44 protein-coding genes and 1 tRNA gene (1 of these 45 running past the window's edge) are annotated in these 57,671 nt (G+C 51.0%); 40 read left to right on the forward strand and 5 right to left on the reverse strand.

Annotated features, from left to right (window positions below; genetic code table 11):
- The 4 genes from KOO63_10840 to KOO63_10855 form a co-directional block, all read left to right on the forward strand.
- Positions 1-618: sensor histidine kinase (locus KOO63_10840; GenBank protein MBU8922301.1), on the forward strand; the 618-nt coding region annotated here is incomplete at its 5' end.
- Entirely contained in the window at positions 611-1,264 is a 654-nt protein-coding gene (locus KOO63_10845; protein MBU8922302.1) for a response regulator transcription factor, read from the forward strand. The genes KOO63_10840 and KOO63_10845, both read left to right, overlap by 8 nt.
- 503 nt (positions 1,265-1,767) lie before the next feature.
- The gene (locus tag KOO63_10850; GenBank protein MBU8922303.1) at positions 1,768-2,598 is read left to right on the forward strand and encodes a hypothetical protein; all 831 of its coding nucleotides are present in this window, start codon (positions 1,768-1,770) and stop codon (positions 2,596-2,598) included.
- A gap of 15 nt (positions 2,599-2,613) precedes the next feature.
- Positions 2,614-3,186 carry a hypothetical protein gene (locus KOO63_10855; protein ID MBU8922304.1) on the forward strand — a complete coding sequence of 191 codons (573 nt, stop codon included), beginning with the start codon at positions 2,614-2,616 and terminating at the stop codon, positions 3,184-3,186.
- Here the strand turns inward: KOO63_10855 and KOO63_10860 are convergent.
- Complete coding sequence (locus KOO63_10860; GenBank protein MBU8922305.1) at positions 3,174-3,596, reverse strand: secondary thiamine-phosphate synthase enzyme YjbQ; 423 nt, start codon at positions 3,594-3,596, stop codon at positions 3,174-3,176. The genes KOO63_10855 and KOO63_10860 overlap by 13 nt on opposite strands.
- 326 nt (positions 3,597-3,922) lie before the next feature.
- Here KOO63_10860 and KOO63_10865 point away from each other — a divergent pair, with 326 nt between their 5' ends.
- From KOO63_10865 to KOO63_10885, 5 genes are all read left to right on the forward strand, one after another.
- The gene (locus KOO63_10865) at positions 3,923-5,374 is read left to right on the forward strand and encodes an aminoacyl-histidine dipeptidase (protein ID MBU8922306.1); all 1,452 of its coding nucleotides are present in this window, start codon (positions 3,923-3,925) and stop codon (positions 5,372-5,374) included.
- A 197-nt stretch (positions 5,375-5,571) separates the two neighbouring features.
- Positions 5,572-5,644: transfer RNA gene (locus KOO63_10870), tRNA-Trp, on the forward strand.
- 72 nt (positions 5,645-5,716) lie between these two features.
- Positions 5,717-6,748, forward strand: coding sequence for a tryptophan--tRNA ligase (gene trpS, locus KOO63_10875; protein MBU8922307.1), 1,032 nt, complete (start codon positions 5,717-5,719; stop codon positions 6,746-6,748).
- On the forward strand, positions 6,741-8,384 hold the full coding sequence (locus KOO63_10880) for a tryptophanase (GenBank protein ID MBU8922308.1): 1,644 nt from the start codon (positions 6,741-6,743) through the stop codon (positions 8,382-8,384). Before trpS ends, KOO63_10880 begins: the two co-directional genes overlap by 8 nt.
- Positions 8,385-8,680: 296 nt before the next feature.
- Positions 8,681-10,420, forward strand: coding sequence for a PAS domain S-box protein (locus tag KOO63_10885; protein ID MBU8922309.1), 1,740 nt, complete (start codon positions 8,681-8,683; stop codon positions 10,418-10,420).
- A 19-nt stretch (positions 10,421-10,439) separates the two neighbouring features.
- On the opposite strand, the gene KOO63_10890 is transcribed toward KOO63_10885, so the two are convergent.
- The gene (locus KOO63_10890) at positions 10,440-11,417 is read right to left on the reverse strand and encodes a PhzF family phenazine biosynthesis protein (protein ID MBU8922310.1); all 978 of its coding nucleotides are present in this window, start codon (positions 11,415-11,417) and stop codon (positions 10,440-10,442) included.
- A 337-nt stretch (positions 11,418-11,754) separates the two neighbouring features.
- Here KOO63_10890 and KOO63_10895 point away from each other — a divergent pair, with 337 nt between their 5' ends.
- The 11 genes from KOO63_10895 (at position 11,755) to KOO63_10945 (ending at position 23,309) form a co-directional block, all read left to right on the forward strand.
- A complete protein-coding gene (locus tag KOO63_10895; GenBank protein MBU8922311.1) occupies positions 11,755-12,600 on the forward strand; it encodes a protein-glutamate O-methyltransferase CheR in 846 nt (281 codons plus the stop codon).
- A 1-nt stretch (position 12,601) separates the two neighbouring features.
- A complete protein-coding gene (locus KOO63_10900) occupies positions 12,602-14,281 on the forward strand; it encodes a HAMP domain-containing protein (protein MBU8922312.1) in 1,680 nt (559 codons plus the stop codon).
- Positions 14,282-14,307: 26 nt separating this feature from the next.
- Complete coding sequence (locus KOO63_10905) at positions 14,308-14,829, forward strand: chemotaxis protein CheW (protein ID MBU8922313.1); 522 nt, start codon at positions 14,308-14,310, stop codon at positions 14,827-14,829.
- A 53-nt stretch (positions 14,830-14,882) separates the two neighbouring features.
- Positions 14,883-15,389, forward strand: a complete 507-nt coding sequence (locus tag KOO63_10910; GenBank protein MBU8922314.1) for a chemotaxis protein CheD — start codon at positions 14,883-14,885, stop codon at positions 15,387-15,389.
- Complete coding sequence (gene cheB / locus KOO63_10915) at positions 15,389-16,516, forward strand: chemotaxis-specific protein-glutamate methyltransferase CheB (GenBank protein ID MBU8922315.1); 1,128 nt, start codon at positions 15,389-15,391, stop codon at positions 16,514-16,516. Before KOO63_10910 ends, cheB begins: the two co-directional genes overlap by 1 nt.
- Complete coding sequence (locus KOO63_10920) at positions 16,503-18,248, forward strand: chemotaxis protein CheA (GenBank protein MBU8922316.1); 1,746 nt, start codon at positions 16,503-16,505, stop codon at positions 18,246-18,248. Before cheB ends, KOO63_10920 begins: the two co-directional genes overlap by 14 nt.
- On the forward strand, positions 18,211-18,828 hold the full coding sequence (locus KOO63_10925; GenBank protein MBU8922317.1) for a chemotaxis protein CheC: 618 nt from the start codon (positions 18,211-18,213) through the stop codon (positions 18,826-18,828). Before KOO63_10920 ends, KOO63_10925 begins: the two co-directional genes overlap by 38 nt.
- 20 nt (positions 18,829-18,848) lie before the next feature.
- A complete protein-coding gene (locus KOO63_10930) occupies positions 18,849-19,226 on the forward strand; it encodes a response regulator (protein MBU8922318.1) in 378 nt (125 codons plus the stop codon).
- A 17-nt stretch (positions 19,227-19,243) separates the two neighbouring features.
- Entirely contained in the window at positions 19,244-21,133 is a 1,890-nt protein-coding gene (locus tag KOO63_10935) for a tetratricopeptide repeat protein (protein ID MBU8922319.1), read from the forward strand.
- A gap of 19 nt (positions 21,134-21,152) precedes the next feature.
- Positions 21,153-22,280: a DUF4388 domain-containing protein gene (locus tag KOO63_10940; protein MBU8922320.1), complete on the forward strand. Its 1,128-nt coding sequence runs from the start codon at positions 21,153-21,155 to the stop codon at positions 22,278-22,280.
- 153 nt (positions 22,281-22,433) lie between these two features.
- A complete protein-coding gene (locus KOO63_10945) occupies positions 22,434-23,309 on the forward strand; it encodes a DMT family transporter (GenBank protein MBU8922321.1) in 876 nt (291 codons plus the stop codon).
- A gap of 16 nt (positions 23,310-23,325) precedes the next feature.
- On the opposite strand, the gene KOO63_10950 is transcribed toward KOO63_10945, so the two are convergent.
- Complete coding sequence (locus KOO63_10950) at positions 23,326-26,490, reverse strand: T9SS type A sorting domain-containing protein (GenBank protein MBU8922322.1); 3,165 nt, start codon at positions 26,488-26,490, stop codon at positions 23,326-23,328.
- A 593-nt stretch (positions 26,491-27,083) separates the two neighbouring features.
- On the opposite strand from KOO63_10950, the gene KOO63_10955 reads away from it, so the two are divergent.
- The 13 genes from KOO63_10955 to KOO63_11015 all read left to right on the forward strand — a co-directional run bounded on the left by KOO63_10955 (position 27,084) and on the right by KOO63_11015 (position 45,130).
- Positions 27,084-28,073 (forward strand): AAA family ATPase, encoded by a 990-nt coding sequence (locus tag KOO63_10955; protein MBU8922323.1) that lies wholly within the window; start codon positions 27,084-27,086, stop codon positions 28,071-28,073.
- Positions 28,074-28,159: 86 nt separating this feature from the next.
- The gene (locus tag KOO63_10960) at positions 28,160-29,035 is read left to right on the forward strand and encodes a DUF58 domain-containing protein (GenBank protein MBU8922324.1); all 876 of its coding nucleotides are present in this window, start codon (positions 28,160-28,162) and stop codon (positions 29,033-29,035) included.
- Between the two features lie 27 nt (positions 29,036-29,062).
- Entirely contained in the window at positions 29,063-30,160 is a 1,098-nt protein-coding gene (locus KOO63_10965) for a hypothetical protein (protein ID MBU8922325.1), read from the forward strand.
- A gap of 20 nt (positions 30,161-30,180) precedes the next feature.
- A complete protein-coding gene (locus KOO63_10970) occupies positions 30,181-31,212 on the forward strand; it encodes a hypothetical protein (protein ID MBU8922326.1) in 1,032 nt (343 codons plus the stop codon).
- Complete coding sequence (locus KOO63_10975; GenBank protein ID MBU8922327.1) at positions 31,209-32,273, forward strand: VWA domain-containing protein; 1,065 nt, start codon at positions 31,209-31,211, stop codon at positions 32,271-32,273. Before KOO63_10970 ends, KOO63_10975 begins: the two co-directional genes overlap by 4 nt.
- A 2-nt stretch (positions 32,274-32,275) precedes the next feature.
- A complete protein-coding gene (locus KOO63_10980) occupies positions 32,276-34,495 on the forward strand; it encodes a VWA domain-containing protein (GenBank protein MBU8922328.1) in 2,220 nt (739 codons plus the stop codon).
- Positions 34,495-36,411, forward strand: coding sequence for a BatD family protein (locus KOO63_10985; protein MBU8922329.1), 1,917 nt, complete (start codon positions 34,495-34,497; stop codon positions 36,409-36,411). The genes KOO63_10980 and KOO63_10985 overlap by 1 nt, the downstream gene beginning before the upstream one ends.
- Positions 36,412-36,457: 46 nt before the next feature.
- The gene (locus tag KOO63_10990) at positions 36,458-37,306 is read left to right on the forward strand and encodes a tetratricopeptide repeat protein (protein ID MBU8922330.1); all 849 of its coding nucleotides are present in this window, start codon (positions 36,458-36,460) and stop codon (positions 37,304-37,306) included.
- Positions 37,307-37,362: 56 nt separating this feature from the next.
- The gene (locus tag KOO63_10995) at positions 37,363-38,775 is read left to right on the forward strand and encodes a C1 family peptidase (GenBank protein ID MBU8922331.1); all 1,413 of its coding nucleotides are present in this window, start codon (positions 37,363-37,365) and stop codon (positions 38,773-38,775) included.
- Between the two features lie 5 nt (positions 38,776-38,780).
- On the forward strand, positions 38,781-39,644 hold the full coding sequence (locus KOO63_11000; protein MBU8922332.1) for an MBL fold metallo-hydrolase: 864 nt from the start codon (positions 38,781-38,783) through the stop codon (positions 39,642-39,644).
- Entirely contained in the window at positions 39,631-40,098 is a 468-nt protein-coding gene (gene bcp / locus KOO63_11005) for a thioredoxin-dependent thiol peroxidase (protein MBU8922333.1), read from the forward strand. The genes KOO63_11000 and bcp overlap by 14 nt, the downstream gene beginning before the upstream one ends.
- A gap of 195 nt (positions 40,099-40,293) precedes the next feature.
- Entirely contained in the window at positions 40,294-43,683 is a 3,390-nt protein-coding gene (locus KOO63_11010) for a VCBS repeat-containing protein (protein MBU8922334.1), read from the forward strand.
- A gap of 7 nt (positions 43,684-43,690) precedes the next feature.
- Positions 43,691-45,130, forward strand: a complete 1,440-nt coding sequence (locus tag KOO63_11015) for a sigma-54 dependent transcriptional regulator (protein MBU8922335.1) — start codon at positions 43,691-43,693, stop codon at positions 45,128-45,130.
- A 275-nt stretch (positions 45,131-45,405) separates the two neighbouring features.
- Here the strand turns inward: KOO63_11015 and KOO63_11020 are convergent, their stop codons facing one another.
- The gene (locus KOO63_11020) at positions 45,406-45,615 is read right to left on the reverse strand and encodes a hypothetical protein (protein MBU8922336.1); all 210 of its coding nucleotides are present in this window, start codon (positions 45,613-45,615) and stop codon (positions 45,406-45,408) included.
- A 178-nt stretch (positions 45,616-45,793) separates the two neighbouring features.
- On the opposite strand from KOO63_11020, the gene KOO63_11025 reads away from it, so the two are divergent.
- The 3 genes from KOO63_11025 (at position 45,794) to KOO63_11035 (ending at position 49,938) form a co-directional block, all read left to right on the forward strand.
- Positions 45,794-47,233, forward strand: a complete 1,440-nt coding sequence (locus KOO63_11025; protein ID MBU8922337.1) for a T9SS type A sorting domain-containing protein — start codon at positions 45,794-45,796, stop codon at positions 47,231-47,233.
- 189 nt (positions 47,234-47,422) lie between these two features.
- Positions 47,423-49,141, forward strand: a complete 1,719-nt coding sequence (locus KOO63_11030) for a serine/threonine protein kinase (protein ID MBU8922338.1) — start codon at positions 47,423-47,425, stop codon at positions 49,139-49,141.
- Positions 49,142-49,179: 38 nt separating this feature from the next.
- Positions 49,180-49,938 (forward strand): protein phosphatase 2C domain-containing protein, encoded by a 759-nt coding sequence (locus tag KOO63_11035; protein MBU8922339.1) that lies wholly within the window; start codon positions 49,180-49,182, stop codon positions 49,936-49,938.
- Positions 49,939-50,086: 148 nt separating this feature from the next.
- Here the strand turns inward: KOO63_11035 and KOO63_11040 are convergent, their stop codons facing one another.
- Positions 50,087-50,650 carry a hypothetical protein gene (locus KOO63_11040; protein ID MBU8922340.1) on the reverse strand — a complete coding sequence of 188 codons (564 nt, stop codon included), beginning with the start codon at positions 50,648-50,650 and terminating at the stop codon, positions 50,087-50,089.
- Between the two features lie 252 nt (positions 50,651-50,902).
- On the opposite strand from KOO63_11040, the gene KOO63_11045 reads away from it, so the two are divergent.
- The 4 genes from KOO63_11045 to KOO63_11060 form a co-directional block, all read left to right on the forward strand.
- Positions 50,903-51,403 (forward strand): hypothetical protein, encoded by a 501-nt coding sequence (locus KOO63_11045; GenBank protein MBU8922341.1) that lies wholly within the window; start codon positions 50,903-50,905, stop codon positions 51,401-51,403.
- Positions 51,404-51,416: 13 nt separating this feature from the next.
- Positions 51,417-52,976: a hypothetical protein gene (locus KOO63_11050; GenBank protein ID MBU8922342.1), complete on the forward strand. Its 1,560-nt coding sequence runs from the start codon at positions 51,417-51,419 to the stop codon at positions 52,974-52,976.
- Positions 52,977-53,073: 97 nt separating this feature from the next.
- Positions 53,074-54,210, forward strand: coding sequence for a hypothetical protein (locus KOO63_11055; protein MBU8922343.1), 1,137 nt, complete (start codon positions 53,074-53,076; stop codon positions 54,208-54,210).
- 33 nt (positions 54,211-54,243) lie between these two features.
- Positions 54,244-57,671, forward strand: partial view of a hypothetical protein gene (locus tag KOO63_11060; GenBank protein MBU8922344.1) — the 5' portion only. Its footprint extends 370 nt past the window's final position; the window shows 3,428 of its 3,798 coding nt (coding positions 1-3,428); it begins with the start codon at positions 54,244-54,246; its stop codon lies beyond the right edge, outside the window.

A 57,671-nucleotide genomic window follows, 5' to 3' on the forward strand; every position in this document is an offset into this window, starting at 1 on the left:
GACGTAAGGAGAGAGGTCGCACACGATCTGCATGATGTCATAGGTCAGGCAGTAGCTGGAATCAGCACTGAAGTCAAGGTTTTCGAGCAGTCATTATCATCGGATGATGTAAAGACGATCGAGTGGGCTGGTCATGTCGGGGGAGAACTGAAGAAACTCATCAAAGAGACCAGGCGTGCAGCGTACTCTCTTCATCCTCCAATGCTGGATGATCTCGGGTTGATTCCTACTCTTAAATGGTATATAAACAGGATTGTGAAGTCTGAAGGATTCGAGATAGAACTCATAGCTACAGGATTTGACGAAGAGCTGCCTTCCTATCTCGCGCTGTCATTCTACCGGATCGCCCAGGAGGCCTTGACTAACGTGGTCCGTCACAGCGAAGCAAAATTCATAATCCTGAAGGTCATCAAAGGTTTTCCCTGGGTTATTATGGATGTCAGGGATGATGGGAAGGGTTTCCAGTCGAAAGGCGAAGGTGCCGTTTTGGAGGGGCTTGGGATAACAGGTATGCGGGAAAGAGTCCAGAATATGGGTGGAAGATTCAAGATAAGTTCCAGTCCCGGACAGGGGACGCATGTACGGGTGAAGATCCCTCTGGAGGTGGGTAATGATTGATATCAGGCTGATGCTGGTGGACGATCACAACATAGTGAGGCAGGGTTTTAAAAGCATACTCGAAGACAAGGGGTTCGATGTCATTGCGGAAGCAGCTGATGGAAAGGAAGCGATAGATGTCGCCCGGAAGGTCCTTCCTGATGTCATAATCATGGATGTCGGGATGCCGAGGATGAGAGGGATAGAGTCATCCAGGCGGATAAAGAAGGAATTCCCCTCAGTGAAGATAATCATGCTTACAATCCATACAAATGAGACCTATATCTACGAGTCGCTGGACGCAGGCGCTGATGGCTATCTTGTCAAGGATACTGCCACTGAGGATCTTGTAGAGGCGATCATGACGGTAGTCTCGGGCAAAGTATACATCAGCAGAAACTTCCCGCCTGACATACTGGAGAACTATAGTAAGCTTAAGAAAGCGGGCAAAAAAGCAGATCAGTTCAGCAGGCTGACAAACAGGGAAAAGGAAATCCTTCAGTATATCGCGGAGGGGAATACCAGTCAGGCGATAGCCAAGGAGCTTTTCATCAGCAAGAAGACAGTGGAGAACCACAGGGCCAACATCATGAACAAGCTCGGTATCCACGACACGGCGAGCCTTGTGATGTACGCAGTCAAGATCGGTCTGGTCGACAGCAACTGATCAGGACCCTGGTATATTCCATATCCCCATATTTGAGGAGATACAACCATTGTAAAAAAACGGCCAATGGTGTATTCTTGTTCAGGGTCATTGAATTTCCGGGGCTATTAACGTTGAAACTGTATAAATATTTTGGAAAGATTTGAACTTTCCGTACGTGAATGGGTATAAGAGAGTGTGCGAGTGTGGAGGATTGATTTAAGTAATAGTTGATTCGAAAAAATATATCGGCAGATTTTTGCCGCCTGGTTAATGGGGATCTTTTCCTTCCTACCCAAAAACCCCATCTCTTCCCCTAGGAGATGAGCCGCTTATTGGAAAGGATTTCCGCCTGATTTATCAGGCCCGGCTTCCAACGCTCCGTGAGAGTCCCTTAGGATCGCTTTTCACTTCTTAGGAGTTGTAGCCGGATACAGGCGGCATTTTTTTATTGTCATTTCTCCTCAAAAATGAATATCATCGTCACGTCAATGGTCGATCACAAACTAAGGCAGGGGTGGCGGATGAAAAATATCAGACGGACCTGTATTTTGCGAAAAGGGATTGCCTTCCTGGCTGTCCTTATGTTGATCTCGATCGTTTCAGCCGGGATGTGTCACGCGTCCAGGCCCCCTCACATGGAGTTCCCGATCAAATTGATGAACCTCGAGACTGGCTACGTGCTTGGAAATGGTCAGTCAGTGCGGATCGGTATCGGTGATTCGGGATTCGGTGTGATGAACACCGTGCAGTTTTCGACAAATACACTTATGGACGTGGTCACCCTGATCAATGGACAGGTGAAGGTACGGATACTGCCGGAGAGCCTGGGACTGTTTTCTCTCTCGACAGGCCTGGCTTACTATAACCTGATCAGCTCGCAGTACATAATCGACACGGTAGTAGAAGAGGCGTTTACAGAGGAAGATATTGATATCGAGTCGGGGTTGGATATCCTGTGCTGGTTCCTCTCGGCGAGCAGGAAAATCGGCCCGGCCGTCAGATTGCATGCCGGCTACCAGTACCGCCGGCTCCAGGGAAATCTTTCTACGAAGAGTCCGGTCACGATGGATGACGATGACGAATCGATAGGAGTGGACCTGGATTTCGAAGAGACGGCAGAGCAGAGCTGTCTGATGTTCGGCGCTGACGCGGACATCTTCAGTCATCTCAAAATCATGCTAGAGCTGGGATATGATTTTTCATACGAACGATCGAGAGGTGGCGCTGGTATACGGCTGGGCATCGGAGGAGCTTTTGCACTCCAGGCAGGAGTGTTATGGCCGGGGATCAAGCTTGATGAAGATATCGATCTTCCTGTCCTGCCACATTTTTCCCTCTTCTGGAGATTTTAACGAAAGGGTGATATCTTGAGACGACTCATAGTGATATTGATGATGATCATCCTGATGGCGGGATGCAAGTCGACTCTGAAAGTCAACAACCAGTCCGACCCGAAAGATTTTGAACCGGTGACTCTTCCGGGCCACGGCGTCACGGGACAGGCCTTCGCGGAGCTTGATTTCTATGTGCCGGATGAGATCTCGAACGAGGAGTTCGATATCGAGAGGGCGAATATATTTGGAGATGTTTTTCTGGAAACACTCTTTGTTGAGGGAGATGTCGAGATCGAAGTCGATATTTACCTGGGACTCGAATCCGGGTCCGCGAATCTCGATGATCCTGATCTCAATCAGTACTTGGCCTCTGTCACTATTTCGGGTGTAGGGCAGCACACCCCGGTCGCGATCAGCGATCCGAGTCTGCTCAGGCAAGGCCTGAAAAATGGAGCCTTTTATGTGAAGATCGTTGCCGAGATCATCACCAATCCCACAGTTCCCGGTGAGGAGGAGATGGGAGTGCTCAGGATAAACGATATCTACTTCGACGCATGGCTGGTGAGGGAAACAGGCGGGTTATTCCCGTTTTTCTATTTGTTCTGATGCCGGTCTGTTTGTTCCCCGGAGATCCTGGCATTGTATCGTCTCGTTCTCGGCCCGTCGAATTCGCAGAAGAATACCGCCTGCCATGTGCCGAGGACCGGTACTCCACCTGAGATGATCAGAAATTCCGATGAACCTGTAAGTGTAGTTTTGACATGCGCGTCTGAATTTCCTTCGGCATGAGTGAAAGCTGGCGAGTCCGGTACAAGCCTCTCAAGATCGTTCGCGATGTCCCTGGCCACGGCAGGATCGGCTTTTTCGTTGATCGTCACAGCGGCGGTGGTGTGTGGTACAAATATATGACAGACGCCCTCGGATACGCCGCTTTCCATTATCATCGAACGTATATCGGAAGTGATATCGATCAGTTCGTTACGCCTGGATGTCCTTATTGTCATCTCTTTCAGCAATTTTTCCTCCGTTTCGCTAATAGAGTCCGGGCCGCACCGTGCGGCCTGTACACGGTCGTCCCATGGCAGGACCGCCTGGGCTGTCCGTTGGGCTGACTCATCATGACATAATATGGCATAATTGTCATGAATGGAAGGCTTGACCGACTGTTTACCTTGAAGTATAATGCTTTTCCCGGCTCAAAGGTGGGTCGGGAAACCGGGTTGATAATTAAGGCCTGATCGAGTCTGTGACTTTCTGGCGGCGTCGCGAGTCGTCCTCGGAGGGCAGGGTCGGATGGGCAGTGTTTAAGATAGCTGAAACGTTGATTCAAGGAGGTCGATTCATGTCATTGAGTGGTCTGGAACCAAAAGCTCTCTGGAAACATTTCGAGAAGATACTCAGTATACCGCATTGTTCGGGAAATGAAGCAGCGCTTGGCGCGGCTCTCATGTCTTACGCGAAGAACAAGGGTCTGGAAGCAGATATGGACGATGCTGGAAACGTGGTGGTCAGGATTCCCGCGACTCCGGGGCACGAGAAGGCCGAGACCATCGTTCTTCAGGGACACCAGGATATGGTCGGAGAGAAGAACTCGGATGTCGAGTTCGATTTCTTCAAGGATCCTATCCAGGTCGAGATCCAGGGAGACTGGTTGACTGCGAAGGGTACGACTCTAGGTGCAGATAACGGTATAGGCCTTGCGGCAGCTCTGGCGATTGCCGACGAGGAAGGGCTCGTACACGGACCGGTCGAAGTGCTGGCCACTGTTGACGAAGAGGTCGGCCTTACGGGTGCTGCCAAGCTTCAGCCGGGATTCGTAAAGGGCACGACCATGCTAAATCTCGACAGTGAAGAGCTGGGTGCTGCCTATGTCGGTTGCGCTGGTGGAGGAGATACTACGATCAAGCTTCCCGTAGAAATGATCGACCCTCCCGCTGGTACGAAGGGGTATACTCTCAAAGTAGCTGGCCTTCGTGGCGGGCATTCCGGAATCGATATCATCGAACAGCGGGGAAATGCTATCAAGATTGCCGCGAGACTTCTGGACAAGGCGATGAATACTCAGCCGTGTCATCTTGTCGAGATCAAGGGTGGAAGCAAGAGGAACGCGATTCCCAGGGAGGCATTTGTCGAGTTGATGGTCCTGGAGACCGCCGTCGAAGAACTGGCCACCTTCCTCGAGGAGGAGACTGGCAGGATCAAGATCGAACTGGGCGGGCGTGAAGATGGCCTGACTGTTTCGATCTCTTCATCTGACGCCGGACACCAGAAGGTTCTCAGCGGGACTTCCCAGAAGAGCCTGATCGATTTCCTGCTTGCCATCCCACATGGTGTAGAGGCAATGAGTTACGATATAGAGGGCCTGGTAGAGACTTCGAACAACCTGGCTACGATTTCGATGACACCGAAAGAAGCGGTGATCGGGACTTCCACGAGAAGTTCGATAAAAAGCGCGCTTCAGGCACTCAGGGACAAGATAGGTGCTACGGCGCGGTTGGCTGGCGCTGAAGCCATAGACGACGAGCCTTATCCCGGATGGATGCCCAACATGGATTCCAATATTCTCAAGGTCGTAAAGGAAGTCCATACGAAGGTGTTCGGCAAAGTGCCAGAGATGAAGGCGATTCATGCGGGCCTTGAATGCGGACTTATAGGGGAGAAGTTCCCCGGTATGGATATGGTCTCTTTCGGTCCGTGGATCGAACATCCACATTCGCCTGAAGAGCGGGTGCAGATACCCTCAGTCGACACTTTCTGGAAGCTGCTTGTAGCGGTTCTTGAGGAAATGGCCTGAGTTTGTTTCTGACCAGGATTTAGTCTTACAAGGGCCGGAGCCTCCTTGAGGTGCCGGCCCTTTTTCTGTCCGCTTGTCAGGGCTGGATGAATGCGGGTTGCCGGGTCTGACCACACAGGGTAACGGTCATAGAGGCTTTAACCGCTTGACTTTAATCTCTGAAATGTTATCATTGCATGAATAAAATGGATGGTTATAGGGGTGTAGCTCAACTGGTAGAGCATCGGTCTCCAAAACCGGAGGCTGCGGGTTCAAGTCCTGCCACCCCTACATTTTTTTCACTGGTAATACCTCCGATCCATTCCATCCGAGCGAGCAATATCCCTGCGTAAGGAGTCTGTTATGAGCAAGAAAAGAGTGACGAGCGGGATGAGGCCTACTGGCAGCATGCATCTTGGCAATCTGCTCGGAGCACTTAACAACTGGGTCCATCTTCAGGACGAATATGAATGTTTTTTCTTTATCGTGGACTGGCACGCTCTTACGACTCCGGGTGGTGGAGACGCCGTGGGATATGAGAATCTCGGCGATCTCAGAAACAGGGTGAGAGAGATAGCGATAGACTGGGTCTCAGCCGGGCTGGATCCTGATAAATGTTCTATTTTTATCCAGTCCCACGTCCCGGAAGTCGCGGAACTTCACCTGCTGTTTTCGATGATAACACCGCTCGGATGGCTCGAAAGAAATCCGGCGTACAAGGATATGGTCCAGAGTTACAAGATCGAATCACCGAGTTACGGCCTGCTCGGTTATCCCACGCTGCAGGCTGCCGATATCCTTATTTATAAAGGCGATTTTGTGCCGGTCGGCAAAGACCAGGTGGCTCATGTCAATATGACCCGGGATCTCGGTCAGAGATTCAACAGCCTTTACGGTAAAAAAGTGTTTCCAATCACCGAGGCATTACTTACAAAAGTTCCAAGGGTGCCTGGTATTGACGGTATAGAAAACAAGATGAGCAAGAGTTCCGGTAATTATATTGCTCTTTCTGACAGCTCGGAGGAAACGACGAAGAAGATCAGGACGATGTTCACCGATCCGGTGAAGATACGGAAAGATGATCCGGGACATCCCGATGGTTGCGTCGTCTATGCCTTCCAGGATATCTACAACAGGGGTGAGCTTGAGACAATCAGGAAGGAATGTGAAAGCGGTGCTCGTGGATGTGTGTCCTGCAAGATGGAACTGGCTGAGAAGATGAATGATGAACTCGAGCCGGTAAGAGCAAGAAGAGAAGATCTGGTAGCGAACCCCGGAATGATATCCGAGATACTGAGAGCGGGAGCCGTTAAGGCCGAGGGTATTGCCAGAGAAACATTAAAAGAAGTCAGGGAAGTGATGAATCTGCCTGCGAGGGAGAGTCTGGATGTCTGATACTACTGATTATTTTATCGAGAAATTTCGCAGAAATCTTGAGGTTGCCGACGAATCGCCGAGGTATTTCAGGCCCCGGCCGTACAGGAATGCGGCTGTTCGATTCAGGAAGTGTTCTATAGATGATTTCGAAAAGAGAAGGGATATTCTTGTCAACGAAGCGGGGCTCAATGCTTTTCTTTTCCGGGCCGATATGATTCCCGGATGCGACCTTCTTTCCGATTCGGGTACAACGACGATGACGATGGAGCAATGGGCCGCCATGATGCTGGGTGACGAGTCGTATGGATCAAACGAAGGTTACTTCGAGTTGATAAACGGGATTGAAGACGTGTTCGGCACCGGATGGGTGGATACTTCGTTCTCGATGGGTGGATATTCGGACAGCCTCTTCCTCTTTCACCAGGGCCGGGCCGCGGAAAACGCGTTTTTCACGATCCTTGCTCGTGAGTTGCGCAAGCTTCCCGAAGTGCCAGTCCCCGTGCTTTCGGACGGGCTGATGCCGGAATTGAAGGAGAGGATACAATCGAAACTCGACTCTCTGCCCGAGAGAAGGCGTAGCGTGGATGAATCCATGTTCATCATCCCGAGCAACTCCCATTTTGATACGACACAGGGGAACATCGAGGACAAAAGGATGATCCCGCTCAATCTTCCGTGCAGGGAACACCTCGAGAAGAACGAGGATTTTCTTTTCCGGGGGAATATGGATCTCGAGGAGCTTGAGAATCTGCTGGCAGTCGAGAAGGAAAGAGTGCCACTGGTCTATCTGACGATTACGAACAATACGGGAGGCGGACAGCCGGTATCGATGGACAATATCAGGAAGATCCGGGAGATCACCGCCAGATACGGGATCCCGTTCTTTTTCGATGCCTGTCGATTTGCCGAGAACGCCTGGTTTATCAGAAAGAACGAGCAAGGGTACTCGGACAAGCCGATCAAGGCTATAGTCCACGAGATGTTCAGCCAGGTCGACGGTTTCCATATCAGCCTCAAAAAGGATGGGTTGGCCAATATGGGCGGCGCCCTTGTAATCAGGAAAGACGGATCCTTCTACAAGAAGTTTCCCCATATCAGGGAAGGTTTTACAGACTACCAGATCATGGCTGAGGGACATCCGACATACGGAGGCCTGCCGGGCAGGGATCTTAAGGCGATCAGTGAGGGCCTTCGCACGGTGACCCACCTCGATTATCTCGATGCAAGGATAGGCCAGGTTGTCAGGTTCGGGCTGAAGCTTTCGGAGAGCGGCATCCCGATCATTAATCCTGTCGGAGGGCATGCTGTCTATATCGATGTGGACAAATTTTTTGGCGGAACAGCCGAAGATGAGGACTTCAAGGGAATTGCCTTTACAGGATTGATGCTGATCGCGGGGCACCGTGTGTGCGAACTGGGTCTATACGCGTTCGGCAGCTACGATGGGAAGACTGAGACCCCGCCGTCGCCCCGAGTCAACTATATCAGGGCTGCTGTGCCACGGCTTGCGTATGAGGACAGGGATCTCTTCTCGGTCGTCGAGGCGGCCAGGATCCTCGCTGACAACCGTGACAGGATCCCGGCAGTCGAAGTAAAATATGGAAGAGATCTGAGCCTGAGGCATTTCAAGAGCAGGTTTGGTTTTAAGGGGTAGTTTGGTAGGGGCGACATGTTTCCAGTCTCCTGCTCAGACAATCTTCGCGCGGCAGGCCGCGCTACGAAACTCGCGATGAGACTGGAAACATGCCACCCCCACCTCATTTGGAAGTGTGGCGGGACTCGCCAGTCTGGGTTATTATAGCCTTCAGCAAACACATGATTTATCAGGAATGAGAAGATTTTCTCAGAGACATGCCCTCCTTCTTTTTATCCGGATAATAAATGGAATATTTCATGCATATAGCTTTGTTTTATGACAATTACACGGGTTCTTCGTGATTTGGAGACTCATTGAGCAATATTGAGAACGATAATGCCATGTCATTGCAGTCTGTTTGCGAAGCCGGGCTTCAGTCCGGTCCTGACTGTGATCTGGAAGTTTCATCTGTTTCTGAATCGGAAATAGACAGGAATATGCTCTCTTCTGTCATTGAGATCGCGAACGTGATCAACTCACAGATCGATCTCGACAGGATATTGGCGGCGATCTCTGTCGAGTTTTCCAGGATCCTCGATTTTGATCTCGGTTGTGTAGCGATTTACGAGAAGAATGACAACTGCCTGTATATTCAACATGTTTTTCGCAGGAATGGTGACAGCCGGGGTGAAGGACGATATGTTCCTCTTGAGGACTCGAATCTGGTCGGCTGGGTGGCTATAAACAAAAAACCGATTCTCAGGGTCGATATATCCAGCGACAACAGGTTCAAAGAGATAATGAAGGAAGACAATCTGGGATCGGATATCGTAGTTCCCCTTCTCTCCAAAGGCGTTCTGGTCGGCACGTTCAATGTAGGCAGCCTGAGTCCCGGTCGCTACGATGAAGCGGATCTGCTCCTGGTAAAGGATTTTGGCGCATTGATCTCCATCGCCATCGAGAAAGCCCAGACGCTCCAGAAGCTGTTTCATCTTGGAGAGAAATATAACACCCTGATGAAATCGACCAATGATGTCATAATGATACTCAATACCTCAGGAGAGATCGTCGAGTGTAACGAAGCCGTTTCAAGGATATTTGGATACAGCCGTGACGAGTTGACGGGCAAGCCACTGGCTGCCTTTACTCTGCCGGAGAGACGTGAAACGATCAGTTTGAATTTCGGCAAGATCCTGCGAGGGGAAATCATGCATCTGCATGAGTCGTCATATCTTACAAAAAGCGAAGAGATCGTTTATCTGGACATCAACACGAGTGTGATCAATATAAAGAACCATCCGTACGTTTTGGGAGTAGGACATGATGTTACCGACAGAAAGAGGCTGGAAGAGAAAATAACGATTCAGAACCGGGAATTGAAGGAAAACAACAGAAAACTCAAGGAAGTCGATCAGCTCAAGAGTGAATTTCTGGGCAGGATAAGTCATGAGCTTCGTACTCCCCTGTCAGTCATCATGGCCTATACCGGGACTCTGATCGATGACACGGAGGAGATGATCGATAAGGTTACAAAGGATGAATTCCTCAATGTCATTGCCGATCAGTCGGACAAATTACTGACTCTTATAAACGATCTGCTTGACCTGTCAAAGGTCGAGATCTCAGAGACCATGCTCGATGTCACAGAGAGCAGCATCAATGAGATGATAAAAGCTTCAGTTGCTATTGTAAGACCTTTCTCCCTGCAACATGAAGTGGAGGTGAAGGTCGTGCTGTGCGATTCGATTCCCGTGACAAGGTTCGATCCCCTTCGCATACGTCAGATCTGTGTGAATCTACTCAGTAATGCAATTAAGTTTACGCCGTGCGGAGAGGTTGTGGAAATATCGACCGGCCTTTGCAAGGATATGATAACAGTATCAGTCAAAGACAGTGGGCCCGGGATCGAGAGTGGGGATGTGACAGATATCTTCGAACACTTCACTCAGGTCGATGGTGGTGCGGCGAGATCGAAGAACGGGATGGGTATCGGCCTCCGGCTCGTAAAGCACTACGTGGAGCTTCACCGCGGCAGAATCTGGGTAGAGAGCGTGAAAGGAGAAGGGTCGACCTTCAATTTCACGCTTCCACTGGTCGTTTCACCTCTAGGATAAATTCCCCTTACAGGAAGTACTAGAATATCGAGACTGTATCGTTTTTGATACTGATCTTTCTGCTGATTGACGTGACAGCGAGTCCGCCGATCTGGACAAGGCTCTCTTCTGAGTTGCTATTTTTCATCTCAACCAGGATGCGTGCGAGGTTTTCTGACTCTTTGCCCTGTTCCATGACCATCGTGCCGGTGGTAGCTATTCCATGCCTGAACAGGTATGTTCCGAGACCAGCTGCAGCTGTTCCTGTTGCCGGGTCTTCCCACATGCCCACTGCTGGAGCGAAATGTCTCGCGTACGATATGCATTCTTCAGAGAACGTGTCGAGAGAAAATATATGATTAGTATGGATGTGGTGTTTTTTATTCACCAGGCCGAGTTTGATAAGGTCGGGATTGAGACCGAGAATGGTCTCCTTGCGCTTCACCGGCACTATAAGCTGATCGAGTCCCGTAGCGATCACCTCCATCGGTAGTCCCGTTCCGGATATCTCTCCCGGATCGATTCCCAGGATAGATGCGATCTCGCTGGTCGAGATCGGTGATTCGTAATAACTGCTTATCGACTGCTGCATCATGATCTTTTTCAGGTATCCAACATTATCGCCGGAGCCGACCAGTTTCATGGCATCGCCGTCATCATTGTTTCTGGAATAGTGGATCTCTACATGAATAGTACCGATTCCGGTCTCGAAATTGACCAGATTGACTCCATAGGAGAGAGGGATACGGCCGTCTTCAATAAGAGCATAACAGGAAGCTATGGTCACGTGGCCGCTGATATCGACTTCCTCTGTCGGCGTGAAAAATCTTATCCTGAACAATGAGTCAGGAGACATGGGCATCGTTATGAAAGCTGTTTCAGCAAGATTCATCTCCCCGGCTATCCTTAACATATCTTCGGATGACAAAGCATCTGCGTCAGTGATCACTCCTGCGGGATTTCCACAGAATGGTTTCGCTGTGAAAGCGTCTACCTGTTTGACTACCATGTCCAGCATCTAAATCTCCTTTGACCTGAAGTTGCAAAAAGCAATCTGACGGTGCATAAAGACTTTAAGAGTCTTGTCGTGTCCCGTCCTTTCATTCCATTCCCAATAGATCCGGATTATTCTTTGACCCCCGTAACCCGTTGCAATAAGGCGAGATGCCGATCCTCTTGGTTGTGACAAGGCACCATAGCACACATGCTATGGTATCTACCCTTGTGGTACAGCATTTGCAAAATCGATTCCCGACAGTATTCCCCCACTCTATTTTCGGCAGACTGTCAGAGGAACTTTAGTAATTTCGGATCGAGAGCCATTTTAATGGGCCTTAAATCTACTTCGGAGTTCTATGGAACTGATTAGCAGTGAACTTGACATGAATGAATTAGCCTGGTTTGTCCAATCCAACTATGGAGTGAACCTGTCCATGTACAGGTCTACTTGCATTAAAAGAAGGATCGTTCACAGGCTCAATATGATCAACTGCGAAAGTATCGACCAATACTTCTCCTATATAGGAGAGCATCCGGACGAGATCGAAAAGTTGATGGATATCGTTACGATCCATGTAACCGGATTTTTCCGTGACACCGATATCTACAATACGCTGGAGAAGATCATTTTCCCCGAACTGATATTGGAAAAGGCCAGTTCGGACCATCCAGTGATAAGGATCTGGTCTGCGGGCTGTTCAACGGGCGAAGAGACTTACAGTCTCGCGATGTTGTTGGAGTATCTTGTGAGAAAATCCCAGAACAGCATAGAGCTTGAAGTCTTCGGCACCGATCTTTCTGAAGAGGTCTGCAGAATCGCAAGGGCCGGACTCTATTCCAGAGAGAAGATTCAGGAGATTCCTCTTCACATCAGAAGCAACGCGATCAGTCCGGAGAGAGAGCTCTTCAAGATATCGAATAATGTAAGGAAAGTCGTAAAGTTCAGGACTCATAATCTATTTTCTCCTCCGCCATTCTCGATGTTTGATCTGATCGTTTGCAGAAACGTACTGATTCATTTCGAGCATGAAGTAAGAGGAAAGATAGTCAGGTTTTTTCAAACTTCTCTGAATAACGACGGGTTGCTACTTCTCGGCAAGAGTGAGGCTCTTAGCGCGGAGTCGCTTGAAATGTTCTCCCTCGTCCATCCGAGAAGCAAAATTTACAGGAAGATGATTAACAACTGTTCCAAGGAGGAATGAGATGGGGTTATTTAAAATGGCCAGGACACTGAGTGGCAGAGTCTATATCACCATGTCGGTGATAGCGTTTGTCATCTGTGGGCTGATGTCGTTTTCGATTGTCAGGATAGCGAGGAGTAATTCGCAGGGAGTCCTTGAGGAGAATATTACCAGTCTCCAGGATTGCATAAACGGAACAACCTCGATAATCACTGGTTTCGAAGACTGGGAAGAACTTACCAGTAAATATGAGACTCTGAAAGCCAGGCATCCTGATCTGAAAAACATCCGAATTCTTGATGGTTCCGGTGTGGTTCTCGCTTCGGTGCCCGGCCACCCATCGGTCCTTGAAGAGGATCGATCCACAGCCGGCAGATCTCTCGAAGTAAATCCGGTCGAGGCAGGCAGTTTAGACAGAGTGTTTACGATACCGTTCGGTAGTGAACCTGCCAGGACATTGGTGGTATTTGTCACGGAATCGACCGATGATGTCATCACGTCATCTGTGAGGGTCGAAGTCTTTCTTACAACGGCTCTCGCGATGCTCGCGATCTTTGCTCTCTTTTACTGGTTCATACATTACATAATCAAAAGGCCGGCTCGCCAGCTTCTCGAAGCCAGCAGGGTTCTTGCAAGCAACTCGGGTGACCTTACGACTAAGATAGAGATCAATACCGATGATGAACTGGGAAGACTCGGCGCGACGCTGAATGAGATGTTTGGAAATATCTCCGGCATTATCAATGTCATCAGGAACACATCGGACAAGGTGAATTTTTCCGCTCAGAGCCTTTCGGCTTCCACTGAGGAGATGAATTCGATTACCGAAGAGACTTCACTGACAGTTCAGAATATTGCCAAATCATCTGATCTCCAGGCTCAGAAGGTCGAGGACATGATCATGGAGATCAGGAATATGGAACGCTCGGTAAAGCAGGTCGCCAACAGTGCAGAACTGGCGGCGTCAGCAGCGACCAATGCTTCGGAGACAGCTACCAAGGGTGGGGACTCCGCAAAGGAAGCGGTCGACAAGATCAATACTATCTATGATGTGACTTCGGAATCGTCGGTAATAATCAGGCAATTGGGTGAACGATCGATCCAGATAGGTGAGATCGTGGACGTCATCACAGATATCGCGGACCAGACAAATATGCTTGCTCTTAACGCAGCTATCGAGGCCGCCAGAGCCGGCGAAGCCGGGCGAGGATTCGCTGTGGTCGCCGACGAGGTCAAGAAACTGGCCGAAGGAAGTGCCAAGGCGGCCGAAGAGATCGCGGTGCTGATCAGAAAGACACAGGAAGACACCAGGACCGCTGTAGATAGCATCGAACTGGGAGCCAAGGAAGTCACCGAGGGTAAAGAGGTCATCACCCGGACCGGCGAATCTCTCGACGAGATCGTAGAGGTCCTGAAGAGCTCAAGCGATATGGCCAGGAGAATTTCGGCTGCTACGAAGGAACTCAGTCGGGGTATGAATAACGTTACCGGTTCGATAGACGAGATCTCATCGAGCGCTGAGAAAAATGCCTCTTCGACGCAGGAAACAGCCGCGTCGATGGAACAGATGACTTCCAGCATGGAAGATGTAGCGTCATCTGCACAGCGACTCAGCGATATGGCTATTCAGCTGAGAGAACATGTAGGCCGGTTTAAAATATCGATAATCGATAAGGTCGATGAAGTCGTCATAGCTCAGTAAATAGAATAACGAGGAGCAGGTCAGTTATGAATATCGAAGATCTGACAGGAATGGAAAACGAGGGGTTTCAGCTCGTCACCTTCCGTCTCGGAGAAGAAAATTACGGGATACCGGTATGGAAGGTCAAAGAGATCATCCGTCCTATGAAAGCCTACCCGATCCCGGGTATGGCCAAACCAGTCGACGGAGTGATCAATCTCAGGGGGGAGATTATCCCTGTTCTGATGATCCACTCGGTACTTGGAATCCCTGAGAGTGTGGAACAGAATGCCAGTCGGAAGAAGAGGATAATCATCCTCGATTCCGGAGATGGCGGATTCGGATTCATGGTCGATGAAGTGATGGATGTAGTAAGGGTCGATCCGGACGAAATAAAAAAATCTCCCGAAGTAAATGCGGACAGTCTATGCCGCGACGCGATGCTGGGTATCGTGCAGGTATCCGGACGCATGGTCATCTGTATAGATCCCGGAAAACTCGTGGCTGAATGTTTGAATGTAAGGGAACTGGTGTCGGAATGCGTGTCAGCTGATATGGCGGCCTGTTGAAGGGAATAGAGAGAGAAAGGGCAGGGAACAGGTAGTTTCCAGGGTAACAACATATGAGAAGCATCAGTGAGGCTGGGCCGATAATCAAGGTCGGTATGGCGCAGTACAGGGTGGGGATAGCCCCCATGAAGATGATAACGATGGCATTGGGATCATGTGTGGGAATCGTCCTGTATGACGAAAAAGCTGGACTGGGAGGGTTGGCTCACGTGATGCACCCGAGCAGGAACAAGGTAAAGAACAATATGAACCGCGCCAAGTTTGTGGATACGGCAATAGAATTGATGGTTGCGAAGATACTTAAGGAAGGCGCCAGAAAAGAAAGACTGAAGGCGAAGATCTTCGGAGGGGCCAGAATGTTTCAGCATATTACGGGCAGTCATGGAGTCATTCAGATAGGAGACGCCAATGTGGCCGCCACGAGAGAGCAGCTAGCCAAGAGAGGCATTCCCATCGTCGCCGAAAACGTAGGTGGGACCATGGGCCGGACGATCATGTTTGATGTCTCTGATGGAAGTGTGCATATGAAGGATTCTCTTAATAATGAGGAGATCTTCTGATGGTCAGAGGCCGGGCAAAGGAAAATATGAAGAAGATCCGTGTTGTCGTTGGCGAAGATTCTCCATTCATGCGGAGGATGATCGAGGATTCGCTGAATTCAGATCCGATGATCGAGGTCGTTGCAACTGCTCCGAATGGAAGAGACGTGTTAAAGAGGCTTGTCGAGATGGAACCTGACGTCATTACCCTTGACCTGGAAATGCCAAGGATGGACGGCCTGGAGACATTGAGATATATCATGAGCGAATGGCCCACTCCGGTGATCATTCTCAGCGGGCATTCTGCTGAAGGAGCCCGGATGGCACTGACCTGCCTGGAATATGGCGCAGTCGATTTCGTGGCCAAATCACCCAATGGCAGCCGTTTTCCTGTGGAGGAATTGATATCCAAAGTGAAACTTGCCTCAGGTGTCGAGGCGGACAAAGTGAGGTTTGCTCCGACTGAATATGACCTGAAGACAAAGATATCCTCAAAATCCTTGAATAGAAGGGGCTCTGCCGATTCGATAGTCCTTATAGGGGCGAGTACCGGTGGCCCGCAGGCAGTGATGGAGGTCATTCCCAGGCTTCCAGCCGACCTTGAAGCTGGAGTCCTGCTGCTGCAGCACATGCCACCGAATTTCACTCGTTACATGGCCGAGAGGCTTGACGCGCGTTCATCCATGAGTGTCCGGGAGGCTGAAGAAGGCGACGAGTTGATTCCCGGCCATGTCCTGGTAGCTCCGGGAGGGATGCATCTCTTTCTTGACGAGAGTCACGGGAAACGGAAGGTCATGTTGCTTCCCCGAAACCAGCTTCGTCGGAGCGCCTGCCCCTCGATAGATTTTGCGATGACGTCTTTTGCGCCCGAATTCAAGCGTAACCTTCTTGCCGTAATCCTTACCGGCATGGGACGTGACGGTGCAGCGGGGGCGGTGGCAGTGAGAAAATATGGAGGGCGGGTTGTCTGTCAGGACAGGGAGACGAGTATGATCTTCGGAATGCCCGGAGCAGTAATAGGTGAAGGGATGGCAGAACAGGCTCTGCCGGCCAGCGAGATAGCCGAGTGTATAGAGAACATCGTCTCAGAGTTTTCGAAACCTGGACATGAATATAAAGACAGGGTGAGAGTGCATGGAAACGACTGATTATTTGGCCCTATATGTGAGTGAGACGAACGAGATCCTCCAGGGTCTCGAGGAAAGCATCATGGATCTCGAGAATGGTGGAGATCATGAGGCTTCGATCGAAGAGATGTTCCGTAACGCTCACAATCTGAAAGGGATGTCAGGAGCTATGGGATATGAGTTTCTGGTTGAGGCCAGCCATGCTCTCGAAAGCATTCTCGACGGTTGTAAACGGGGAGTACTCAAAGTCGAAGATTCCGAGTTGGATCTTCTCCTCAGGGTGGTCGATCTGCTTGGAGCTCTTGTGAGGTGGACTATCGATGGGAAGGGCGATGGAAGAGGGGAAGAGTTGCTCGGTGAACTGCTCGTTCTCATGTCGCCGATGAGTAAAAGGATCGTCAATCAGGAAAACAAGCTGACGCATGAAACGGGGCTGGCATCAGACAATCCGGGTTCGTCTGTTGTTGCTCCCCTGCATCAGTCCGATTCGGAAATCAAGGAGGCTGGTGCCTCGGACAGTGAAAACGATTCTTCTCGCCAGACGGGCGACTATAACAGAGGGATTACATCAACAAGAGTCGACCTGGAAAGACTCGATTGTCTTATGGATCTTGTCGGCGAGTTGATCATCGGCAGGATAAGACTGAGTAGTCTCGCACGCGAGACGGGATCAAGGGCATTGTCGGACGAGCTCGGCTCGTTCGGGAGGCTTATTTCAGAGATACAGAAAGAAGTCATGGAGGCAAGACTTGTCCCGGCTGGACAGGTCTTTCACAGGTTCAAGCGCCTGGCGAGAGATGCCGGGAGAGAGCTTGGGAAGAAAGTCGATTTTACGATCAAGGGATCCGAGATCGGTCTGGACAGGACCATTCTTGAGAGTATGGCAGATCCGCTCATGCATCTGGTCAGAAACGCTATCGATCATGGTGTCGAATCTCCCGCTGAGCGCAAGGCCGCTGGCAAACCTGAGATTGCATCAGTCGTGTTGAGCGCCAGACGTGAACGGAACCAGGTCATTATAGCGGTGTCAGATGACGGACGCGGAATCGATCTTGAGAAGATAAATAAAGCTCGTAACGTGGCTGGGACCCGGGAGTCTGCCGGGACAAAACTCAGCGAAGAAGAATTGTGCAGGATCCTGACTGAAGCAGGATTCAGCACGAGAGATGAAGTCAGTCGTTACTCCGGAAGAGGAATCGGAATGAATGTGGTGGGCAAGATGATCGATTCGCTGGGTGGAACGCTTCATATAGACAGTAAGGCTGGGGAGGGAACTGAAGTAAGCATGTTTCTCCCGATCAATCTGTCGATCATCAAGGCCCTTCTGTTCTGTGTGGGGACAGACGTTCACGCGTTGCCTCTCGAGTATGTGAAGGAGACTGCAAGAGTCGAGCGCGGTTCTTTCAACACTGTCAGAGGCATGGAAGTATATGAGACTCTCGCCGGCCCCATACCGGTAATCCATCCTGGTGATATTTTCCAGGCGAATCTTGAGGATAATGAAGCACGGTATTTAAAGGTGATCATAGTAAGTATCGGAGGGAAAGAAGCCTGCCTTGTGGTGAACCGGGTACTCGGGCAGCAGGACGTTGTTATCAAGAGTCTGCCGACGATGGTCCGGGGAGCAAGCGGCATATCGGGAGCGACTATACTTGGGAGCGGGAAGATAGCTTTCATATGGGATCCAAAAGTTCTTTTTTACGGAAGGAGTACGTATGAGTCCAATAAAGAGGCCGTCGTACTTGAGAATTGATGCTTTGAAAGAGCTCGGGAATATCGGGTCTGCTCACGCGATCACGGGACTTTCCGAATTGCTCAGCAAAAGGATCGACGTCTCGATCACGAATGTGGACATTATCCCTCTGCAGATAATCTACACGCTGTTCAACGGTCCGGAATCGATGGTTTCGGTTGTATATCTCGAAGGGTACAGCGAAGAGTTCAGAGGGATGATGTTTCTGATATTCCCGAATCCCGAAGCTCAGAGGATGGTTGAACTGGCGACGGGCAACCAGGCCTCAAACCTGTTTGCTTCAGACGAGATGTCTTTGTCTACTCTCAAGGAGATAGGGAATATCATGTGCGGGTGTTACCTGAATACTTTGGCTACTTTCATAGGCCGAAAGATCATGCATTCTGTGCCTCAGCTGTCCATGGACATGCTCGGCTCGGTGATGGATTCGATCCTTGTCGACCTGAGTATGGAGTCCGACTACGCTATCGTCCTTGAAACTGCTTTTTCGTTTACGAAGGACAAGTGCAATGGATTTCTGTTCTTTATACCGACTTCGGATTCGATCGATACGATATTCAGTGCAATAGGTGTCGAATAACAACGAGAGGAGACAAGAAAGTGAAACCAAGAGTACTGGTAGTAGATGATGCAATTTTTATGAGGAAGATGATAACCGACATCCTTATCGGACATGGTATGGAGATCGTCGGTGAGGCAGATACAGGAAGCGGCGCCGTAGAGAAGTACGCAGAACTCAAACCTGATCTGGTAACGATGGATATTATCATGCCGGAAATGAATGGGATCGATGCGGTGAAGTCGATTATGGCCGCCGATTCGCAGGCGAAGGTCGTCATGTGCAGCGCTCTGGGTCAGCAGGCGCTTGTACAGGACGCGCTTGCCGCCGGAGCCAAGGACTTTCTGATCAAGCCTTTCAATCCGTCAAGGGTTATCGAAGTCGTATCGAAGATCCTCGGTCAGGTCCCGATAATGTAGGAAGGAAAGAACCGGGTATGCCACAGTTGAACGATAATGAGAAGGATATCCTGCTCAGTTTTGCGTCGCGGGTCGATCGGAACGATCCCGGAGCGCTTAACAACCTTGGAGTACTGTATTATCGCAAGGGAATCTATGACGAAGCGATAGCACAGTTCAAGGAAGCACTCAAGATCGATTCCAGGTTCGATCTGGCGAGAGAGAACCTTCAGTATCTCTTTGCCGAGACGAAAATGGAGGATCCCGATGTAAGCAGGTGGAAAAAAGAGGTCGAAAGTGATCCTGGCAACGATGAAGCACTGCTGAGACTCGGAGTGAGCTATCAGAATATGGGATGGCTCAAGGAGGCTTCGGAGACACTGGGAGAAGTGGTCGCGAAAAATCCCGACCACTACATGGCCCGAATTCATCTCGGTACCGTACTCAAAGCCAGGGGACTTCACCAGCAGGCTCTGGAGCATTATCTATGTGCTTCGGACAAGGTCAGGAAGTCGGCTGTCTTTTTCACGGATCTGGGCGAGATATATTACAATCTCGGGCGTACGGATGAAGCGATCACCGAATTGATGGCTGCCATCAAACTTGATGCTGATTACTGGAGATCGCATTTTCTGCTGTCGTTCGCTTATGGAGATATCGGTCATTTCCAGGAGGCTATCGAGGAGGGCAGGATAGCATCGAAGCTGAATCCTTCGTTCCAGAACACGGAAGCCAATCTTGCGCTTTCCAATTTCAAGGACGGGGATCAGGATCCAATGGCTTCCGCCATGGGAAAAGAGATCCCCAGCCTCGAGAGTACGTCGTTTACGCTGGGTGTCGCCTACAGGGAGCGGGGATATTACAAGGAAGCTCTGCAGGAACTCAACAAGGCTCTGTCCGATATGCCGGAGAAAGACAGAGTTTATATAGAGCTCGGCAAGATCCATATGTCCGAATCCAACGAGAAGGAAGCCCTGACAGCTTTTCTCAAAGCGCTCGAGGAGAACACGGAGAACGCGGAAGCGTTCAGACTCTGCGGATGTATTTATCATCTTCAGGGCCATTACCGAAAGGCAGGGATCTGTTATCTTCAGGCTTTCAGGTTGAATTCCGGAGATGCTGACACGATGAATAACCTGGGAGTACTTCTGTACCAGGCGGGATTGTACGAGGATGCTGAAAGGATGTTCAAGAAAGGACTGAACCTGAGTCTCTATAATCTCGAACTCAATTACAACTTCCTTACATGCAATCTTCTCAAGGAAGAATACCTGATGGCGGAGAACTTGATTCAGAGACTCGAGGCGTTTGTAGGGAAAAGTCCTATGCTGTACGAGAAGAGAGCGATTCTTCACTACAAACTCAACAGGATGACACTCGCCCTTTTCGATATAGAGAGTGCCTTGACATTCGACAAGAATCACGCGGATGCGCTCTACCTCAAGGGATTGATCTTTCTGCGCGAAGAGAATTTCCATGACGCGATCGAATCGATTCTCGGTGCTGCCAGTATCTGTTCCGAGTACAGAGGATTCCATTTTTTCCTCGCAGTGGATGAAAATGTGAAGGCCGATCCAGTAAGAATAGAGAAGACACTTTCCGGGGATCCGGACGACGAACTGATAGAGATCCTTCAGGCTGGAGTTCACAGGAGGTTCGACAAGATCAGGGAATTTCTTATGGCCGTTGTGGAGGATGGGATAAAGGAAGTAGAGAGCGGAGAGATAGCTGGAGGTGTTTCGCGAGCTGATGCTCCAGGAAATGCCCCTGAACACAAAGATAAAAATTCGTCTGCAATAGATGTGGCGGAGGAGAAATCAGTGCCAGGTGAGAATGGAGATGCTGTCGAAGTCATATCAGACTCTGATAACGCGTCGGACGAAGAAACAGGCATCGATCTCCTTGAAGAGATCAGATTCGATATTTAGTCAGGGAAAGGAACGCGTGATGGCCATCCAGTCGTCAATACAGGAACTCGGTCTTTTTGATTTGTTTCAGCTGCTTCATATGAACAGCAAGACAGGCAGACTGATAATAACCGATACTGGCAAGAACAGGGAAGCTCAGGTGCTTTTCCAGGAGGGTTCCGTATGTATGGCATCGACACACGACAGATCCCCGAAGTCGGTCGAGATGCTGCTCGAAGAATGGGGTGTTATCGATGAGACATCTTTTCAGAATATAGAAAGGTCCTTGAGAAACCATAAGAGTATGATTGATTGTCTTCAGGCCGAGGGCATTTCTTCGCGGCCACACCTGGAGAGTTTCTTTTCATCACGGATACGTGAATGCGTCTATTCCCTGTTCAAGTGGGAAACTGGCGAATGCAGGTTTATTGAAGAGGAACTTGATTCAAGACGAGAAGTTCTCATCCTGTTGAACACGGAAAACCTTATTATGGAAGGTGCCCGTCGGATCGATGAGTGGTCGAATATCAAGAACAAGGTTCCTTCCAGACATTCGGTATTCAGATTCTGTCAGGGTAATGAACAGGACCAGAGGCTGAACCTGAAGCCAAAGGAATGGGAGATCCTGTCGCTGATCGATGGCAACCGGTCGGTACATGAGATAAACAATCTTGTCAGTGAGGAACTATTCACGACGAGCAAATTGATATACGGCCTTGTGGTGATGGGGGTCATCGAGCTGACTGTCGATGAGGAAGCTATAGAGATCTCTCATAACAGCGAGGAGAGGGTCGACGAACTTATTCGAGAGGGCAGAAGCTATTATAGCAGGCTCAATCTTGAAAAAGCAGCCACAGAATTCGAAAAGGCTCTTCAGGTCGATCCCGAATGCTTCGAGGCACTCAGGATGCTAGGGGAGATTTACTACAAACTCGACAGATTGAGCGAGGCGCTTGCATATCTTCGCAAAGCGAGAGCGCAAAGGCCATACAACCAGAAGACGATGTTTATTAAAGGCTATCTGCATGCCCGTCTTGGTGAGGTCGATCTGGCGCTCAACGAATGGAATGATCTCCGTGAACAGGCCCGTAATCCGAAAATAATCGAACTCGTCAAACACCGGATCTCTGTTGCGATGGAATGGGAAAAGGTGCTGCAGGAGTATTGATCTTCGGAATCTGACGGTATCTGTCATTATTCAGCCACAAGCGGTAAAGCGCGGCGAAACTATCCACTTCCATATCTCCACGGACAAATGTTATATTTTCCGTTCACGTACACTGTGTGCAGCTGTTTCCAATTCGAACCAGCCGGGGACAATATGGGTGAGATATTTGCTTTGGCGACTGCGTTTGTGTGGGCATTCGCTGTTATTCTATTCAAGAAATCCGGAGAAAAGATACCACCTTTCGCGCTGAATTTCTTCAGGGTCGGTGGGGGAGCACTTCTTTTCGTGATCACACTCATTGTTATTAAAGAACCGTTGTGGGGCAGGGCGCCTCTCAAAGATTATTTGATTCTGGTATTAAGCGGATTTCTTGCTATCACTATAGCTGACACATTATTCCACAAGTGTCTGAATATTGTCGGCGCCGGAGTAAACGCTATCGTTGACACGCTCTACTCTCCGTTCATAGTTTTTTTCGCCTTTACCCTGCTGGGAGAGAGGCTCACTTACTGGCATTATGCCGGGATGGTCGTGATCTTGTCCGGAGTGCTTCTCTCCACAAGGATCGATCCACCCGAGGGGACAACGAAAAAGCAAATGGTGACAGGCATCGCCTGGGGAGTGTTGTCGATGGCCACGCTGGGCCTGGGAATAGTCATAGCAAAACCGGTGCTGGATCGATCGCCCGTCGTATGGGCTACGGCGGTCAGGCAGATCGGCTGTTTTCTCACCATGATCCCGGCGTTGCTCCTGCCGAAGGTAAGGCGCGAGGTGTTTGCCACATTCGTACCTCAGAAGCACTGGAAGTTCATGATTCCCGCGACGGTGCTGGGATCATTTCTGGCACTCATTCTGTGGATAGCCGGGATGAAATACACTCAGGCAGGTACAGCCGCCATACTGAATCAGACGAGTTCGATACATATTCTGATCCTCGCCTCTATCTTTCTGAAGGAACCGTTTACCAGGAACAAGGCAGTCGCGGCTGCCCTCGCCATCGGAGGCGTTCTGATGGTGACCCTGGGTTGAGCGATCGGAACGAATCTTATCTCAGATAAACGATCTTTTTCGTCTGATTGAAATCATCCGCCGCCACTCTCATGAAATACACACCTGATGCAACTGGTCTGGCTGCATTGTCCTTCCCGTTCCAGTGGATCTGGTACTGACCTGCTTCCCTGTCTCTGTCTTCGAGTGTGCGGATCAGTCGTCCGGCTGTGTCATATATTTTCAGTACGACCCTGGCCGGTGACGCGATCGAGTACGTGATCGTCGTGTTGCCGTTAAACGGATTCGGGTAGTTCTGGGCAAGCATGTTCACGTACGAAGGCAGGTCTCCCGTGTCTGTAGTCGTGCCGTCGATGCAGTCTCCGCCTACGTTGGAATACCCGCTTGCGTATCCGTTCAGGTCGATGATATTGACTCGGTAATACATGCAGCTGTCAAGGTCGCTATCCTGGTAGCTGTTCTCGTCCGGCGGTAATGTCGTCAGGAAATTCGATTCGTCGGGAATGAAATTTTCAGATGAATCGGCATAGATCGCAAAGTAATCAAGGCCTCCCGGAAGTCTTGCGTCCCAGGTGATCTCGATCGTCGTATCGTTTATGGCGGTGGCGGCCAGATTCTGAACGTATTCGGGAGCCAGACTCGAACTGCCGGGCCCGCCGAATGCTCCGATATCAGATAGCGATCCGTCGATGTCGCTGATCGAAGGGTCTCCCGTGTCTATGCCTCCCGAATGCAGAGAGAGCTGGTAATCGACCAGCAGTGTGTCTGAGTAGTGTGGATGCCTGAATATGTTTGTCGTATCGGGGATGATGACCGTCAGATCCTCCGGAGTGTTTCCATAGCAGTCGTTGTACTGGAATGTAATATTGGTAGCCATTGAAGGCTGAAATCCGTTCGGGCTGCCGTAAGTGATCATGTTGTTCCTGACATCCATCGAAACAGCGTTCAACATGAAAACGTTGCCCCCTGCGTATAGAGCGGTATTACGGTCGATAGTATTGTTCGTCCAGTCACCCCATGTGCTGTCCGCAAAGATACCGCCGGCCATCGAGGTCGTGTGGTTCATGGTTAAAATCGAATTTTCGATATCGAACTGCTCACCCTTGAGAAAGATACCTCCGCCAGATGAGACTGCGTCGTTTTCACCGATAAAACAGCCGGACAGCGAAACTCTCGAGTGATCACTGTAGATCCCGCCTCCGTTGCTCGATACACTATTGGAATATATGGAATCTCCGGATGAAATGGCAGTTGAGAGCCTCGCATAGATCCCTCCGCCTTCCCGGTATCCTGTATTGTCATGGATCGAGTTACCCGACAGGTTGATGGGCGCATGAAGGGCGTAGATGCCGCCACCGTTCCTCAGGCCGGTAAATTCCAGGTTAGACAGGCATCCAGAGATCGTGTTGCCTGTTATCGTGGCTGAAGCCTGATAGAGATATATCCCGCCGCCGCACTGGGCAACACAGTCGATGATCTTGTTGCCGGTGATAGTGACCGTGCCGTCGTAGCAGGCGATGGCGCCGCCCCCGCTGAATCCCGTGACACTGGTGTAGCCACATCCGGTGAAAACGTTATCCTTGATAAGGGCAGCGGAGCTGTAGGTCATCACTCCTCCGCCGTATATTCCGTTCAGAGGGAGAATAGCGGCCGTCCCGGTCCCGTTTACAAGGTGGAAGCCTTCGATGCCGGGAGTGCCGAGCAGGACTGAAACGAACGAGACCACGCTTCCTCCGGCAGATAAGGTCGTAACGTTGGTTTCGGGGTCTCTCGCGGTGAATGTGGTATTCCATCCGCCCATCATATGGATCGGTTTGGTGATCCCGACCGATTCGTTGTATGTGCCTTCACATACCATGATCGAATCATAGAACGCGGCAGCATCGACCGCGTCCTGGACCGATGTGGCGGCCCATGCCGGTGTCGAGTATGGGTAGATGTCGCCGCCGGTGGTTGAAACATAGCGGTATGGTTTGCCAGAGATCGTCAAATTTGCTTCGCTCATGTCATAACCGCCAAGAACTCCACCATAATACGCGATGACCTTGACCCTGGCCGTGGTCACAGGCATGTCGTCCACGTTCCATTCCCATGAAGTCGATGTGCCGGCGAGCCCCGTAACGAGTGTATAGTCGTAACTGTCTCCGCTGTTGATGCTGAGCAGCACACTGATCGAATCGGGGACCTCACGCGATGTGGTCCATTCTATAGTATAATCTTCGCCGACATCGAGGACCTCTCCACCTGTCGGAGCGGTTATGTCTACATAGACCGTGCTGGGCAGATAGGTGATCTGTCTGGTGCCATCCCCTATCGTGTTATTGCCGTACTGGACATAGCCGTACCCGTCCATTCCCCAGCCCAGCCCCCAACTGTTCTTGATGAGCCATGCGCCGTCTCCGCCACACTGGTTGTCGTCCCAGCCGACAATGAGAACGGCGTGGTAGCCGACTACCTCATCCACCCAGCTGAAACAGCCGAAGAGATAGTCGTAGAACCTGTCTACGATATCGATGGTGGTATAGACCGGTCCCGTCAGAAGGGCTTCCTTGATCGAATTCACATCATTCGAGACCGAAGTGTATCCCGTGATAAAGCCGACGGGTTCGCAGCTTGTCTCGGTACACGCGAGGTCGTCGCGATTGGCGTAGGGGATGCAATATTCGCGAACCTGGCCGTAATTTGTCATGATATAGTATGCGCCATATGAATTTCCGCCACCGCACCCCTGACTGTAGGGATTGCAGTAAAGAGTCTGTGCCTCGGACAGATCCTCTATCCTGTCGTCGTATATCCTCATGTGGGATTCAAGCTGCGCGACTGCGGCGAAAGCCCAGCACGCGCCGCAGCTGCCCTGGTCCTGAGTCGGAGTCGTTCCGTTGAGTGCTCGCCAGTCGAATGCAGGATCGTACATCGCGCCTTCAGGAGCCGTAATGGTCGGTAGTCCGCTCTCGACACCGTCCGGAAGCGGCTCTAACCCGCAGAGCCCGCGCTTTTCTTCAGCACTGAGCAATGACTTCGATGTGGTACCCGCTGTCCAGTGGAGCCCTTTTTTCTGGATCTCCCTGTTGATCTTTTCGATTCGCAGTGTTTCAGCTTCATCGGGTGTCTGTGTGAATGTGAGGCTGGTGAAGATCGAGACGATAAGGATGATAGCGGCGATAGATGCGACTACGCCGAAGATGGTCCGTCTTGAGGTCATATTTGAATCTCTCCTGTCCTGCTCGCTGGCTTCTGATTTCCGAACATTATAACGTTGCCGGTGGGTTGAATTTTCCGCGAATTCGATGCATGAGACTCTGGAAGATTATAACATATTGTAGCGTTTTGGACAACTCAAGGATATCTTATGACTTAAGGTAGCTGGAGTCATATTTTCCCATAGGATCCGGGAGTTCCCTGTGATTCCCTGTAGTTACGAAAATTAATAGTGAAAAAAGCGGGTGAACCGTCATGGGACTCAAGCTTTCGTTGGAACTTTAAGGTGGTTTGTGGTTATAAAAACGCTTAAAAGCAAATCGCCTCTATCTACCCTCCGTATTGGAAAGAGTGGTAGTTGGGACCAGAGATGTCGGTTCGGTTGTCCCTGGATCGTTGTTTTCGCCCTATCATGGTGTTATGTTGGGAGTTAGGTGGATGTTGGGTTGTTTTCAGGGAGGTATTTGTCCTTGAAAGGTATGTGGTAATTATGTAAATTCTGCATACTCTGATCAATGACAGAAGGGATAAGTCAACAGCTGGAGAGACTGGCGGACCATAACTGGACTGGAAAGCGTACGAAGAGGAGACAGGAAGATGTCAATAGACGTAAAACAGATCGGTGAAAAAGTCGAAAAAGAAAGCGCCGTGCTCGCGAGGATCCGTAGCGAGATCGAAAAGATCATCGTTGGGCAGGAGTACATGATAGAGAGGTTGATGATAGGCCTGCTCTGCAACAACCATGTGCTTATCGAGGGTGTGCCGGGCCTGGCGAAGACCCTGGCCGTAACGACCCTGGCCAAGTCGTTGAATGCTTCTTTCCAGAGGATCCAGTTTACACCAGACCTGCTGCCTGCCGACCTTCTGGGTACCCTGATCTACAATCCGCGCTCAGGCGAGTTCAGTACGAAAAAGGGGCCGATCTTCGCCAACATCATTCTGGCAGACGAGATCAACAGGGCTCCTGCCAAGGTGCAGAGCGCTCTTCTTGAGGCGATGCAGGAGAGGCAGGTGACGATCGGAGAGGAGAGTCATTTGCTGGACGATCCCTTCATGGTCCTTGCCACTCAGAACCCGATCGAGCAGGAGGGGACATATCCTCTTCCCGAAGCGCAGATCGACAGGTTCATGCTCAAGCTCAAAGTGACATATCCGAGTAAGGTCGAGGAGAAGAAGATACTGAAGAAGATGGCATCCTCCGCGCCGAAGCTCGAGGTCGAACAGGTCATTGAAAAGTCCGATATCTTCAGGCTTCGCAATCTGACAGACGAGATCTATATGGACGAGAAGGTCGAGGACTACATCATCGATATCGTTCAGGCCACCAGGAAGCCGGACGAATACGGCCTTGACGTGGCGAACCTCATCCAGTACGGAGCATCTCCACGAGCGACGATCTTCCTGGCGATGGCTTCGAGAGCTCATGCGCTGCTCCAGGGCCGCGGTTATGTCACTCCCCAGGATGTCAAGTCGATCGGCATGGATGTTCTCCGGCACAGGGTAATAATCACATATGAGGCCGAGGCTGAAGAGAAGACTTCAGAAGATGTGGTGACCGCGATATTCAACAATGTCGCTGTGCCGTGATAGCCCCGTGATTTTCTGACGGTCGGTCACTGATGGCCGGCTGATAGCAAGAGGCAGACGATTCTTAATATAAAGGTGATTTGGAAATGATTCCGGAAGAGCTTGCGAAAAAGATAAGGATCCTTCAGATAACGACTCGCAAAATCGTCAACGATGTTCTAGCCGGTGAATATGGCAGTGTGTTCCGGGGGCGCGGGATGGAGTTCGACGAGGTGCGCGAATACATGCCCGGTGACGAGATAAGGACGATCGACTGGAATGTCACCGCACGTACCGGCATCCCATATGTGAAAAGATTTGTGGAAGAGAGAGAACTTACAGTGATCTTCCTTGTCGACCTGTCCGCCTCGGGGACATTCGGCAGCGTCAAGAAACTCAAGAACGAAGTCGCTGCCGAGCTGTGTTCTTTGCTGGCGTTCTCCGCGGTGAAGAACAATGACAAGGTGGGACTGATAGTCTTCACCGACCAGATAGAGATGTTCATTCCCCCGAAAAAGGGGACACAGCACGTACTCCGCGTGATAAGGGAACTGTTGAATTTCAAGCCGAGGCAAGCCAGCACCGATATAGTAGGGGCGCTGGATTATCTCGGAAAAGTGACGAAGAAGAAGGCCGTTATTTTTCTCGTCTCTGATTTTCAGGCTGAAGGATTTGAGAAATCGATGCGGGTGATCGCCAGGCGTCATGACCTGGTGGCAGTGACTATTGTCGATCCCAGAGAAGTGAGTCTCCCGAATGTAGGTCTGCTCGAACTGGAAGATGCCGAAACCGGTGAGATCGTTCTCATCGATACGTCCAGTGGCGCGGTCAGGAAAAATTACGAAAGACTCGGGCGGGATCAATCGGCAAGGTTCCGGGAGTTGTTCGCCAGCATGGGAGTCGATCAGATAGAAGTGAAGACGGACAAAGACTATGTGCCGAGCCTGGTGAAGTTTTTCAAGGCCAGGGAGGGCAGGTACTGATGATCAAAAGAAGGAGTGACTGGGAGCATGAGTGATTCAAGAAAAGCGGATGAAGGTTCCACTCTTGGTGACGAATTAAGAGAGAGCCTGAATCAGGGCAGGAATCTGAACAGGGGTGGCAGGGGGCTACATGTCCTGCTGGCATTTGTGCTTGTCATTTCCCTTGTGAATCTATTTGTGCTGGTCATCGACAATAAAGGTAATGGAAATGGTGGTATGCCCGGTGGCGATACAGGCCTTTCCGGCGAAGCACTGGAGAGACTCGCACTAAAACTCGAACGGCAACAGTTGCACGGCGCCGCAGCCCGCGCCTGGACGGACTATATATCCGCGACCAGGCCCTCAGGAGAGGAAAGCGCGGGGATATGGTATCGGATAGGAAAGCTCTACCAGGGTGGAGGCGATCTCGAACGTGCTCTCGATGCTTACTACAGAAGCGAAAGTATCGAGCATCTAAAGGATCTCGAAGCAGAACTGTCGCTGAGAGTGTCGGAGTGCCTTGAGCGGCTGGGAAGGTTTGCGGCACTGAGGTCAGAGCTGGAGAGCAGGACCGCTCTCGATCCGGACGCGCCCACCGCAGGCGAAGAGGTACTGGCAGAGATCGGCAGCTGGAAGATTAGCAGATCCGATCTTGAAAAGATGGTCGAAGCAGAGATCGAGGCGCAACTGTCATCGGTGGCGGGCGGCCTGCCTCCCGAACAGAGGAAGGCACAGAAGGACAGGCTTCTCGCCGAGGTTCTTTCCGAGGATCGTCAGCAGCAATTGCTCGAGAGATTTATCGCTGAAGAAGTGTTATATATGCGCGCGATGGAGGAGAGGCTGTACGACGATGCGGCGTACAGGGAACTCGCGAGTAATCTTGAGAAGAAGATGTTGATACAGAAATATATGGACGGTCAGTATGCCGCCAATATCAATATCAGCGATCAGGAAGTACGTGAATATTACGAAGCACATAAGGCTGATTTTATGAAAGACGGGCGGCAGATGGATTTCGAAGAAGCCGGGCAACAGGCATACGCGATGCTAAGGCGGAAAAAAGAGATGGAGATACAGGCTCAACTCATCGGCTTTCTGATGGACGAGTATGACGTAGTCGTCCACCAGTCGAAGTCTGGCGGGTAAAAGCAGACGGACTGATAGATATGAGTAATGACAGGCTGAAAATATTCAAGGCTTTCTCGGGCAGTATCCTCCTTGTGCTGGTGGTCATGATGCTATCCTGCAGCGATGGGGATCTTTCCGGCAAGGTGGCCGATTACGAGATCGACAGGACATTTACCCGGGGGCCGGTCGATTTTCGTGTCGCGGTGAGCAGAAAGGAAGTCACGATCGCGGACAGGCTCGATCTGCTTGTCGAAGCGAGGGCCAGAGAGGGATATGTGGCCGAGTTGCCCGGGTTCGGTGACAAACTGGATCAGTTCGGGATCGTCGACTACACTTCTCCTCCCCCGAGACTTGAAGAGGGTGGAGTCGTCGTCACTTCCAGGGTCTACGAACTCGAGCCTTTCCTTTCGGGGGAATACAAGATACTTCCGATGATGGTCACGTTTCGCGAAGAGGGAGACTCCATATCGACTTACTCGGTCGAGTCTGACACGTTGAAGGTCACGGTCCTTTCGATCCTTCCCGAGGACATGGCCGAGCTTGAGATGAAAGATATCGCCGGACCGGCCGCGATCCCGGCGAGCAGGCGATGGCTCTACATCACGGCTGGCGCGATGGCCCTGGCAGCTGCCACGGTCCTTCTATACCTGAGATTCAGAAAAAAGAGGACCGTCACTGACAGGATAATCCTGGCACATGAAAAGGCGTTCGCCCTACTGGAAAGACTGTTATCCGAGGGGCTGGTCGAAGAGAAGAGATATTCTGAATTCACGGAAAGAGTGTCAGATATCCTCAGACATTATATAGAGGATCGGTTCGGCCTGCGGGCACCGGAGAGGACGACAGAGGAATTTTTAACCGAGGCGGGAAGTGGGCTTGATGTAGAGGATGAGCAGAAACGTATGTTGAGGGATTTCCTGGCCCACTGCGATCTGGTAAAGTTCGCGGCGTTCGAGCCATCTGAAGATGATGTTAAAAAGACATTCGGCACCTGCCGTGATTTTATAGATATGACGAAGAAAGAGGAGGAGGTGAACGGCGGGGCCGAGCAGGCAGCCGAGGTAGCATGATCAGATTTGCGTCACCATGGGCATTTATCCTGTTGCTGGTCATCCCGGCTGTTCTTCTGTATCTGAGCCGGAAAGACCGTGGCGGTTCGATCAGGTTCTCCTCTCTCGCCAACGCAAAGGTGGCGGGAAAGTCGATGCGGCATCGTCTTGCCTGGCTCCCATTGATGACAAGGATAGTGATCATCGCCCTTATCGTGACAGCCCTTGCCAGGCCGCAACTGGGCAGGGAGAAGGTAAAGGATGTCACAAAGGGTGTCGCGATAGAGATGGTTATCGACAGGTCGGGCAGCATGAACGCAGAGATGGAATACAAAGGGCGGCGCCTGAATCGTCTCGAAGTGGTCAAGAGAGTCTTCGAGGAATTCCTCATAGGAAACGCCGAGACCCTCGAAGGGCGGCCAAACGATCTGGCGGGAATGATATCGTTCGCCAGATACGCTGACACCATGGCCCCCCTGACCCTGGGCCACGGCGCGTTGCTCAGGTTCCTCGATACCGTCAAGATAGTAAAACGTAAGAGCGAGGACGGTACAGCGATAGGCGATGCGCTGGCGCTCGCCGCCGCCAGGCTCAAGACCGCCGAGGAAGACCTCGCCAGATTCGCCAGTGAGACAGGCGACAGGGAATACGAGATCAAAAGCAAGATCATAATCCTGCTTACGGACGGCCAGAACAACTCGGGACTCAGATCACCCGCTGAAGCGGCGAGCCTGGCTGCGAGGTGGGGAATAAAGATATATGCGATAGGTGTCGGAGGAGGAGAGAGTGTAAACACGGTCAACACGCTCTTTGGGAATTTCAAGGTCCCCACCATGAACAGGGTCGATACGAGGCCGCTGGCTGCTATTGCCGACCTGACAGGCGGAGTATTCAGGCTGGCGAAAGATGAGAAATCACTCCGCGAGATCTACGAGGAGATAAACGAGCTGGAGAAGAGCGAGATCGAGTCGATCAGATACGTCGATTACAGGGAACTCTTTGTTCCGTTCGCGGCGGTGGCGCTGGTTCTGCTGGCCCTTGAAGTGATCCTCTCGACACTGGTCTTCAGGAGGATACCGTAACAATGCAGCTGGGAAACGTCAGAATACTTCTTTTGTTGTGGCTGGTGCCGGTACTGGCGATGCTGTATTTCTGGGCCGCGTATAAACGGCGACAGGGTTTGAGGGTATTTGTCGAGGCTGATCTGCTGAAGAAGATTTCGATGTCGATCAATCACGCCGCAAGGCGGGCAAAGGCTGCCCTCGTGATAATCGCTGCTGTATTCATTGTCGTTTCTCTGGCCAGGCCCGCGTGGAATCCGAAGCCGAGGACGGTCGAGAGACGGGGCAGGGATATCATGTTTGTCCTGGATGTCTCCCGATCGATGATAGCGGAGGACCTCGCTCCGAACAGGCTCGAGAGGGCAAAGCTCGCCATCGGTGACATGGTTGCCAGCCTGGAGGGCGACAGGGTAGGGTTGGTCGTGTTCGCTGGGACGGCCGCGTTGAAATGCCCCCTTACTCTCGATTACGGATTTTTCAGCCTGATGCTCGAAGATGTCGATCTTAACAGTATCGCCAGAGGCGGGACGATGATCGGCGATGCTTTGAGGAAGGTGCTCGATGAAGGCTTTGACGATCAGGAAAAGAAATACAAGGACGTCATCCTGATAACAGATGGTGAGGATCACGATTCCTTCCCCGTGGAGGCCGCAGAAGAGGCCGGCAGGCGGGGCGTCCGAATAATAGCCATAGGGCTGGGAGATGAGCATCAGGGAAGGCGGATCCCGGTAACCGACGCTCATGGGAACAAAGCTTTCCTGAAGTACGACGGGCAGGAAGTATGGAGCAGGCTCGATGCGGCCACCCTGAGGAAGATGGCGAACGTCACTCCCGGCGGAAGGTACCTCAATGTGGCTACCGGAGCGATAGACCTCGGTGAAGTCTATGTGAAACTGATCGCCGGTGAGGAGAAACGGGAGATCGAATCATTGACGATCAAGTTGTACGAAGAAAAATATCAGATCTTCCTTGCGATAGCGTTGATATTCCTTGTGGCCGAGTTGATAGTCACGGAGCGGCGGCGGGTCAAGGCGCCGGCACGTAGTTCAAGTAGTACGACGGGTGGTCCGTCGGCAGGTTCTTCCGGACATGCTTCAGGTATTATTAAACTGATTGTTCTTTCGGTCCTGTTAGCTGGTATGATCCTTGGTGCTACCGCTTCGCCCGCGATGGCCGAATCAGCAGGGAGCCTGGTCTCGAAGGGAAACAGCAGTTTCGACTCGGGTGAGTTTGAAAAAGCGCTTGGGTTTTACGAACAGGCTTCGGTCAGATCTCCCGAATCGCCGATAGTCGCCTTCAATCTCGGTGACGTCTATTACCGGATGGAGGACTACGCTAAAGCGAGGGAGAAATTCCAGGAAGCGGCAATGAAGACCAGAGATCTGTCACTTGAAGCGAGGGCGTGGTTCAATACAGGCAATTGTGCATTTAACGAGGGGACGCGGCAGACAGACAGCGACATGGAGAAGGCTCTGCAGGCGTACCAGGAATCGGTGGGGTTCTACCAGACCGCACTGGAGAAAGATCCCCAGCTGACTGACGCGGCACACAATATGGAAATAGCGAGGTTGATCATCAAGGACCTCATGGATAAATTACAGAAGCAGAAAGAGGCGATGGAAAAGCAGCAGGAGAAGCTGAAAGCTGTTGTGGATTCGCTGGTGGCAGCGATAAAGAGACAGGAGAAAGTAATGAAAAATTCTCTTGTCCTCGACGACGACGGGCAGAAGATAGCTGCTGGCTGGAAAGAGAATGTGGCTGCTGAAGAATCGGCTGAGCGAGACGTCCGATCATCGACCGTGTCGGTGAAGGACAGGCTGAGCGAACTTTTCCAGGACGAGATACCCGAGCCTGTGCAGCAGGCGTCATCGCATCTTGACTCTGCCATCGTAAACCAGGATGATGCAGTCGTCGATCTTGCCAATGCAGAACCGGGGACGTCGGCTGTAGACCAGGAACAGGCGCTGATCCAGATGAAGAAGGCGCTCGAGAAGTTGACGAAGAACGACGATCAGAAGCAGAAGGGGCAGGATAAAGATCAGAAGGACCAGCAGCAGCAGGATCAGCAGCAGCAGGATCAGAAGGGCGACCAGAAGCCTCCCGATCAACAGGATCAGCAGATGAAGCAACAGCCCCCGAGAAACGAAACGGCCCGGGCGATCCTCGAAGAAGAGAAGGAAAACAGGAAAAAGAGAAAGCAACAGGCCGGCAGCGGGCACAAGAAGGTGGAGAAGGACTGGTAATGGATATGGAGTTTCAGCTGGACGGATCGCTCGATGGACGTCGAAGGTCTCTGCTCGCTGTGGTAGCGGGAGGCTTTCTCGCCCTTGCGATCACCCTTGTCCTGGTGTGGCCCGGCGGAGCAGTTGCGGCTGATATCAGTGTGATTGCCAATGTCGAGTCGAGAGATGTTTACGTCGGCGAATCATTTCTTTTTCAGATCGTGATCGATGGGTCAGGGGAAGTCATTGAACCTGACGTGTCGGGCCTTGCCGGATTCATCGTGCAGTTCATGGGCGGCTCGAACAATTCGAGCCAGTCGATATCTGTGATCAACGGCCGTGTCCAGAGGACAGTCCATAAGGGTTTTACATTAACCTACAGGCTCACCCCGAAGAGCCCGGGGCGTGTGACTATTCCCTCGATCAATATCAATGTAGAGGGGACCGTTTTCAAAACGGACCCGATAACGATATCTGTGAAGAAACCCGAGGAGAGTGAGGATTTCAAATTGAAGATCGAACTCTCCCGTGACGCCTGTTATGTGGGAGAGCCGGTGGTGCTGACCGTCACATGGTATCTGAACAGAGACGTTGAGGCCTTTAATTTTACCGCTCCGATCCTGGAGAATGATGCTTTCGACTTTGAACTTCCAGAAGTGAAGATAGACCAGTCTAAAAAGTATTTCAGGATCCCGATGGGCAGTGGTGAAGTCATCGCCGAAAAGGGACAGGGGATGTTGGATGGGAAACGGTTTGTAACCCTGACATTCAGGCTCGCGTTGATTCCCAGGCAGGATGGGATGTTCGATATTCCGGAATTCATCGTCGCGTGTGAATCTGGAACAGGGATCAGGAACCGCAGGGATTTTTTCGACGATTTCTTCTCCGACAATTACAGGGGGAGATGGCGCGGCAGTCTCAAAAAATATGTTGTTCCATCGAACAGCCTTTCCCTGTTCGTGAAAGATCTGCCTCTTGAGGGCAGGCCAGACGGATTTGCGGGGCATGTGGGCGAGCTGAAGATCTCGACGACAGCAGATCCGGTCGAAGTCAGCGTCGGTGATCCGATTACAATGAATATCGTCATCGAGGGTCCCGACTATCTGGGCAGGATCGATCTTCCGTCCCTCGCGAATCAGCCGGGAATGGAGGAGGATTTCAAGATTCCCGAGGAGAGAGCGGACGGGCGGGTCGCGGAAAAGAAGAAGATATTCACTCAGACTTTGAGGGCCAGACATGACGACGTGAAGGAGATCCCTGCCATAAGGATCGCCTATTTCGATACGGGAAAAGAAGAATATAGGATAGCCTCATCGGATCCGATCCCTCTTGTGGTCAGGGAGACGAGGGTCGTTACGGCAAGTGACGCCGAGGGCCTGGTGCATGGACCGGGAGGAAGCCCTCTGGAGAAATGGAAAGAGGGTATAGCATACAATTATGAGGGCGGTTCAGTGCTTTCAGATCAGGAAGCGGGGTTGGATTCTCTCTATGAGCGCCCTGCTTTGCTGGCGCTTGTCCTTGTTTTTCCGCTGCTGTTCGGAGTGACTCTGGTGTCGAAGGCCATGATCGAAAAAAGGTCTGCCGACCCGGCGGGAGTGAGAGCTAGAGGGGCTCTCAGGAGACTTAATAGTGGCCTTGGATCTTTGACGAAGGCAGGAAGCGCGGGAGGTGGGGAGTTCAGTGATATGGTGATGGAACTTCTCAAGAAGTATCTCGGCGACAAACTGGACAGGAGCGGCGCCGCGTTGACGGCAGAGGAGACTGAACGGATAATGGAGGGAAAAGGACTCGATCCCGAAACGATATCGTCCGTAAGAGAAGTCTTCGACGAGTGCGAAAGATGGGCCTATTCAGGGCTTGCGGACAGCGAAGAGAGAAGGCAGGACCTTGCCGGCAGGATCCGGGACGCCGCGAGAAAACTGGACAGGAGACTGTAGCGGTAGACATGCTGGTATAAAGAGGAGAAATGCAGGGATTATCTGAATGAAGAAAATGTTCTCTATAAGACGTTTTAAAATATCCGCGGCGGCCGTTGTGTTTACTGCCGTCGTGATCTGTGCTGCTGGTGATGCTGTCCCGCAGAGTTCGGTCTCTCTCGATGAATATCTTGTTCGCGGTGACGATGCGTTCCGCAGGGGGATGGAACTGGACAGCTCCGACCCCGACGCTGCGAAGGACTACTATCGCAGAGCGATCCTGAACTTCGAGCATATCGCTGAAGAGGGCGGCGTGCAGAATGGAAAGCTCTATTACAATATAGGCAACGCGTGGTTCCGCATGGACGACCTCGGAAGGGCCATCCTGAATTACAAGCGGGCGGCGCTGTTCTCTCCAAACGATCAGAACCTTGCTCAGAACCTCGAATATGCCAGAACCAGGCGTGTGAGCAGGGTAGAGGTCCCCGAAAGAGAAATAATATTCAAGACGCTTTTCTTTATTCACTATGATATTCCCTCGAGGGTCCGGCTCGCGGTATTTATAGCGGCCTTCGCCCTTGTCTGGATGTCTGCCGGGGCCTGGCTTTTCATGAGGCGGGGGTATCTGAAGATCATGATCACCGTTTTCTCGATAGTAAGCGTTATCTTTATGGTGTCGCTTTCTGTAGAGATGGCAAGCCGATCAAGCAGGCCGGAAGGTGTCGTGGTCGCCGGGGAAGTCATTGCCCGCAAAGGGGACGCGGAGACATATCAGCCGAGCTTCACAGAGCCACTCAGTCCCGGCACAGAGTTCAGGCTTCTCGAAAGACGGACTCAGTGGTGGCATATCGAACTCGAGGATGGGGCGAGATGCTGGATACCTGCGGGAGCTGGAGAAACTGTGATAAACTGGTAAATCGTCATTCTTTGAAAATATAGATATAATAATAACCTGGACGAAAGGAGAGGTTGATGAAGACCGGATTCAAGACTTCTATAGTCTCGCTGGCAATCATCGCCATGCTGGTTGTAGTATCGTCGGCCGTGTCGGCAGTGGACAGGGGACTGGACAAAGGGACATTGAAGGAGATAAAAAAGTCGTTCGAGCTTACTCCGGAAAACAGGGCACTGATGAATGCCATCTCGAACAACGATATTAACGATCTCACTTTCAACAGGGAGATCTATAACGAACATAACGAGATCTATACTGACAAGGTCGAGGCGAAGGGGATCACCAACCAGAAGAGCAGCGGGCGTTGCTGGATGTTCGCGGGGCTCAATATGATGCGCCCGGCTGTGATGAAAAATCTTAATCTCGATGAGTTCGAATTCTCCGAGAATTATCTTTTTTTCTACGACAAGCTGGAGAAAGCGAATCTCTTTTTAGAGGCAGTCATCGAGACAGCCGATCGCGATATCGACGACAGGGAACTTCAGGCTCTGTTCAGGGGCCCCGTACCTGACGGTGGCTGGTGGAATTACTACGTCGACCTGATCGACAAGTACGGTGTGGTCCCGCAGTGCGTCAGTCAGGAGACGAAGCATACCAGTGCCACACGAAGAATGAATGGGATGCTTGACCATATGGCTCGTGTCGATGCTGTCGAACTGAGGAAGATGGTTTCCGGCGGCTCGTCACCCGGGGAGATAAGCGGCCGCAAGGTCGAGATGTTGAAAGATTTCTACAGGGTCCTGGTCCTTCATATGGGCGAACCGGTGGAGAAATTCACCTGGAGGGTCAAGGACAAGGACGACGATGTGATAGAGAAGGTGTACACACCACAGTCTTTCTATAAGGAAGCGGTCGGCGTCGATCTGCAGGAATATGTTGCCCTCTTCGACTACCCGGCCTACGAGTACAACAAATATTACGAGGTGAACTATTGCCGAAACCTGTACGACAGGCCCGACATGGGTTTCATAAATCTCGGCGCTGAGGAGTTGAAGAAATACGCCGTAAGGGCGATCCAAGATGGTGAGCCGGTATGGTTCTCTGCCGACATAGGTAAGGCGAATGACGGTGAGCACGGTATCTTAAAGCCCGGGATGTTCGATTACGATGGCCTTTTCAGCATAGACGGGGATATCTCCAAAGCTGACCTGATACAATTCAGGGGCACCTCTCCGAACCACGCGATGGTGTTTGTCGCTGTCGATCTGAAAGACGGAAAGCCGGTCAAGTGGAAGGTGGAGAACTCCTGGGGGACCAGCCGGGGTTCGGCGGGTTTCTGGGCGATGTACGACGAGTGGTTCTCGAAATATGTTTTCAGTGTGATCGTCCACAAAAAGCACCTGCCTGCGAAGATCGTAAGACTTCTTGATACGGAGCCGCAGAGGATTCCCGCATGGGACCCGATGCGCTCTGCTTTTGATAGGGAGTGATAGTGTTGTTAAGATTGACGATCATTCTTTGTCTTTTTACGTTGGGTGTAACGTTGCCCTCGGGCAGTTCGGCCCAAAGCGATCCTGTTATCAAGGTCATCTACAACAATGTAGTCGATGATGAAGACTTTGAACGCGCCGGGGGATTCAGCTGTGTCGTCGAGGGCCTTGAGAAGACGATCCTGTTTGATACGGGTGGAAACGGCACCATCCTCATGAAGAACATGGCAAAGATGGGGATCGATCCAGGGTCTATAGACCTGGTCTTGTTGTCGCATTTTCACTGGGACCATACCGAAGGCCTGGATGAATTCCTGAAAAAGAACAGCAAGGTGATTGTATTTGCTCCCGCGTCATTTCCGGATGAATGGAAAACGGGACTTCGCCGGAACAAGATCAGGCTTGTCGACGTCAGTGGTCCGATGATCCTCTGTGAGGATGTATTCACGACAGGAGAACGGGGCAGCGAGATAGTCGAACAATCACTCCTGATAAAAACAACGGGAGGTACGATTCTTATCACCGGATGTGCGCATCCCGGCATTGTCAGCATCGTTGAGAAAGCGATGGATCTAACAGGCAAACAGGTGCTTCTGGCGATGGGTGGATTCCACCTGAGAGATCACAGTGAAGAAGAGCTCGGGCAGGTCCTGCAGGGATTCAGCGACCTTGGCGTGGTATACTGCGGCGCGAGCCACTGCACCGGAGACGAACAGATCGCTGCTATAAAAGATGCCTATGGCGAGAGGTATGTGAATACTGGCGTTGGATCGATAATCGATGTCAGCAAGTTCGAGTGGCGGCCGTCGTCAGGCACTGAATCTGGCGAGCAGGCAGACCGAGAGGAGAATCGCGATGACACTCAGTGAAGGATCAAAAGCTCCGGCATTCAACCTGCCCGATCAGAATGGAGATAAACACAGACTGTCGTCGTATAAGGGCCAGTGGGTACTCGTCTATTTCTATCCGAAAGACAACACTTCCGGCTGCACTAAAGAGGCATGTGCGATCCGCGACAATTTCCCCGCCTTCAACAAACTCAGGATAAAGGTCTTCGGTGTCAGCAAGGACTCGGTGGCGAGTCACGCGAGGTTTGCCGGCAAGTACGACCTCCCTTTCACCCTCCTCTCCGATGAGGGCCTCGATATGCTCAAAAAGTATGGAGTCTGGCAGAAAAAGAAGATGACCGGACGCGAGTACATGGGCATCGTGAGGATGTCATATCTGATCGACCCGAAGGGGAAGGTCAAAAAGGCTTATCTGAAGGTCAAGCCGCCAGAGCACGCCGAGCAGGTGCTGGAGGACCTCAAGGGACTCATCTGACGTTCAGGTCTGCTCAGATCCCTGTTTTGTAACAATTCTGCTACAAATCCGCGTTTTGTAGCAATTATGCTACAGTTCCTTGACATGTCGTATCCATGCTGATAGACTGGGCCCAAGTGGAAAAGCAACCTTTGGGACTATTAGACAATACTCGGAAACTGGATGGGAAAATCTCGCTGTAACTTATTTTGCCTATTGGTCATATTATGTCTGCTCTCCAGCCTGATTGTGTTTGTCGGGTGCGATACGGGAGAAAGGACTGCGTCTGGCGGTAATCCGGGGAACCCGGGTAATCCGGAAAAACAGGATTCCAGCAAAACATATCTATTGCTCGATTTCGAGGATTCGGCCGGGGTCGAGTGGGACCAACTCAAGCACTTTGGCCCCATACTGGACTATTCCTGGCGGCCAGCTGGCGAGTATAACCAAAGCGCTGGTGTCTCGTGGGTGAAAGTCTCCGAAGGGTCCGAAAAGGGTGGGGTGAAATACGACCTTACGAAACCCGGAAGAGCAGTGATACCGGTTACGAAGACAACAAGGGTAGCCTGGAGTTGGTATATCGTTGAGAGCAGGGAATCGAATGGACTCTGGATGGTCATATACGTCTCGATTCCCTCTACAGGCACAGAATGTTGGGTGAGATGTGCCAGTTGGCGAAAGTGGACCCACGATGCATTGAATACATATTACGATCCGTACAGGACCTGGATATACCACGAAGAATCGATCTTCGATTATATCAATCGACGTTGGGGGCCGATCGAGGATGGCGACGCGTTGATAGAGTGTATCGGTTTTGGTGTGTCGGGCGCTACGGATCTTGAAGCCAGGCTGGATAATATCTGGATAGGCGAGGCCCCGGCGCCGGTTGATGTGAATACGATTTCTCACAAACAGCAGTATACGCCTAGAAACAGACCCGACCTTGAAGGTTTTTCATTCGGGTATCTTGATGGAGACGACACTCCTGACAGGATAGATATTTATGGGAACAGGCTGGAAGTAATTGCAGGTCGGCAGTTCAGGTATGAAAAGGCTGGTGGTGATACGATCGGAAGTGGCGGCTCAGGGGGAGAGGAAAAAGAAATTCTCCTGAAAGTGGATCTGGGCAGGGACCGGGCGCCGACCAGCGTTTCCATTGTGGATATGAATGACGATGGGGCCAGCGATATCCTTGTTCATTTCGAGGACCTGCACGGCAACAGGCATTTACGAAACAGGATCGTCCAGGGAGGACTCGATGATCTGAGTGGGCAGGATGAGACACTCGAATATAACAACGAAGGATTCTATGGAGCTGATTTCGCCGACCTCGATGGTGATGCCGACATCGATGCTTTCATGATAAATCCGTACGACAGGAAAGGAAGATTCGGAGGGGTGCGTCTTCTTCGCCGCGATGGAGACACGTTCACCGAGTGGACGGATGAATCGGGAGTCGTCAGTGAAAACGCTTTCGGCGGAGCCTTCTCTGATTTTGATGGTGATGGAGACCAGGACCTCTTCGTAGCTTACAAGGCCTATGAAAAGGAAAGGAACCAGGGCCGCCGCCCCTACCTCTATGTCAATGACGGAAGCGGAAAGTTCACGTTCGATCCAGAGCGGATAGATATAGGCGAAGATCTGCTGCTCGAGGGTGTAGTCGCTGCGGATTTCGACAACGACGCTGATATCGATCTCTATCTGGTGGTCAGGGACAGCCTGATTGTCAGAGAAGATGGAAGGTCGGGTGTGAAAATAGTCAGAAGCCGGCTCCTGCTGAACGACGGGAACGGTTATTTTTCTGATAAGACGGATGGCTCGGGGATCTGGCCCGCAGAAAGCCAGTCTGCTATTGCCGGGGATCTGGACCAGGACGGTGATATCGATATCTACCAGATAAATGATAGAACCAGCTCTGTTTATTACAGGAACGACGGTTCCGGCTTTTTCAGGGGAGACTCGTCACATCCCGACTTCACATACAGGGCTGTCAAGGATGTAGCGGCAGCGGTCGGAGGTCTTGCCGTCGACTTCGACTCTGATGGCGATCTGGATATTGCCTTGAGGGATTACTACAAGACAGAGGCTCAGCTTTTATCGAACGGTTGTGCGGATGGTGGATATGTAAAGGTCAGGCTGCGTGGATTAAATGGCAACAGCGCCGGTATCGGGGCGAAGGTCTATCTATACGAGGCGGGGTCGATGTGCCGTCCGGACCACCTCGTAGGATTCAGGGAGATCCGCTCAGGCAGGGGGTTCGGGATGCATGGGCCACCTGTTGCTCATTTCGGGATCGACAGTCTGCAGACGGTCGACCTGTTTGTCGTGTTTCCTTCCGTGGACGGTAACCCGCCGGTACAGGTAGCGATGTATGGAGTAAAAAGGAACAGCTCTCTCTATATCGTTGAAACGGACAACGCGTTGTTGAAGATATGGTATTCCTGGCCTGCCGCGCGGTTCAGGTATCTTTTCGTCTCTGGGCTGTTCAGAGTTCCGGCGTGGGTATTCTTTCTCGTGCTTTTTGTGGTCCTTTCGATGGCAGGATTGAGTGTGAGAGCGAAGCTCGACAGCGCCGCAGCACGAAGGATCCAGTTAGTTGTCTGTTCCAGGGGGGCATTGTTCTGGATCGTTGGATTCGCGATCCTTTTAGTCGCCATTTCGTTTTACAGATCCTGGCTGTGGTCGGTACCCTCTGTCCTGGGTTCCTTTGTGATAATCGCTACCGACCATGACCTGGGCAGGGTCATCCGAAGGCTCACGGGAGTGAAGCGCGATTCCGAGATGGAAGAGACCCTGTTGGTTCAAAAGCTATCCCGGATCCTTCATGCTGAGCAACGTTTCAGTTTTCTGATAGATTTTACGAACGCCGACTCGTCTGTAGTCGAGAAGTACAGATATATTCTCGATGCCGGCCTCGATGACCTCGACAGGACTGTCGAGATGATGCGTCATGTATTCCCCAGTCATAATGGATGGAAGGAAGCGGCTCGCGACCTGGATGTACTGAAGGAAATATTCCGGTCATATATCGCGGTGTATGAGTTGGGGGATGAATCTGCCTACAACGGGTTGAACGGGAAATACAGAAAATCGATCGACAGCTTTCTGGGCACTCTCCGTGAGGTAAGAGAGATTCTCAGGGTAAGGCAATCTGTCGATATTAATGGAGAGTGGGAAAGTCTGATCCAGGGGCGCAAAGATGATCTAAAAGAATCGGGCATTGAGTTGTCTGCTAATCTGGCCGAAGTTGCGGGGACAGGAGTCCACCTGACTGCGGGAGAATTCAGAGATATATTCAGTAACCTTCTGACAAATTCGATCTGGGCCGTGTCGGATACCGATGACAGGCGCATCAGGGTAGAAACGTCAAAAGACCGTATGCATCTCAAGGTGCGGTGGCTTGACTCCGGGCGTGGAATCGATCCGGAGATCAGGGAAATTCTTTTTTCCAGAGATGTGAAATCACAGAGGCCGGGTGGCAGGGGGCTGGGATGTCATATAGCAGGGCAGATCATCAAAGTGAGGAGGGGGCGCATAAGGGTCGAAGATCCGCCTGCTGGATGGAGCACGTCTATAGTGATAAAATTTATCAGAACGAAGTGAGGATCAGATGATCGAAATGAGGAATTCCGGGGAGATGCTCAGGCCCAGAGTGCTTATCGTAGACGATGAGGTCGATTTCATTCAGAGAGCGACGCGGTTGCTGAGTGTCGATTATGAGCTCGAAGCGGCAGATAGCTGGAAGGCGGCAAAAAAGATTATTGAGAGCAGACCTGTCTCTGCCCTGCTGCTCGACTATGACCTTAAGGACGGTTGGGACGGTCTTGACATAATTAAGGAACTCAGAAAATCTGGACCATTGTCGCTGGCAATCATCCTTATATCTAAGTTCATGAGCGAGGATCTCAAGCTTACCGGGCACGAAAAAGGCGCCGACTATTGTATGTCGAAAGCTGCTGATGATGAGGAGATGAAAAGGGAGATTTCCAACGCGCTAAAACAGAACCTGGCGAAAAGAAAACTGCTTGTTCACGAAAAGGAAGAACTGGATAAGCTTGTCGTACCTGTTTTTAAATCTCAATCCATGAATAAATTACTGGGCCAACTCTCAGGGTTCATCAATACGAATGAGAATATATTTATCACGGGCGAAAAGGGATCAGGCAAGGGGGAGCTTGCCAGGTGGATACATCACAAGAGTAGCAGGAGCAATAATATCCTCACCGAGATAATTCTGCCAGGGCTGCAGGAGAATATGTTTACTACCGAGATGTTCGGGTTTGAAAAGGGTTCCCACACCCAGGCGGATAAGATGAAGCCGGGTCTTTTGGAGGTGGCAGATAAGGGGTCGATGATTCTCGATGAAATCGGTGAATTGAGGATGGATCTGCAGCCCAAACTTCTGGGAGTGATCGAGAAAAAACCATTTATGAGGATGGGGGGAACAGAGCCCATTCCATTTGATGTACGATTTATTACACTGACCAACCATGATGATATTGAGGAGCGGGTCGGAGGCGGCGCCTTCAGAGGAGACCTCTACGACAGACTCAAGACCTGCCATCTGCATATGCCGCCACTTCGAGAGAGGCGGGAGGATATTCCGGAGATCGCGGAAAGTATCTTAAAAAGGGTAAAGAAGGAAATAAAACGACCGGATATAGAAGGCTTTGACGACTCCCTGATGAAAATCATGCTTGAGCACGACTGGCCGGGAAATGTCCGCGACCTGGAGATCTGGATAAAGTCGGGTGTGATCAACGCCAATGGTGTGACGATAAAGATCGGCGATGTGGAGAAGTCAGTGAGGATCGACCGGGGAAAAGCCAGCCAGCTTCCATTCAAGGAAGACTGGTATTCGATGACTCTCGACAAGGCGACCGATCATGCACAGAAGCTGCTGATAGAACATGTTCTTGCCGAGACAAGGGGGAACATGACCAAAGCGGCCGAAAGGCTTGGTATTCACCGGGGAGGCTCGTACAGATACTGCAAGCGGCTCGGAATAGATTATAAGAAATTCAAAAAAGACGACGAAACCGAAAAATAGTTTTATACTACCCATACAGTTTGCCGGGGATCTGTAACAAATCTGCAACAATGTAGCAATTCTGCTACAAACTAAAACCCATATCTGTCAAGAGTTAGCGCCGGGTTCCTGGCGTTGTAGCAGTATTGTTACAATGCCGATAAATATGGGGTAAAACACCCAGATTAACAGACAGCCAACAATCGTATAACAGCCTGTAATAAAAGACGATACCCCCTATTACTTGAGCGCTCTTCGGCCAGATATTTCCGGAACATCGATTGCATTGCTACAAGTCAGGAATCGAGCAGCAGGGTCACAGGGTCCAGAGAGTAGGAATTCGCCATTCCTGCCAGTCCGGTCGGGGCGGGCGATCCTGAGGGGGAAAGCCCCTGCCTGGTCAGGGGCTTTTTTATCGATTCCAGGACAAATACAAAAGATAAAGGCATCACCAGCGTTAAGTAGAGTTTTCCAATCGGAGGGGATATCAGTTTGGGACTCGCCATTCACGCTCGAAAGAGCGGGGTCCCTTTAACGCCCCCCGGGTGACCGGGGGGCGTGAGGAATTGAATACCGAGTCTACTCAGAATCCGGGAAAGAATGGACTTGAAGGGAGGTGTGAACAGGATTCCGGAACCGAGACATTCATCAGGGATATCCAATTGAAGGTTAAAGGGGGCGACAATGCGCAAGGTATTAGCAGTAATATTATTATTTGTCGGTTTATTCACAATGGCATCGGCAGTGTTCAGTGAAGATGGGATGATCGAAGTCATATCCGTCAACTATTCCAATGGTACAACAGCATTCAGGGATCCTACGGGTATAACGTTTGATGGGACATGGATCTGGATGACTGAACAGCATGCAAGTGGTACTCCTCTGTACAAGATCGATCCTTCCACGATGGAGGTCGTCGAGACCAGATATCTTTCACTTAGTAACTGCTGCATCCAGGGACTTGCGTGGGATGGTCAGTATATTTGGATTTCGGGCAATGGATACACTATCTATCGCTATGATCCGGAAACCGACGTGTTAGAACATACATGCACAAGAGGTTCCGTTCCTCAGGCCATTGGAATGGCCTGTGTCGGTAGTGAACTTTATGCTACCGCGTGGTATGGGGGGCTTTCTGGTGATCTTATGTCCCTGAATCCTTACGACTGCGCATATGATATTGATTTTGAGTTTGAACCTGAGATGTGCGGCTCATATGGACTCGCGAACAATGGGGAGAATTTCCTCGTTTGTGCCAGAGATGAAGCTGATCTTAGCTATCCCAAAAAGATTTACGAATATTCACCCAGTGGTGAACTTCTCCAGAAATATGGGACATTTGAATCAAGAGGAGCATATGACCTTGCCTGGGATGGGGAGTTTGTCTGGGTAGCTCACTATGGTTCGATGTACGTAGCAGACGGTGCGGTCATGAAGGTGCGTCTGGTATCGCCGATTGAGGTATTCGCTGACATCAGGCCTGCCTCCTGCCCAAATTCCTTCAATCCAAAGAACAACGGTGTACTGCCAGCCGCGATAGTCGGTACGACGGATTTCGATGTAGATATGATCGATCCGTCTACAATCAGGCTCGAGGGAGTTCCTGCCCTGAGTTGGAAATATGAAGACGTAACGACTGTTCCTGTTCCGGGGGAGTGCTCAACGGAAGGTCCGGATGGCATTGCTGATTTTTTCGTAAAATTCAATTCGCCGGAGATCGCAGCTGTATTGGGTGATGTAGAGGCGGATGATATTGTTCCGCTCGAATTGTCCTTTACTCTCTATGACGGGCGGAGTCTTGCGGCCTCCGATCTGGTGATCATCAGAGGATTCCAGGGCAATGCAACTGATAACAGGACCAACAAGAAGCTGATAGTGTCTGTCAGCAGTGCTCCTGGAGAATCGGTTCAGAGAATCAGTTTTAATCTTCCTGTTGCATCGACAGTCAGAGGTTCTGTATATGATGTCCGGGGCCGGCTTGTGAAAAGGGTCGTAGATTCATATCACCAGGCTGGACTTCACACGGTGAACCTGGATTCTTCAATGTTCACGAATGGAGTATATTTCCTCAGACTGGCTGCAGGAGATGAGGTCGTCAATCGCAAGATCATAATTATACGTTGATGGTAAGTGTAATCATTAAGGCAGCGCCCCTGATTTGGGGCGCTGTCATCCCAATGTTTTTGATGGGTGTCAGGCTTGGACTTTGTGTTAGTTACTTTTCCGGCGGCTTCTTCTATTGCATAATATATGGCATCTCCGTTAGTATCGGCAGGGATAGCGATAATATTCCAATGATTCGAACGGGACTGAATGATCGAACTCGAAAAATACGAGATTCTGGAAGAGATAGGCCGTGGGGGGATGGCTATCGTCTACAAGGCGAAGCACAAGCTTCTGCACAGCCACGTCGCGATCAAGGTCCTTTTTCCCCAGTTCACCCACGATGAAGAATTTCTCAAGAGGTTCATAAACGGCGCCCGCAGTGCCGCGCATCTCAAACACGATAACATCATTCCTGTGTACGATGTCGGCGACGAAGACGGTAACTACTACATAGTGATGGAGTGTCTCGAGGGCGAGGGCCTCGACGAGAAGATAAAACGTGAAGGAAAATTCTCCGAGGAGGAGATCGAATCTATTATGCGCCCTCTGGCCGGGGCCCTGGACTATGCCCACAAGAGGGGTGTAATACACAGGGATATAAAAAGTTCGAATATCTTTCTCGCCGAGGGTGGTCGGGTCGTCCTGATGGACTTCGATATTGCCAAGGCATCGGACCTTACCGTCAATTTGACGCAGGACGGCACTCTATTAGGTACGCCCGCATACATGAGCCCCGAGCAGGCAAGGGGAGAGAAAGTCGAGTTCACGAGCGACATCTATTCATTCGGAGTGGTCCTCTACGAGATGGCTACCGGTCAGGTGCCGTTCACAGGTGAGAGTACATTTTCCGTACTGCATCAGATAGCGATGGGTGATCCTTCCCCTCCAAGAGAGATCAATCCGGTAGTCAGCGCTAATCTGGATAAGAGGATCCTCTGGTGCATGGAGCAGTTGCCTGGCGACAGGCCTGGTAGTGTGGGGGAGATATTCAGCGCGGAGCCATCGGGTGACGGGAAAAGGAATGCGGAGAAATCTGATATAAAGGCTGATAAAAAAGCTGAGAAGAAGGCCGCGAAGCAGAAAGCCGCAGAAAAAAAGGCCGAAAAAAAGAAGGCGGCTGCCGAGAAGAAAGCTGCAGCCGAAAGAAAAGCAGAGGGAGAAAAGGATACGGGATCAGTCTCGGGAGTAAGTGAGACGAATTCGGAGCTTCTTGATACTGCAGTTTTAAGCTCACGAGTCGATAATATTGAAAAAGCACTGCAGACCGCTTACGTTCCACCGGCGACAAAAAGTCAACCGACAAAGAGCCAGCCAACCGAAAAATCCAAACGTCAAAAAACCAGGTTCAGGATGCCACGTTTGGCGAAAAGAGTTGTCTGGATCATCGTGATCATCATAGCTGCAGTATTAATAAAAGAAAATATGTTCCCGGAGAATTACAATTTCGGTGTAAAAGCTATTTTCTCGGCGAGCGAGTCCTCGGGGGAATTGCCCCCTCCATTGACGGCTCCGCTGGAGCTCTCTAAAAACGACGAAGGAAGAGTCCGGAGCCTCCACCGTGATGCCCTGGAAAAGATCGATGACGGCGATATCCTGAAAGCGGTGGAGAAACTGGCAGAGATACGCAGGATCGATCCAGGAAATGATCTTGCTCAAAAGGGTATGCAGAGAATTTATGACTGGCATCTTGCGAAAGCACAGAATATGCTTGCGGGAGGTAATTTCCCCGGATACGAAAACTTTATGGATAGGGCCGTTTCATACTGCCCCTCTATGAAGATGGATAACCTGTGCCAGCGGGCAAGGGTGTATCAGAATAGCAGAAGATTTATTGGAAAGGGAGATACGAATTCCGCGGCGGTCTATTTCAAGATTCTTGGGGTCCACGCGGAGACGATGAAGGACTGGGTAAGTGACAGGCTTTGACAGTCTGTCTTAACAGGCAACAGAAAAAGGACGGCGATTTGGATATTCAGTTCGGTTCAAAGACGGTAACTGGAAGAAGAAAGAGCAACCAGGACAGCATCTTCTTCATGCAGCAGAACGACTGTTTCATCGCGGCGGTAGCAGACGGCATGGGTGGATATGGTGGTGGAGAGGTGGCGAGCCGGATAGTGGCCGATGTCTGCAGGGAAAAATTTATGATGTTTTCCACTGCACCTGAAAAGGAACAGCTCGAAAGGACCATCCTGAAGATAATTGCCAGTTCGCAGGAGCATATAAAAATGAAATCGGTTGAAAAGGAAGAACTCAGTAAAATGGGTACGACCCTTACAGTCGCCATCGGTTGCATGGGCGAGTATGTCGTCGGAAATATAGGGGACAGCAGGACATACCTTATCTCCGGAGACTGGATAGAGCAGCTGACGAAGGACAACTCGATGGGGCAGGAGTATCGCGAAAAGTTTTCCGAGGAGGAAAGAGACAGCGGTCTTCTCCAGAAAATAAGCCATGCTCTGACAAAGTCTCTTTCCGGCGGTGAGGACGAGGCGGATATCTACCCTGGCGAGGGGCGCAGATATACATTCAGAAGAAACGATAAGCTGGTCCTCTGTTCCGATGGGCTGATCCTCGACAAGATCGGAGACACGGGACCCGAGATATTGAGGATCATGGGTATGGACGGTTCCCATGATGAGGCGGCTGAAGCTCTTGTGAACTGGGCCTATGAAAACGAATCGTCGGATAATATATCGGTGATAGTAGTTGCGGCCGGGGAATAATCGATCCCAGTGAGGGAATGATTCAGTCTCAGCCATAGGATGCTTTCGTCGGTATCGGGAAATATCAGTGATAAAAAGGGCGAGGCCATGAGGGACTCGCCCTTTGTCTTGGCTGTTGCCCAGCCAGGACGCAATAAACTACGTGAAGCTAGAATGCCACTCCCCCGCGGAGTATGAATCCAGGTCCGTATGTCATTTCGAATTCATCATTACCGCCGGCCGGAGCGCCGGTGATGCCTGCCATGATCAGCCAGTTGAAATTTTTCTCGGTGAGGATGACCAGCTCGAACGTACCATTGATTATGAGATAGCCCGAGGAATCAGCAGGTCCGATGGCGCCAAGCTTGCCGTAACTGATCCCGAAACCCGGCCTGAACAGGAGGTTCGACCCATCCTGTTGTATCCAGGCCTTGATCATAAAGCCGAGTTCGATCATCGAAGCAGAGTCGTCGTAGCCGCTGAAATTGCTGAAGCCGCCGACAACGCCGCCCGAGATCTTCGGCCCGAGTTTATAATCGAGTCCTCCGCTGAAGCTGAAGCTCAAGTCCGTTTCAAATTCCCTTCCTTCTACCCAGAAAGTACCCGGGCTTAAAAGTCCGATCTGGACGTTGATCGTGGTCTCTCTTTCGAGGAAATCGTACGCCATGGCCGGAGAAACGACTACCATCGCGAGCAGTGACACAAGAGCAATGAGTTTTGATAAACGCATCATATGACCCTCCTCTGTTGATGGGAAAACACCTCATTTGTATCTTGAAACTCCTTAAGGCGAGGATATGTTCGCTGCAATAAGATTGTCAAGGGATTGCTTGGTTTCCTGCGGGGCAGTCGTGGAGCAATCGCATCCCTAAACACCTTGACACCTGTCTGGTCATCAAATAATCTGAGGGCGTCGAAGAGTGGGATCCCCGCGTCGACAGGGACAGTATTCAGGTTACATTCACAATTGTTCAAGGAGGGAATCTTGAGACATTCGCTTATCGTAGTTCTTGTATTATTGATGACAGCATCTTCCGCGATGGCCCAGCATGTGGAGCAGGGCGACAAGGAAATTCAGGTCAACGCATTTTTCTTTGCGGTATCCGGAGTGTCCATGCTCAATCTGAGCGGCATTTACGGATATTATAAGACAGCAAAACTGGAGCTCGGAGGCGGCCCATCGATCAGTTATATGAGCTACGGCAGTGAAAGTAATACGACGATCGGCCTGACATTCTTCGGAAGGTACAACCTTACCGCGCGTGACCAGATAGTACCGTACATCAGTGCCCAGTTTTATCAGTATGACATCGCGCCTGAGGATCCCCTGGGGTTCGCCGACTATGCCTTTGTCCAGTGCGGTGGTGGATTCAAGTACTTCATCAATGAGTACATAGCATACGACGTGTCGGGTAACCTTGGTTTCAGTCTCGGTGGCGGAGAGGTCAGTTTCATCGCCGTCGGAGGACTGTCTGCATTTTTCTAGAATGGACCATATAATGAGAAGAACCGCTGTTTTACTTGTGGTCGCGATGACTGTTGTAGCCATTATCATGCCGGCGAACGGCAGCGCGGTTGAGCTTTATCTCGAACACAGGGTGCCGACTGCATCAAAAGAGATAACAGCGATCGCCTTCAGCTCTGGAAGTGTTGGAGCAGCATCCGGAAATCTGGGTCTGGTGGTGGCGTATGGGACCGGAGACGGGTCTGTCTTTGTCCTTGATCTGAAGGCAGCTGATGGGGGTGGTGGCAGATACGTTTTCGATTCTGGCGGGAAAAAAATAACAGCGATAGAGTTCAGCCCTGACGGTAGATACCTGGCTATCGCGGCGAAAAAGAAGTCAGTCTGGCTTGTGGTTCTCGGTGATAACGAGGATCGCCTGGAGTTGAAAGAGGCAAAGGGCCGGGTCGACGTTCTCGCGTTCAGTGAGGATGGACGATATCTCGCGGCCGGGGGCGACAGGAAGGATATTTTTGTCTGGGAGATTCCATCGGGACAGTCCCGTTCTGTTTTAAAGGGTCATGACGATGATGTGCTGGCTATCGCGTTTCACGGCGGAGAGAAAAGAATGATCTCTGCCGGGCGGGATAACATGATGATCATCTGGGACGCGGCATCGATGAGTATCCTGAGGAAGTACGAGCTCGAAGCGCGGACGATGGATGGTTCGGGTATCGATATTACAGCAGCCGAGGTGAGCGCGGACCGGAACTTTCTTGCCGTGGCTGTCAACGAGCACATGTTGAAAAAGGGTGGTAGAGGGATGATATTCAGATATCACCTCGCATTCTTTGATATTTCGAGGGGTGTTCTGCTGAAGATGCTTGAGGAGAACAACCGTAAGATAGAAAGGTTCGCTCTATATCCGGGCAATTGTTTCGTGGCGTTCGACAACTCGACACTTCAGACTCACACGCTCGCGTTTCGGAATATCGAGTCAGGCAGTGTGGATCTTTCTTATTCGATGAATTCGGAATTCCGGTTTCTCGAATTCTCCCCCGATGGGCGATGGCTCACAGCTGCCACGGGTCCGTCCGGCAGTGAAAAGAACGCGTCGCTGAATCTGTGGAGCGTCGATTACGACATGCCGGCATCAGGATGTTTCTCCGGTCGTGTGAGGCTCACATCGGACAGTGAACCGCTGTTGAAGGGTGCCTCTCAAAGAATAGCCGCCGTTGTGCCTTTTTCGGTGAGTGGGACTGATGAGGAGCTGGGGCGGGCCGCTGGCCATTTTCTCGAAAGCGCCCTGGCGGGAGTTCCCTGGCTGAGGCTGGTGGAGCGTTCCCGCGTCGATGAGATACTGAAGGAACTGAAGCTCCAACAGAGCGGGTATATCGATCGGGGTTCGGCTGTCGAAGCGGGCAGGCTTCTTGGCGCGGGACTTATCGTGACGGGAAATATCGATCGTGTAGGGGCCGACCTGGTCGTTTCTACGAGAATCATAGATGTCAAGACTGGCGAGATACTTGGGACCAGGCAGGTGCACTGCGCGCAGTGTGGGGCCGATGACATATTCGATGCCATAGATGTCCTGGCAGGAGCACTGGTGGAGCGTTGAATCACGAACAATAGTCGGAAGCCCTTGTGGAGCGTTGACTTTTCATGTGATCTGATTTTATACTGGTTATCCTGAAGATGAACCAGGAGGATGACAGATGGGAAATCCTGCAGCAAGATTAGGCGATATGGCGAACGATTGCGCCGACCCTGTCGACACTCCGACCGGGACCGTCGTTGCAGCGGGAACGGTGATGATCAACAAGATGCCCGCGGCAAAGCAGGGCGACCAGATCGTCGGAGTCGATGTACATATTATCATGATCCCTACGCCTGGTGGCCCGGTGCCGACTCCCCTTCCACACCCTTTCATGGGAATCATAGACAACGGCCTGTCATCATCGGTCAAGATAATGGGGATGCCGGCGGCGACAGTCAACAGCACCGCGACTAATACGCCCCCGCATATCCCGCAGGGTGGCCCCTTCCAGAAACCTCCCGCGAACATGGCCAAGATAATCCTGGGTAGCCCCAATGTCATGATAGCCAATGGTGGCGGAGGAGGGGGCGGAGGAAGTGGCAGCGGTGGAGCGAATGCCGCGACACAGGCTGCAGCTGTAGAGGCAAAGGAAGGCCATTACCTTAATGTCAGTGTAGTGGACAAGGGTGGCAAGCCGGTCACAGGGCCGAAGGTGACGATCAAAGCGCCTGACGGAAGGATCACAGAAGGAGTCCTGACGGGAAAGATAGAAAGAGGCGGAGTGCCCGAAGGTGACCACGAGATCGCCCTGAGCGCGATAGTAAAGGCTGCCTGGTCGGTCCGTGAGGCGGCAGTCGGCGACAAGGTGAAGATGGAAGTGGAGACGGTCGGGATCGAGTCGGGTGAGAAAGCTACTCTGCGGATCTTCATCAAGGATGCCAATTTTGCCGACCATCCCTTCGAATCGATAGAGACGAAAGTCGATTCGGACAAGATCGAACACGAATGGGAACTCAGGGTAGATGAAAAACTGTTCGACGCGCAGGAGTACAAGGAAGGGAAGAACTACTCGAGCCCATACTACTATTTCGTGGTCGAGACCGCCGGTATCAAGCAGAGGTCGGGCCTTTTGAAATACAAGGACTGGCTCGAGCTCGAGTTGAAGGATGATGAAGGCAACGCCCTGGGTGGGGCCGAGTACAAGGTGCATCTGCCCAGCGGCCGCATCGTTACGGGGACCCTGGACGGTAACGGTTACGCCAAGGTGGAGAATATCCCTCCCGGTGAAGTAAAAGTCACATTCGACGCCGGATAAGATTAAGCAGCTACTAATATTTAAGGTATAGATATGGCGAAGACACATGCCAAGGCAGTCTTTTCACTGAACCGAAAAGTCGTCGACGTCCTTGAGTTTGGGGAGGAGTTCTACACAAAGGGATCCCCGGTCTTCATGCCATCCAAGCCGGATGAGGCCGATCAGGGGAAGATACCGGGTATCAAGGGGCTGGCGGCAACATACAAACAGTTCGAATTCGATTCCCGCAAGAGACTTGTCGTTGTGGGACACACAGATACCGGCGGTGATATAAAGAAGAATTTTGAGCTTGCATCAGCGCGCGCGGAAGCGGTCGTATGCCTTCTTGCCGGAAATGTGGACCGTTGGGCCGAGATCTCGGAAAAGGGCCAGAAGGTCGAGGATATTAAACGTATTCTCAATCACTTTCACTTCAACCGGAAGAACTGGAAGTGCAATCCTCCCGATATAAACGACAAATGGGACGGTAATAATGAACAGGGTATTCTCGATGCCACAAAGAAATTCTTTAAAGCCTACAACAAGACACACAGGCCCAGGATCAGCATGGCGCTTGTCGACGGTTCGATAAAAACAGACAAGAAATGGCCAAAGGATGTGTGGAAAGCTGTATTCAGATTATACCTCGAGGAAATGTGTACAGCCCTGAGCATAAAATGGAAATCATACAAAAAGAACCCGAATATAAAGAAGAGAATCAAAAGCGAAATAAAATTTATCCTGGACACAAAGAAGTCTGTCGGATGCGGCGACTCCTTCCCCATGACGGAGCCCAAATTCAAGAGTAATTATCAACAGGACAAATTTCGTAGAGTCGAGCTGCTTTTCTTTAACGGGAAGGATATTAATCAGAAGACGAACCGGATCGGTTCGCGTGTCTTTGCCTGCATGGTGGGTGGTACGACAAAACACACATCTGCAGGTCCGCCAAAATGCCCTCTATGGTACAACAACCATCTCTATGCAAGCTACATAGATCCTGAGAAAGACCTGAAAGCTGTTGCCTATCATATGGCCTTCACCTACATCGATCAGGTCAAGGTAAAAGACAAGAAGCCGACTGTACAGAAAGTGCCTGCCGGTCTTAAGATCGAGGCATATTTCTACAAGAAAGTCGGAAAGACGAAACAGAAAAAACCTGTAAGGTCAGTGATAAAGTTCAGTGATGGCGTGTACACTGTAAAGGTCGAGGGTGCCCCTAAACGAAATAATATTCATTTCGAATTCGACACAAAATTACCATCTGCTCCCGACAAATCAAAATGGGTCTTTACGAGCGACTCGAACGCTGCTCCGAAGATCACGGCCAAGGTAAACAACGAAGTCAAGGCACTGCGGGCACCGGATAAATACGCGGACTACATAAAGTACTATGACCTTCCGAAGGAATGGTCATCGGAGATGTACTGGACGAGGTACAAGTCCCGGGGAAAAGACAAGGGCGGCCGATTCAAGACGGTCATGAAAAATCTTAAGCTGAAACCTTACGGCAAGAAGAAGACAAAGGCGGACAATCCTCTGACTTTCTCCCTGGACGATATCGTGCTGATCGACAGCAAGGGGAGACAGAACATAAATGACCCGAAAAACAGGACTCCCAAAGATAAGAAAAAAAGTAATGCTTTGACCAGCCTGTCGGGCTATTCCCGGGTTTCGTTGTTCCATGTCACCGGAGAGGAGTTCCTCCTTTACAAGCCGATGACGAATTATCCAGCGCTTACTGATTTTAAATTCAAGCGGAACCTGATAACTGACCTGCCTGTCGATGGCGTAGCGCGCCTGGTGATATTTGCCAATGACTTCTACAGCGTGTCAGGCAAGCGCACCGAAATAAATCCCAAATTCAAGGCCGGTAAGCATGTCCTCGGTTGTCGCGCCGCGGTCCTCGGCGATCCGGAGCATCACTTCGGAACCAGAGTACGGGCGGAAATCTTTGCAAAAGGGCAGACGATCACCCTGGCAAATGGAAGCCAGACAGTGACGGGGAACAAAACGAAGTTCCTCTCGGAGCTCAGCCCCGGATTACAGCTCTCTATCTGGATAGGCCCCAAGTGGAGTACCAGGAAATATACGATAGCCTCGATCAAGAACGATACCGAGTTGACCCTGACAGCCGCCCCGCATAACACTGAAGTTGGAGCCGGCAAGGAATTCAAGACCTTTTCCCCCCCCCACCATTGCGTGGACTGCGGCAATTTCCAGCTTCATTATATCCACGAAGGTTGCGTGATCTCCGATCCGGCCAAGGCCGGAGGGCTGAAAGTGCGGTCTTTTCTGCTGATCTACTGGAACGGACGGTATAAAAGATCGGGAAGCTCGGTCGCGAATGCCCAATTGAAGACTTTTGCGAGGGAGGGACCGAAGAACACCAAGGAGCGGTGGGAAGATAAGGGTTATACGATCGAACCTCAGACGGTCGACGCGAATAACAAGGGCAAGTTGCAGATCAAGCCGGTCTTCCATTTTGAGACCAAGTATCCCAATAACGGGGGCAAACATGGCTGCATGGTGACTATTACAAATGATAGTAACGACGGCCAGATGAGCGTTACCTCATCGAAGATGTACAAGAAGAGTTACAAGGTCCCGGCCACCAACGCGGCCAGTGAATATAAAAGAGGAGAAGAGACCGATGTCGATGGAAAGAAATACAAGGAACTGATTATCGCCCATGAATACGGACATGGTACCGGCAAGGATGACGATTACGCGTACGAGGATGGAGAACAGTACGACGCGACTGATAATTTCTTCCACCAATATTATCCTGGGATGCCATATAATTGGGATCAGACATCGATGATGAATTTAACAGCAGCTCCGAGGATGAGACAGGTCTGGAATTTCGTGAACCGCCTCAATGAAGCCGCGTCAGATAATAAGGAATTAAAGGGCCTGCTGGGTGGAACAAGTTACAAGATGGTCCATCGCTTCAATAAGGGTGGCACCGACAAGACCTTCAACTTCTTCCTCGCTTCAACGCCCAACGACTACAGGGATACCTGTAAGCCGGCAAATACAGGAACGACCGCCTTCGTAGCGGGAAAGGCGGCTAAAGCGTTGATACCCGCCATCCCCATAGGTCAGCCGGGAGGGCCGAAGCCGGAAGTGCCTGCCAGGGCAGGGGTACAGGGAAAGGGTAAGCTCGCTCTCGCTCTATATAAGCTCGGAGAAGATGAGACGGCCTGGAGTATCAAGATCTCTGGTGTACCCAATGATGTCCATACCGGAAAGCCATTCGACGGGATATTGGCTGTCTCTATAAATGTCGGAGTAAAGTTCAAAAGCTATAAAGAGAAGACGGGACCTACCACTTACACGACGAACAACTGCAGCAGTGCCTTCAAGAAAGCATGGATGGCGGATTTAAGAAGTCGCATAAAGAAGGAACTGAGTGGCAGGTATTACCTTGAGGGTACTAACGCTGATTTCAAGAAAACATACATCTATTTCTTTCCTGT

Source organism: Candidatus Latescibacterota bacterium, assembly GCA_019038625.1.
GTDB lineage: Bacteria > Krumholzibacteriota > Krumholzibacteriia > Krumholzibacteriales > Krumholzibacteriaceae > JAGLYV01.

Excerpts from the sequence above, each read along its gene's own strand:
- KOO63_10845 (MBU8922302.1), top strand. The coding sequence starts at position 611 with ATGATTGATATCAGGCTGATGCTGGTGGACGATCACAACATAGTGAGG.
- KOO63_10850 (MBU8922303.1), top strand. The coding sequence starts at position 1,768 with ATGAAAAATATCAGACGGACCTGTATTTTGCGAAAAGGGATTGCCTTC.
- KOO63_10865 (MBU8922306.1), top strand. The coding sequence starts at position 3,923 with ATGTCATTGAGTGGTCTGGAACCAAAAGCTCTCTGGAAACATTTCGAG.
- trpS (MBU8922307.1), top strand. The coding sequence starts at position 5,717 with ATGAGCAAGAAAAGAGTGACGAGCGGGATGAGGCCTACTGGCAGCATG.
- KOO63_10880 (MBU8922308.1), top strand. The coding sequence starts at position 6,741 with ATGTCTGATACTACTGATTATTTTATCGAGAAATTTCGCAGAAATCTT.
- KOO63_10890 (MBU8922310.1), bottom strand. The coding sequence starts at position 11,417 with ATGCTGGACATGGTAGTCAAACAGGTAGACGCTTTCACAGCGAAACCA.
- KOO63_10895 (MBU8922311.1), top strand. The coding sequence starts at position 11,755 with ATGGAACTGATTAGCAGTGAACTTGACATGAATGAATTAGCCTGGTTT.
- KOO63_10900 (MBU8922312.1), top strand. The coding sequence starts at position 12,602 with ATGGGGTTATTTAAAATGGCCAGGACACTGAGTGGCAGAGTCTATATC.
- KOO63_10905 (MBU8922313.1), top strand. The coding sequence starts at position 14,308 with ATGAATATCGAAGATCTGACAGGAATGGAAAACGAGGGGTTTCAGCTC.
- KOO63_10910 (MBU8922314.1), top strand. The coding sequence starts at position 14,883 with ATGAGAAGCATCAGTGAGGCTGGGCCGATAATCAAGGTCGGTATGGCG.
- cheB (MBU8922315.1), top strand. The coding sequence starts at position 15,389 with ATGGTCAGAGGCCGGGCAAAGGAAAATATGAAGAAGATCCGTGTTGTC.
- KOO63_10920 (MBU8922316.1), top strand. The coding sequence starts at position 16,503 with ATGGAAACGACTGATTATTTGGCCCTATATGTGAGTGAGACGAACGAG.
- KOO63_10925 (MBU8922317.1), top strand. The coding sequence starts at position 18,211 with ATGAGTCCAATAAAGAGGCCGTCGTACTTGAGAATTGATGCTTTGAAA.
- KOO63_10935 (MBU8922319.1), top strand. The coding sequence starts at position 19,244 with ATGCCACAGTTGAACGATAATGAGAAGGATATCCTGCTCAGTTTTGCG.
- KOO63_10940 (MBU8922320.1), top strand. The coding sequence starts at position 21,153 with ATGGCCATCCAGTCGTCAATACAGGAACTCGGTCTTTTTGATTTGTTT.
- KOO63_10945 (MBU8922321.1), top strand. The coding sequence starts at position 22,434 with ATGGGTGAGATATTTGCTTTGGCGACTGCGTTTGTGTGGGCATTCGCT.
- KOO63_10950 (MBU8922322.1), bottom strand. The coding sequence starts at position 26,490 with ATGACCTCAAGACGGACCATCTTCGGCGTAGTCGCATCTATCGCCGCT.
- KOO63_10955 (MBU8922323.1), top strand. The coding sequence starts at position 27,084 with ATGTCAATAGACGTAAAACAGATCGGTGAAAAAGTCGAAAAAGAAAGC.
- KOO63_10960 (MBU8922324.1), top strand. The coding sequence starts at position 28,160 with ATGATTCCGGAAGAGCTTGCGAAAAAGATAAGGATCCTTCAGATAACG.
- KOO63_10965 (MBU8922325.1), top strand. The coding sequence starts at position 29,063 with ATGAGTGATTCAAGAAAAGCGGATGAAGGTTCCACTCTTGGTGACGAA.
- KOO63_10970 (MBU8922326.1), top strand. The coding sequence starts at position 30,181 with ATGAGTAATGACAGGCTGAAAATATTCAAGGCTTTCTCGGGCAGTATC.
- KOO63_10975 (MBU8922327.1), top strand. The coding sequence starts at position 31,209 with ATGATCAGATTTGCGTCACCATGGGCATTTATCCTGTTGCTGGTCATC.
- KOO63_10980 (MBU8922328.1), top strand. The coding sequence starts at position 32,276 with ATGCAGCTGGGAAACGTCAGAATACTTCTTTTGTTGTGGCTGGTGCCG.
- KOO63_10985 (MBU8922329.1), top strand. The coding sequence starts at position 34,495 with ATGGATATGGAGTTTCAGCTGGACGGATCGCTCGATGGACGTCGAAGG.
- KOO63_10990 (MBU8922330.1), top strand. The coding sequence starts at position 36,458 with ATGAAGAAAATGTTCTCTATAAGACGTTTTAAAATATCCGCGGCGGCC.
- KOO63_10995 (MBU8922331.1), top strand. The coding sequence starts at position 37,363 with ATGAAGACCGGATTCAAGACTTCTATAGTCTCGCTGGCAATCATCGCC.
- bcp (MBU8922333.1), top strand. The coding sequence starts at position 39,631 with ATGACACTCAGTGAAGGATCAAAAGCTCCGGCATTCAACCTGCCCGAT.
- KOO63_11015 (MBU8922335.1), top strand. The coding sequence starts at position 43,691 with ATGATCGAAATGAGGAATTCCGGGGAGATGCTCAGGCCCAGAGTGCTT.
- KOO63_11020 (MBU8922336.1), bottom strand. The coding sequence starts at position 45,615 with ATGGCGAGTCCCAAACTGATATCCCCTCCGATTGGAAAACTCTACTTA.
- KOO63_11025 (MBU8922337.1), top strand. The coding sequence starts at position 45,794 with ATGCGCAAGGTATTAGCAGTAATATTATTATTTGTCGGTTTATTCACA.
- KOO63_11030 (MBU8922338.1), top strand. The coding sequence starts at position 47,423 with ATGATCGAACTCGAAAAATACGAGATTCTGGAAGAGATAGGCCGTGGG.
- KOO63_11040 (MBU8922340.1), bottom strand. The coding sequence starts at position 50,650 with ATGATGCGTTTATCAAAACTCATTGCTCTTGTGTCACTGCTCGCGATG.
- KOO63_11050 (MBU8922342.1), top strand. The coding sequence starts at position 51,417 with ATGAGAAGAACCGCTGTTTTACTTGTGGTCGCGATGACTGTTGTAGCC.
- KOO63_11055 (MBU8922343.1), top strand. The coding sequence starts at position 53,074 with ATGGGAAATCCTGCAGCAAGATTAGGCGATATGGCGAACGATTGCGCC.